The organism is Aliidiomarina iranensis (assembly GCF_003987135.1).
Lineage (GTDB): Bacteria > Pseudomonadota > Gammaproteobacteria > Enterobacterales > Alteromonadaceae > Aliidiomarina > Aliidiomarina iranensis.
The window spans coordinates 1-57,671 of sequence record NZ_PIPJ01000004.1 but is presented as its reverse complement, the minus strand read 5'-3'; the positions used below and the strand labels follow the sequence as shown (position 1 = coordinate 57,671).

General features: G+C 47.2%; 50 protein-coding genes (1 of these 50 running past the window's edge). 30 read left to right on the top strand and 20 right to left on the bottom strand.

The features are described from left to right. The 12 genes from CWE08_RS07030 to CWE08_RS06975 form a co-directional block, all read left to right on the top strand. A protein-coding gene (locus tag CWE08_RS07030; RefSeq protein ID WP_126767077.1) for an aminotransferase class V-fold PLP-dependent enzyme crosses the window boundary here: on the top strand, positions 1-444 show its 3' portion. 780 nt of this gene lie to the left of the window's left edge; the window shows 444 of its 1,224 coding nt (coding positions 781-1,224); its start codon lies off the left edge, out of view; its stop codon occupies positions 442-444. Between the two features lie 10 nt (positions 445-454). Next, positions 455-811, top strand: coding sequence for a HesB/IscA family protein (locus tag CWE08_RS07025; protein ID WP_126767076.1), 357 nt, complete (start codon positions 455-457; stop codon positions 809-811). A 17-nt stretch (positions 812-828) separates the two neighbouring features. Continuing rightward, the gene (gene sufT, locus CWE08_RS07020; protein WP_126767074.1) at positions 829-1,359 is read left to right on the top strand and encodes a putative Fe-S cluster assembly protein SufT; all 531 of its coding nucleotides are present in this window, start codon (positions 829-831) and stop codon (positions 1,357-1,359) included. A gap of 114 nt (positions 1,360-1,473) precedes the next feature. Beyond that, on the top strand, positions 1,474-1,884 hold the full coding sequence (locus CWE08_RS07015) for a SufE family protein (protein ID WP_126767073.1): 411 nt from the start codon (positions 1,474-1,476) through the stop codon (positions 1,882-1,884). A 322-nt stretch (positions 1,885-2,206) separates the two neighbouring features. Beyond that, positions 2,207-2,827, top strand: a complete 621-nt coding sequence (locus CWE08_RS07010; RefSeq protein ID WP_126767071.1) for a hypothetical protein — start codon at positions 2,207-2,209, stop codon at positions 2,825-2,827. A 91-nt stretch (positions 2,828-2,918) separates the two neighbouring features. After that, positions 2,919-4,187, top strand: coding sequence for a hypothetical protein (locus CWE08_RS07005; protein ID WP_126767070.1), 1,269 nt, complete (start codon positions 2,919-2,921; stop codon positions 4,185-4,187). A 27-nt stretch (positions 4,188-4,214) separates the two neighbouring features. Beyond that, positions 4,215-5,714: a hypothetical protein gene (locus CWE08_RS07000; RefSeq protein WP_126767068.1), complete on the top strand. Its 1,500-nt coding sequence runs from the start codon at positions 4,215-4,217 to the stop codon at positions 5,712-5,714. A 12-nt stretch (positions 5,715-5,726) separates the two neighbouring features. Continuing rightward, entirely contained in the window at positions 5,727-7,766 is a 2,040-nt protein-coding gene (locus CWE08_RS06995) for an SUMF1/EgtB/PvdO family nonheme iron enzyme (protein ID WP_126767067.1), read from the top strand. A gap of 179 nt (positions 7,767-7,945) precedes the next feature. Further along, positions 7,946-8,719, top strand: a complete 774-nt coding sequence (locus CWE08_RS06990) for a MotA/TolQ/ExbB proton channel family protein (RefSeq protein ID WP_126767066.1) — start codon at positions 7,946-7,948, stop codon at positions 8,717-8,719. Between the two features lie 21 nt (positions 8,720-8,740). Next, entirely contained in the window at positions 8,741-9,799 is a 1,059-nt protein-coding gene (locus CWE08_RS06985; protein ID WP_126767065.1) for a vWA domain-containing protein, read from the top strand. Positions 9,800-9,920: 121 nt separating this feature from the next. Further along, positions 9,921-10,874: a vWA domain-containing protein gene (locus CWE08_RS06980; RefSeq protein ID WP_126767064.1), complete on the top strand. Its 954-nt coding sequence runs from the start codon at positions 9,921-9,923 to the stop codon at positions 10,872-10,874. Positions 10,875-10,989: 115 nt separating this feature from the next. Beyond that, on the top strand, positions 10,990-11,799 hold the full coding sequence (locus CWE08_RS06975) for a CLCA_X family protein (RefSeq protein WP_126767063.1): 810 nt from the start codon (positions 10,990-10,992) through the stop codon (positions 11,797-11,799). Positions 11,800-11,808: 9 nt separating this feature from the next. Here the strand turns inward: CWE08_RS06975 and CWE08_RS06970 are convergent, their stop codons facing one another. After that, positions 11,809-12,600, bottom strand: coding sequence for an acyl-CoA thioesterase (locus tag CWE08_RS06970; RefSeq protein WP_126767062.1), 792 nt, complete (start codon positions 12,598-12,600; stop codon positions 11,809-11,811). 256 nt (positions 12,601-12,856) lie between these two features. Between CWE08_RS06970 and CWE08_RS06965 the strand changes: the two genes are divergently transcribed. Next, a complete protein-coding gene (locus CWE08_RS06965) occupies positions 12,857-13,177 on the top strand; it encodes a hypothetical protein (RefSeq protein ID WP_126767060.1) in 321 nt (106 codons plus the stop codon). Between the two features lie 98 nt (positions 13,178-13,275). After that, complete coding sequence (locus CWE08_RS06960) at positions 13,276-14,325, top strand: GGDEF domain-containing protein (RefSeq protein WP_126767059.1); 1,050 nt, start codon at positions 13,276-13,278, stop codon at positions 14,323-14,325. Positions 14,326-14,387: 62 nt separating this feature from the next. Here the strand turns inward: CWE08_RS06960 and CWE08_RS06955 are convergent, their stop codons facing one another. Then, positions 14,388-16,115 carry a Na/Pi cotransporter family protein gene (locus CWE08_RS06955; protein ID WP_126767057.1) on the bottom strand — a complete coding sequence of 576 codons (1,728 nt, stop codon included), beginning with the start codon at positions 16,113-16,115 and terminating at the stop codon, positions 14,388-14,390. A 222-nt stretch (positions 16,116-16,337) separates the two neighbouring features. Between CWE08_RS06955 and CWE08_RS06950 the strand changes: the two genes are divergently transcribed. Continuing rightward, positions 16,338-17,216 carry an alpha/beta hydrolase gene (locus CWE08_RS06950; RefSeq protein WP_126767056.1) on the top strand — a complete coding sequence of 293 codons (879 nt, stop codon included), beginning with the start codon at positions 16,338-16,340 and terminating at the stop codon, positions 17,214-17,216. A gap of 170 nt (positions 17,217-17,386) precedes the next feature. Here CWE08_RS06950 and CWE08_RS06945 read toward each other — a convergent pair whose 3' ends face one another. From CWE08_RS06945 to msrA, 3 genes are all read right to left on the bottom strand, one after another. Beyond that, positions 17,387-17,929, bottom strand: coding sequence for a fasciclin domain-containing protein (locus CWE08_RS06945; protein ID WP_126767054.1), 543 nt, complete (start codon positions 17,927-17,929; stop codon positions 17,387-17,389). A 147-nt stretch (positions 17,930-18,076) separates the two neighbouring features. Next, positions 18,077-18,751 carry a type 1 glutamine amidotransferase domain-containing protein gene (locus CWE08_RS06940; RefSeq protein ID WP_126767053.1) on the bottom strand — a complete coding sequence of 225 codons (675 nt, stop codon included), beginning with the start codon at positions 18,749-18,751 and terminating at the stop codon, positions 18,077-18,079. 186 nt (positions 18,752-18,937) lie between these two features. Further along, positions 18,938-19,606, bottom strand: coding sequence for a peptide-methionine (S)-S-oxide reductase MsrA (gene msrA, locus CWE08_RS06935; RefSeq protein ID WP_126767051.1), 669 nt, complete (start codon positions 19,604-19,606; stop codon positions 18,938-18,940). Positions 19,607-19,877: 271 nt separating this feature from the next. Here msrA and CWE08_RS06930 point away from each other — a divergent pair, with 271 nt between their 5' ends. From CWE08_RS06930 to CWE08_RS06920, 3 genes are all read left to right on the top strand, one after another. Next, positions 19,878-20,408 carry a hypothetical protein gene (locus tag CWE08_RS06930; protein ID WP_126767050.1) on the top strand — a complete coding sequence of 177 codons (531 nt, stop codon included), beginning with the start codon at positions 19,878-19,880 and terminating at the stop codon, positions 20,406-20,408. Positions 20,409-20,479: 71 nt separating this feature from the next. Further along, on the top strand, positions 20,480-21,856 hold the full coding sequence (locus tag CWE08_RS06925) for an efflux RND transporter periplasmic adaptor subunit (protein WP_126767048.1): 1,377 nt from the start codon (positions 20,480-20,482) through the stop codon (positions 21,854-21,856). A 1-nt stretch (position 21,857) separates the two neighbouring features. Then, entirely contained in the window at positions 21,858-25,547 is a 3,690-nt protein-coding gene (locus CWE08_RS06920; RefSeq protein WP_126767047.1) for an efflux RND transporter permease subunit, read from the top strand. 19 nt (positions 25,548-25,566) lie between these two features. Here the strand turns inward: CWE08_RS06920 and CWE08_RS06915 are convergent, their stop codons facing one another. From CWE08_RS06915 to CWE08_RS06890, 6 genes are all read right to left on the bottom strand, one after another. Then, on the bottom strand, positions 25,567-27,603 hold the full coding sequence (locus CWE08_RS06915) for a GGDEF domain-containing protein (protein ID WP_126767045.1): 2,037 nt from the start codon (positions 27,601-27,603) through the stop codon (positions 25,567-25,569). A gap of 59 nt (positions 27,604-27,662) precedes the next feature. Continuing rightward, positions 27,663-27,842 (bottom strand): DUF6435 family protein, encoded by a 180-nt coding sequence (locus tag CWE08_RS06910; protein ID WP_126767043.1) that lies wholly within the window; start codon positions 27,840-27,842, stop codon positions 27,663-27,665. A gap of 103 nt (positions 27,843-27,945) precedes the next feature. Further along, positions 27,946-28,404, bottom strand: a complete 459-nt coding sequence (bfr, locus tag CWE08_RS06905) for a bacterioferritin (protein ID WP_126767041.1) — start codon at positions 28,402-28,404, stop codon at positions 27,946-27,948. A gap of 8 nt (positions 28,405-28,412) precedes the next feature. Then, on the bottom strand, positions 28,413-28,877 hold the full coding sequence (gene bfr / locus CWE08_RS06900; RefSeq protein ID WP_126767040.1) for a bacterioferritin: 465 nt from the start codon (positions 28,875-28,877) through the stop codon (positions 28,413-28,415). A gap of 46 nt (positions 28,878-28,923) precedes the next feature. After that, entirely contained in the window at positions 28,924-29,235 is a 312-nt protein-coding gene (locus CWE08_RS12445; RefSeq protein WP_126767038.1) for a bacterioferritin-associated ferredoxin, read from the bottom strand. 124 nt (positions 29,236-29,359) lie between these two features. Further along, on the bottom strand, positions 29,360-30,748 hold the full coding sequence (locus CWE08_RS06890; RefSeq protein ID WP_126767036.1) for an MFS transporter: 1,389 nt from the start codon (positions 30,746-30,748) through the stop codon (positions 29,360-29,362). A 156-nt stretch (positions 30,749-30,904) separates the two neighbouring features. Between CWE08_RS06890 and CWE08_RS06885 the strand changes: the two genes are divergently transcribed. The 4 genes from CWE08_RS06885 to CWE08_RS06870 all read left to right on the top strand — a co-directional run bounded on the left by CWE08_RS06885 (position 30,905) and on the right by CWE08_RS06870 (position 34,698). Then, positions 30,905-32,923: a bifunctional metallophosphatase/5'-nucleotidase gene (locus CWE08_RS06885; protein ID WP_126767035.1), complete on the top strand. Its 2,019-nt coding sequence runs from the start codon at positions 30,905-30,907 to the stop codon at positions 32,921-32,923. Between the two features lie 42 nt (positions 32,924-32,965). Beyond that, the gene (locus tag CWE08_RS06880; RefSeq protein ID WP_126767033.1) at positions 32,966-33,445 is read left to right on the top strand and encodes a DUF4199 domain-containing protein; all 480 of its coding nucleotides are present in this window, start codon (positions 32,966-32,968) and stop codon (positions 33,443-33,445) included. Positions 33,446-33,576: 131 nt separating this feature from the next. Further along, positions 33,577-33,948, top strand: a complete 372-nt coding sequence (locus tag CWE08_RS06875) for a DUF6746 family protein (protein WP_126767032.1) — start codon at positions 33,577-33,579, stop codon at positions 33,946-33,948. 3 nt (positions 33,949-33,951) lie between these two features. Beyond that, positions 33,952-34,698 carry an META domain-containing protein gene (locus CWE08_RS06870; protein ID WP_126767030.1) on the top strand — a complete coding sequence of 249 codons (747 nt, stop codon included), beginning with the start codon at positions 33,952-33,954 and terminating at the stop codon, positions 34,696-34,698. Here CWE08_RS06870 and deoD read toward each other — a convergent pair. The 5 genes from deoD to CWE08_RS06845 all read right to left on the bottom strand — a co-directional run bounded on the left by deoD (position 34,690) and on the right by CWE08_RS06845 (position 39,388). After that, positions 34,690-35,421, bottom strand: a complete 732-nt coding sequence (gene deoD / locus CWE08_RS06865; RefSeq protein ID WP_126767029.1) for a purine-nucleoside phosphorylase — start codon at positions 35,419-35,421, stop codon at positions 34,690-34,692. The genes CWE08_RS06870 and deoD overlap by 9 nt on opposite strands. 20 nt (positions 35,422-35,441) lie before the next feature. Next, positions 35,442-36,029 carry a hypothetical protein gene (locus tag CWE08_RS06860; RefSeq protein ID WP_126767027.1) on the bottom strand — a complete coding sequence of 196 codons (588 nt, stop codon included), beginning with the start codon at positions 36,027-36,029 and terminating at the stop codon, positions 35,442-35,444. Positions 36,030-36,133: 104 nt separating this feature from the next. Then, entirely contained in the window at positions 36,134-37,663 is a 1,530-nt protein-coding gene (locus CWE08_RS06855) for a putative bifunctional diguanylate cyclase/phosphodiesterase (RefSeq protein WP_126767026.1), read from the bottom strand. A 242-nt stretch (positions 37,664-37,905) separates the two neighbouring features. Next, positions 37,906-38,550 (bottom strand): hypothetical protein, encoded by a 645-nt coding sequence (locus CWE08_RS06850; RefSeq protein WP_126767024.1) that lies wholly within the window; start codon positions 38,548-38,550, stop codon positions 37,906-37,908. 235 nt (positions 38,551-38,785) lie between these two features. After that, positions 38,786-39,388, bottom strand: coding sequence for an FMN-dependent NADH-azoreductase (locus CWE08_RS06845; protein ID WP_126767023.1), 603 nt, complete (start codon positions 39,386-39,388; stop codon positions 38,786-38,788). 131 nt (positions 39,389-39,519) lie between these two features. Here CWE08_RS06845 and CWE08_RS06840 point away from each other — a divergent pair, with 131 nt between their 5' ends. The 4 genes from CWE08_RS06840 (at position 39,520) to recD (ending at position 49,863) form a co-directional block, all read left to right on the top strand. Next, positions 39,520-40,458: a LysR substrate-binding domain-containing protein gene (locus tag CWE08_RS06840; protein WP_126767021.1), complete on the top strand. Its 939-nt coding sequence runs from the start codon at positions 39,520-39,522 to the stop codon at positions 40,456-40,458. A gap of 128 nt (positions 40,459-40,586) precedes the next feature. Next, positions 40,587-44,105, top strand: coding sequence for an exodeoxyribonuclease V subunit gamma (gene recC / locus CWE08_RS06835; protein WP_126767020.1), 3,519 nt, complete (start codon positions 40,587-40,589; stop codon positions 44,103-44,105). Continuing rightward, positions 44,102-47,911, top strand: a complete 3,810-nt coding sequence (gene recB / locus CWE08_RS06830; protein ID WP_157981237.1) for an exodeoxyribonuclease V subunit beta — start codon at positions 44,102-44,104, stop codon at positions 47,909-47,911. The genes recC and recB overlap by 4 nt, the downstream gene beginning before the upstream one ends. Further along, positions 47,908-49,863: an exodeoxyribonuclease V subunit alpha gene (gene recD / locus CWE08_RS06825; RefSeq protein WP_126767017.1), complete on the top strand. Its 1,956-nt coding sequence runs from the start codon at positions 47,908-47,910 to the stop codon at positions 49,861-49,863. The genes recB and recD overlap by 4 nt, the downstream gene beginning before the upstream one ends. Here recD and CWE08_RS06820 read toward each other — a convergent pair. Then, complete coding sequence (locus tag CWE08_RS06820; RefSeq protein WP_126767015.1) at positions 49,858-50,334, bottom strand: peroxiredoxin; 477 nt, start codon at positions 50,332-50,334, stop codon at positions 49,858-49,860. The two genes, recD and CWE08_RS06820, sit on opposite strands and share 6 nt — an antisense overlap. 27 nt (positions 50,335-50,361) lie before the next feature. Further along, entirely contained in the window at positions 50,362-51,258 is an 897-nt protein-coding gene (locus CWE08_RS06815; RefSeq protein ID WP_126767014.1) for an ABC transporter substrate-binding protein, read from the bottom strand. 214 nt (positions 51,259-51,472) lie between these two features. Between CWE08_RS06815 and CWE08_RS06810 the strand changes: the two genes are divergently transcribed. The 3 genes from CWE08_RS06810 to CWE08_RS06800 all read left to right on the top strand — a co-directional run bounded on the left by CWE08_RS06810 (position 51,473) and on the right by CWE08_RS06800 (position 54,505). Beyond that, on the top strand, positions 51,473-52,057 hold the full coding sequence (locus tag CWE08_RS06810) for a PH domain-containing protein (protein ID WP_126767012.1): 585 nt from the start codon (positions 51,473-51,475) through the stop codon (positions 52,055-52,057). Further along, a complete protein-coding gene (locus CWE08_RS06805) occupies positions 52,054-53,490 on the top strand; it encodes a PH domain-containing protein (RefSeq protein ID WP_126767011.1) in 1,437 nt (478 codons plus the stop codon). The genes CWE08_RS06810 and CWE08_RS06805 overlap by 4 nt, the downstream gene beginning before the upstream one ends. A 64-nt stretch (positions 53,491-53,554) precedes the next feature. Further along, positions 53,555-54,505, top strand: coding sequence for an alpha/beta fold hydrolase (locus tag CWE08_RS06800; protein ID WP_126767009.1), 951 nt, complete (start codon positions 53,555-53,557; stop codon positions 54,503-54,505). Here CWE08_RS06800 and CWE08_RS06795 read toward each other — a convergent pair. Together CWE08_RS06795 and CWE08_RS06790 are read right to left on the bottom strand one after the other, a co-directional pair. Beyond that, positions 54,450-56,408 (bottom strand): M48 family metallopeptidase, encoded by a 1,959-nt coding sequence (locus CWE08_RS06795; protein ID WP_126767007.1) that lies wholly within the window; start codon positions 56,406-56,408, stop codon positions 54,450-54,452. The genes CWE08_RS06800 and CWE08_RS06795 overlap by 56 nt on opposite strands. 16 nt (positions 56,409-56,424) lie before the next feature. Next, positions 56,425-57,021: a LemA family protein gene (locus CWE08_RS06790; RefSeq protein WP_126767006.1), complete on the bottom strand. Its 597-nt coding sequence runs from the start codon at positions 57,019-57,021 to the stop codon at positions 56,425-56,427. Between the two features lie 430 nt (positions 57,022-57,451). Between CWE08_RS06790 and CWE08_RS06785 the strand changes: the two genes are divergently transcribed. After that, positions 57,452-57,671: hypothetical protein (locus tag CWE08_RS06785; RefSeq protein WP_133306938.1), on the top strand; the 220-nt coding region annotated here is incomplete at its 3' end.

The following is a 57,671-nucleotide window of genomic DNA, read 5'->3' as shown; positions in this document are numbered from 1 at the left end:
AGTTACCAAGATGCCACCTGGGGTGCGCTACCGAATCGTTTAGAAGCGGGTACACCGAACATTGCTGGGGTAATAGGCCTAGCGGCGGCAGTTCGTTGGTTCCAGCAGCTTGATGTACACGCTGTACAAGCCCATGAAAAGGCGTTGTTGGAACGCGCCGTTGAATTAGGCGATGGCGTTGAAGGTTTGCGCCTAGTTGGCAATGCAAAAGAAAAAATTGGGGTATATAGCTTTATTCTGGAGGGTTCGCACCCGGCGGATGTTGGCTTTTTACTGGATCGCCAAGGCATTGCCATTCGCACCGGCGATCACTGTGCGCAGCCACTGATGCAGCGGCTTAATGTTCCCGGAACGGCGCGTGCCTCTTTTAGTATTTATAATACACTCGACGAAGTTGAGCAGTTGTTCGTTGGGTTGAAAAAAGCCCAAATGATGCTGGCTTAAAGGAGTTGCTATGTCAGTTGAAAGTTTTGTTCCTGAATCTCGTGTTATTACCGTAACCCCAAGTGCCACCAAGCACTTCGAGGCAAAAATTGCGGCTACACCAGATAAAATTATTCGCCTATCCACGAAGCCTAGTGGCTGCACAGGCTATGCGTATGTGGTTGATTTAGCCGATGCGCCGGAAGAAGGCGATGAGGTAGTGGCTGTAAACGAAAAGCTTACCCTTGCGGTGGCCAAATCAGCAATTCCGATGTTGCGAAATACCGAGCTTGATTACGTGAAAGAGGGTATTAACGGTATTCTTAAGTTTAATAACCCGAACGTAGTTGATGCTTGCGGTTGTGGCGAAAGCTTCAGTGTTAGTTAAGCTCTTTTAAGGTAAGCATGCATAAGATTGTAACTACCAGCCGCGATTGCAAAGCGCGCCGAGTACCTACTGGAGAAGTAAAAATTATTCCCGGTGGCGAGTTCGTGAATATCACCCAAGATTTAGGCGGCAATTACACCGTAACCTGGGGTGGCAACATGCTGCGCATTGATGGCACTGATGCGGACGCAATTGGCCGTAAACCTACGGTGTTGAATTTCCCTGATCCGGAAGATGGTAAGGTTTCGGAAGCGCAAGTTTGGGAAGCGTTGGAAACCGTTTACGACCCAGAGATACCCATTGATTTAGTATCACTTGGCTTGATCTACAAAGTAGTGGTTGATGCTGAGCAAGGTATGGTTACTATCGATATGACACTCACCGCCCCCGGCTGCGGTATGGGCCCTGTGTTAGTGGGTGATGTAGAGTATCGTGTGGGTATGGTGCCGAATGTAAAAGATGTGAAGGTTGAACTCGTGTTTGATCCGCCTTGGTCGCGCGAGATGATGAGTGAAGAAGCGCAACTGGAAGCGGGCGTATTTTTTTAAGCCTCAGGCAAATACTATTTAAGCCGCAGCCGAACAATAGCCAAAGTGTTGAAATGCTGAAACCGACGAATTATTTACCGAATTCTTTACCAAAATAATTAATGTGAGAATCCCATGAATTTACCAACAACTACCGAGATTATTGAAGATATTGAGTTTCTCGACGATTGGGAATCCCGTTATCAGTACATTATTGATTTAGGAAAGGCACTGCCGAAACTTCCGGAAGAAGAACGTTTAGCCGAGTTAAAAGTGAAAGGTTGCCAGAGCGATGTATGGCTAATCACGCAGCAGGATAATAATGTTCTGAGTTTTCGGGTAGATAGCGATGCCATGATTGTTCGCGGGTTACTGGCAATTGTAATGGCTGCTTATAACGAGAAACAGCCAAAGGAAATCACTGAATTTGATATTGATAGTTATTTCCAAGCCATTGATTTAGAGAATCACCTTTCGCCGACGCGTGGTAACGGCTTGCGGGCGATTGTGGGTAAAATCAAAGCGATTGCAACCGAGGCCGCTTAAGGCGCACAACATAAACCGATTTAAGCATTGAATTCCGTGCGATTAACGTTTGATTTCAGTGCGATTAAGCTGTGAACATGGGGCAAATGTTTTAGCCGTTGTAGGTAATTAGGCCGTGTTGCAAATAGCATAGGTAGTTTTAAAGTAAATTAAGCGCGCCACTTTTGGCGCGTTTTTTGATTCCGCACCACTAAACGAGCAACGCCTTGTGGAATAAGCTACATTTACATTAACCACTTATTTACGGAACCTTATTTTACTTTCAACACCTAATAGTATAGTTACTATTAAAGCTGCAACTTTTTACAAAGGTGGCGTTCACATGGCATCACTACAGAACGGCAAGAACACGAAAGTAGCTTGGGCACGGAAGCAAGGTGCGCAAAAGCCAAGCGTGCGTGTTTTAGCATGGGTTGCCGGCCTATCGCTGTTAGGTGGTGTAACTTCAGCAATGGCTGATAGTTCAGAATCAGCCACAACAAGAGAATCGGTAGCGCCAATGGATTCGGCGTTTTATGTCGATTGCTCACATTTAGTATTCGATAATTTTTTTACCGAGGAATTAACCCGTGGTGAGCGAATCACCTTACTTAATGCCAACATTGAGGCGAACGTGGGGAATTACCAAGCGTGCCGAAGTGCCGCGAACGAGGCTGCGCAAGAGCGAATGGTGAACGCCGGTAGTGTGGGTGTAGCAGAAAATTCTGGTGCGGCTCTTGCCAGTGAAACACTGGAAGCATTAGCAGATGAACCAATAGAAACCACCGCTGAAAATGAAGAAATAGTTCGGCCTGCGGAAGCGTCTCGAAATCATTCGGCCGGTTCTGGTAGTGGTGGCACATCAACGGTGTGTGATGCGATTAAACAGGGCTTAGAAAGAGCGTCAACAGAAAGTGAAAAAGCTCATTTTGAAAAACTTAAAAATGATTATGGCTGCCAGTAACAGCAGTAGCTTAGAGTTTAAGCCAAGAATTAAAGCCAAGAATTGAAACCACGAATTGAAACTAAGAATTAAAAACAAAAAGGGAATACGTATGCATTTCTCAAAACATTTTTTGCAACCCGTGCGCACGCTGTTGCTGCTTGCCGTTGCCACATTAGTGATAACTGGGTGCCAATCGGCGCCAAATCGCGAGGTAGGGCCAAGCATGACAGGGCCTTCAGGCGTAGCCACTTTGGGTAATACGCAACGTACTTACCGTTATGATTCGGATATTTATTTGAATGTAGCCGTGCCGGTATTCGACCCGGGCCTACCACTCGATAGAAATGGTAACGTGGATTACGATCAACTCGTGGAAGACGATATCTGGCCCCAAATCCGGCGCTTAGAAGCAAACCGCTTCGCATTAGATACGAAACGAGCGTTAAGCGAAACTAACTCATTCGGTTCTATTTACGTTACCCCAGATACCAATTCTTCGGCCGACCTTTATGTGCTGGGTAAAATCAACCATTCTGATACCGAAACCATTAGTATTTCGATTCGTGTGGTAGATGGCACCAACGCTACTTGGGGCCAAGAAACGTTTGAATATCGTGTTAGTGAGGGGTACTACCGAGATGCTTTTAATAGTGGCGGCAACCCTTATGATCCAATTTTCACCGGTATTGCGAACTATGTTTACGATTTACTGAAAGAAAAAAGTGAAGCGCAAAAAGCGAATATTCAAGCCGTTTCTGAGCTGCGTTATGCGGCAATGTATAGCCCGGAAACCATGGGCGATTACCTTGAGCGTAAATCTACGCGAAATGGTGTTACTTATAATTTAACCGGCTTTCCAGCTGAAGAAGATGCCATGCTGCAGCGTATTCGCTTAATTCGTGCTGAAGAAGAGAATTTTATTTCTGATTTGCAGGATAACTACGCTGCTTTCTACGCACAAAGCGATTCTAGCTACAGCGATTATCATCGGGAAACCTTGCCTATCGCGGTTGGTATCCGTAAGCAAAAAGCCCAGCGTGGGCGGCAGCAAGCTACGGCGTTGTTTGCAGCCATTGGAGCTGGTTTGTTAATGAAAAATTCAGGCTCAACTGCGGGTGAGGTTGGCGCTATCGTTTTGGGCGCTACCTCTTTGTATAACGTAGGTGGTGCGATAGAGAGTAACCGAAACCTTGCCAATCAACGCCAGTTACTCACCGAGATGGGACAAAACTTAGATATCGAAGTTACGCCGCAAGTAATCGAATATCGCGATCAAACGATTGAACTACAAGGTAGTGCTCGCGAGCAGTATACGCAATTGCGTGCTCAGCTACTGGAGATTTATAAAGTAGAGGCAACGCCGGATCAGAATCTGTAGCGCAACTTAAAGGTAAAGGAGTAGGTTGTGTCTAACATTGATGATTCGATATCCGAAATAAAAGCAGCAAGGCGAAAGCTAATAACGAAAGTAGCGAAGGTAGCGCTGGTATCGCTGCTTATTATTGCGTTTGCCGCACTGCTTTATTTTTTGATTCTTACGTTCAGCAGTTCGTTTAATCGAGATTCCGCCGTGGTGGATAATGCGGTTGAGCTATCAGAGGGCATTGAGCATAGTAGCGCCGAGGCCAATGAAAACGGCGAGAACCAAGCCCTAACCGCTAATCCAGCGATTAACCCTGCGGAACGCGCGGCGATACAGCAACAACTTTCAGAAACTCGGCAACGTTTGCAGCAAGCAAGGCAGAATCAAGCACTCGAAGCTTGGCGCCCAGAACAGCTCACCCGTTTAGATAACGCCTTGGAAAGTGCCTATACCCTTTACACTGCTGCGGATTATTCGGCTACGCGTAATGCTTTGTTGAATATAGATACTCAGTTGCAACAGCTAAACACTGATTTTGAAACTGCGTATACCAGTGTTTATCAACAAGCGTTGGCTGCTTTTTCTGCGGGTGAAATTTCCCGGGCGCGATTGCTAGACCGTGAAGCCCTGCGCATAAACCCTCGATTTACCCCCGCCCTGAATTTGCAGCCTCGCTTAGATGTGTATGAAGAGGTGCAAGCGCTTTGGCTGCAAAGTAACGCGGCGCGAGCGGAAAATAACTTAGAACGAGAAAGTGAATTACTAACTGCACTGCTCGCACTTGATAGTGCTCATGCACAAGGTTATGAACGCGCGCAAGTAGTGCAATTTGAGCTCATTGAGAGAGCATTTTTAGAGGCTTTAAATACAGCCGTGCTGGCGTTGGATAACGGTGATTTAGATGCAGCAACAGCGGCACTTTCGGAAGCGGTTGAGGCTGGCGGTGAGCGAGTTGAGGTAGCCGATTTGCGGGCGCGTATTGCTTCTGAGCGAGCAGAGCGGGAATTAGCTCAAATAGAGCAACAGCTTGCCCTTTTCCAAGAACTTGATGAGTGGCCAACGGTGGCCATGGTTGCTAGCAACGCCCTGCAAAAGTACCCAGCGCACACCGCATCCGATCAAGCGCTCACGCAAGCAACAGCGATAACCCAAAGCCAAGCACAATTGCAGCGTTATATTGAACGGCCGCAACGGCTGAGCGATTTAGCGGTGTTGCGAAACGCCGAGGAAGCGATTGCGAATGCTGTGCGGTATCAAAGTTTAAGTGCAAAATTGGCGGCGGCTGTTACCGAACTTAATGAACAGATTGAAGTGGCGAACGAGCCGGTGCCGATTATTCTCTCTAGTGATAATCGCACTTTTGTGCGGGTTTTGGGTGAGGGTAACGTGGGCATTCATTCAGAATATACATTTTCTCTAAAGCCTGGCACTTATCAGTTCGAGGGGCGGCGCGAGGGTTATCGCTCGAAGATTATCACCGTGGTGGTAGAGCAGGCCGCTGCCCCTATTCGAGTAACCCTCATCTGTGATGAACGAGTTTAAAGGGAGAAGCGCTTGAACGCACTTGATAATGCCATTGATACCGGTGTTCGCAAGCATCGATTATTTGCGGTGATAAGCGCTAGCGCGTTAGTACTCGTGCTGGCGTTTTATTTGTTTTGGTTATTTCTTCTACAAGGCTTTACCCTTGTTGTATCGCCCACCGAAGCACGCGAGCAAGCCGAATTTAAGCGCCTTTCGGGTGTTGGTTTCATGCTCGGGAATAAACTTTATTTACTGAGTGACAATGCCCGTATCGAGGTAAGTGCTCATCTTTACCTACCGGAAGTTGTAGCGATTGACGCCAACACTGCAAGCACCATTGAAGTAACCCTAGAGCCGCAACCCGCTCGCTTAGCAGCACAGGTTAAGCCGACATTAGCGCAACCAGGATTAGTTGCACCTGAATTAGTTGCACCAGCGTTAAACGATGCCGTTTGGCGCATTGATGGCGTTATTTTTGGCGAGGGCGCCGAGTTTCAGGCTGAATTGCCGGAAGGCGAATTTAACCTAACGGTTTCACACCCCTTTTATGAAAGCCAAACTGCCATTATTTCTGCTCGCAAAGGGGAGGAAATCAACCAAGAGTTCATACTCGAGCCAGTACTGGGTAAACTCACATTAAATTCGCTTCCTGCAGGTGCTGAAATAACGCTAGATGGCGAGGTGGCAGGCACTACTCCGCTGGAATTAGCACTAGTTGGTGGCCGCTATGAAGTGCAAATTCAAGCCCAAGGTTATGAGCCTATCAGCGATACTATTCGTTTAAGCGTGGGTACTCCAGAGGCGAGCAGAAATTATCAACTAGAACTACTCAAGGCCACATTGCATGCTGATCTACAGCCAAGCGGCGGTGTTTTAACCGTGAACGCGCAACCGGTTGGTAACCCCGCGCGGGTGAATGCCAACCGTGCTTTACTTGTACGTTATTCGAAAGCCGGATATCGGCCGGCAACGCAAGAACTAGAATTAGCCCCCGGGGCCGAGGCCCGAACTACTTTTAATTTGCAGCCCCAACTTGGTGAAGTGAGTATTACGGCCAACGTGCCGGCTGAAGTTGCGGTGAATGGTGTGGCTCAGGGCCAAGTGCCGCTCGATCTTGAATTACAAACCGTGCCGCAAAGGGTTCGCTTTGAATACCCTGGGTATCGTGCGCTGGAGCTTGAGGTGCAACCATCGGCCACGGCAGCACGCAGTGTGAACGCTGAACTTATCACTGAGTTTGATGCCCGCCGAGCCGAAGGTAGGCCGCTCTTTGCCAACACCATTGGAATTAACTTACTGCCAGTGAGTTTACAGCCGTTCACCATGGGCTCTCCCCCCAGTGAGAATGGCCGCAGCCGGGATGAACTGCAACGGGAAGTGAGCTTCAGCCGCAACATTTGGCTTTCGGAGCATGAGATCACAGAGGGCCAATTTGCACGATTCACCGGCCAAGGGGATACTTCGAGTGAGTTGCCGGTTACGAATATCAGTTGGCTCGATGCCGCGCGGTTTACGAATTGGTTGAGTGAGCAAGAAGGTTTACTTCCGTTCTATCAAATTTCCGGCAATCGCTTAGTTGGCGTACATAAAGATTCACGGGGTTATCGGTTACCCACGGAAGCGGAATGGGAATTCGTAGCCAAACATTTTCGCCGCGCTGCCCGCACTCAATACATTTGGGGGAACCAATCGGTGTTGCGCGATAATCAAGCTAACTTTGCCGATGAAGCATTGCGTGGGGAACAAACCTATGTGTTACGGGATTACGAGGATGAGCATAAAGGAAAAGCGCCAGTTGGTAGCTATCCTGCCGATCGGAATGGGTTTTATGATTTAGCCGGGAATGTTCGCGAATGGGTGCACGATTCTTATCAGTTATTGCCCGTAACCAATAACAATACTGCGCCGGCTGCTGAAGATTATTTGGGCCCAGAGCGTGGTAATGGCCACGTAGTAAAAGGCGCTTCCTATTTAACGGGGCAAATGCAGCTTTTGCGCGCCAGTGCTCGGGCGCAAGAAACCGAGGCTGCTGCCGATATCGGTTTTCGTATCGCCCGTTATCATAATTAATAGTAACGATTAACAAATAGGTGAAACGGTGAGAAAACGATTCATTATAGGTTTAGTAATCCTAATTTTAGCGTTGGCAGGTGCCAGTGCCGCGGCTTATTTTGTTTCGCTCGATGCGCCACAAGATTTCCCTACAAACATTTAATTATTGGTTCAAACACCACCATTAGGTAAAGCATATGAAACTTCATAACCCGAATGCATCCATGAATCCAGGCGTCTTGGTGAGCTTTATTGTGGTGGCGCTATCGTTCACCCTCGTGCAGCTGTTCTATGCAGGCATGGTCAGGCCCGCAGCGGAGCAATTAGTAAGCGCAGAGGGCACTATTGCGCTTTCTACCTTGTGGGTTGTACTCAACGGCGTAGAGCAACAAATTTGTATTTCCTTAATGCTCGTATGCTTGTTCTTAATGGCTTACAAAATATGGCGTTTGGTGGATGAAGAGGCTATTTATAACCAGGATTTTCTTGCCGATCATGATAAATCTGAGCCCCTAGATGTAAACTTGGCTCTTAGCCAATTGGAAGGCTCGAAATATCGGGAGAACCCCGCTTTAGCAACCTGGATAAGCTGTATTCGCCGCTTCAAGCACACAAAAAATGTACAGCATGCTGCCGATGCCATTGAATCTTCGGTGGATAACGTTGCAGCTCAGTTGGAAAGTGGTAATAACATGGTGCGTTTTCTTATTTGGGCAATTCCAAGCTTAGGTTTCGTGGGCACTGTGCGGGGTATTGGTGCTGCATTAGCACAAGCCGATGATGCCCTTGCCGGTGATATATCGGGTATGACAGCATCGCTCGGGCTTGCTTTTAATTCAACCTTGGTGGCGCTACTGATATCCGTACTGCTGATGTACGTGATGCATCTCCTAAACAGCCGACAAGATGCGATGGTGTTAAAGATTCAAGGTTCTTGTGAGAAGAACCTGCTTTCTCACTTGCACCACTAAACCTAGCGAAGCGGGCTGATTATGCGGTTAAAGCGGCGGAATAACGATGCATTCAATATGTCATTTCTTGATGTCATGGCATGTGGTTTGGGTGCGGTTATTTTGATTTTCATTTTGGTTGATTTTTACGCAGCAACCATAGATCCCAGTGATGAAATAAACCGGCTTGATGCAGAGATAGCAGCAGCGAGTAGTGAAGAAAGTGATATTGCCCAAGCCATAGAAACGGCATTAGCGGCTATTTCTGAAGAACAAGCGCGGCAGGATAGCTCTGCGGAAGCGCAGCAAATGAGTTTGGCGCAACAACAACAGTTACTGCAACAATTATCTACCGAACTTGCGGTGATCGCTGATCTAGAACAGCAACTTGCAGCTTTAGGTGAGATTGAAACGCCCGATTCGAATATTCGTTTAAGTGGTACCGGTGAGGAAAACTATATTACTGGTATGGTGGTGGAAGGCCGACAAATTGGTATTTTGTTTGATAAATCCGCCTCTATGATGGGCGATAACTTGGTTGATGTGTTGCTCGCGCTCAGCTATTCGCCAGAAGAGCGGCGGCGAACGGCTAAGTGGCGGCGCAATGTGCGAGCCGCTAATTGGCTAATAGCTCGGTTACCCGAAACTTCGCGACTAACTGTGGTGAGTTTTTCGGAAACCGCAGAAGTGTTAGGCCCGAGTAACGTTAACCCAGTTCCAGCTACCAGTGCTTTGCGGCAAATTGCGGATGAAGTCGATACGGTAATACCCGATGGTGGTACAAATTTGCTTGTTGGCATGCAAACCCTGTTGGCTGCAAATCCGAATGTTACTGATATTTATTTAATAACCGATGGGCTACCTACCTTGGGTGAGGGTTTAGGCCTTCGCTGCCGAAACTTTATTTCCCGACAACGCTCAATTTCCTCTGCATGCCGGCAGGAATTGCTGTTAGAAACGATAAAACGGGTGCCGGGCAATTATCGAATGAATATTATTCTGCTTCCGCTAGAGGGCGACCCGTTCGCACCTTCCATGTATTGGGAATGGGCAAACGCAACACAAGGCCGATTCTTGGCTCCTTCCCAGGAGTGGCCATAATGCCGAGATTAGTGAGGCGATTACTGGGGCGATTACTGAAACGATTAGTAGCGAGCGCGCTGGCACTTGTATTCGCAGGCATATTCGCAGACAGTGCGCGGAAATCTGTGGGGGATAAATCATGCGGAAAATAAAGCGCCCACCAGTAGAAATATTTAGCTTATCTTTTTTGGATATCATTTCCTGTGCGTTTGGTGCTGTGGTTTTGCTTGTTTTGCTTGCCCGCAATGCGGATGTTCCCTCGGAAGCCTCGGCCTCGGAAGTGACAATACGGATTGAGCAATTACTTGCGGTACAGGGCCGAATAGCCGAATTAAGTGAACGCTTGCAAAACGAGCTGGCAAATTTGGATGACGCTGCGGCGGCGGCCAGTGCCGATGAAACCGAAGCAGAAGCGCTTGAGCAATCGATACCTCGGGCGCAAGAGAGTATTGCCCAGGTTCGCCAGCAGGCACAATCGTTACGCAATGAAATTCGTGCCGAGCAAGCACGAATAAATGTGGCGAATGCTGCGGATGATCCATCATCAGAAGCAGGCGGTATACCCACAGATGCAGATTATGTGATTTTTGTAATTGATAATTCCGGTTCGATGTCGGCGGATCAGGGCTGGCGCCAAGTTACCCGAGTTGTTGAAGATATCATCACTAGCCACCCGGAAATGCAAGGTTTTCAGATTATGGCGGCGGATGGCAGTTTTATGTATTCCGGCCAAGAAGGCCGCTGGTTGCCCGATACCAACACCATGCGGCAAAGAGCGATTCAAGGCTTAGGTAATTTCCGAGGTGGTGCAAGTGCACCGGAAGTAGGTATATTTCGAGCGCTTGAACTTTATCGCAATGAGCCAGGCAAGGTGAGCTTATATGTGTTTGGCGATGATTTTCGCCCCGGCTCATTAGATCAAATAGTTACAGAAATCACCCAAGCGAATATGCAGGCTGACGGTACGCCGAAGTTTCGTATTCATGGTATTGGTTTTCACCGCGAAAGTTATGGTAATGCCGCTCAGTTTGCCGCTTTTATGCAAGCGGTGGCGAAACGCAACCGTGGTGCTTTCGTTGGCCTGCCGAATTAGGTTTACTTAACGTTACTTAACGTTTCTTAACGTTGCTGAGTAAGTTCAAACGAACACACTACTGTGAATTAGATTAGGCGTTTAAGTTTTCTTGAATGAAATAGGTTACAACATCATGCAAGCGCACAAAGCTGGCGCCCATAAACCGCGCTCTTTTTATCGCAATGGCCCGGATCATCGCCGAGGTGAGAACGTGAGTTTTCGCGATATCGTGCAGCAGTTTTATTTTTATCGCATCAAGATAGGCCGCTGGGTTACTGCCGAAGAAGAGCAAGTGAGCGCTAACTTATTCTTCGATGCACTTTGTGATTTACAGCAAATTCTGGCCGTTCCTCCGGCCGTGATATCCATGAATGGTGAAGTAGCCCTAACCTTTGGTTGTGGCGGCCAACTGGGCGCTTCTGCCCATTATCAACCTTCGGGCCGGATTCTCGCCCTTACCAAGAATGCCGGTGGCGGCAGCTTGGCGCACGAGTGGTTTCACGCCTTCGATCATTATATTGCACAGAAACTGTTTCCCGCCGTGAAAAGCTCGCGAGCATTTGCCAGCAGCACTTGGCTGCAACGTGATGATTATCATCCACACGCTTTAAACCAGCTTTTGCATAAGGCGTATCGAACGCAATTTCTGAACAAAGAAGGTGATGCGGCCAATGGTTTTGTAACGCACTGCCAGAAAATTGATGCGGCGAATAAATCGTTATATTTTAGTTTGCCCGAGGAGCTTGCTGCCCGAGGCTTTGAAAAAGCAATACAAACCTTGCCGCAAAAAAATCATTTTTTAGTTTCCGGCTGTTTGCAAAGTGAAACAGCACTTGCTGGTTTGTACCCAGCAAGTGATTTGAACCGCGAATTACAAAGTGCTTGGCTCACTTATTTCAGTGCGCTCGGCAATGCTTTGGATAAGCAATCAGTGCTCGCCTAATGTGCTAAATTAGCCAAACACCGTAATGGTTTGGCGGCTAATGGCAACAAGCTTGCCATCGTTATCCCAAATGTGAGAATGGGTATGCCCGTAACCATCAGCGGCATAATCGATATAGGCCACGTATTGCCACCAATCGCTTGTGCGTTTAGTAGTGGGCAAAGGCTCTGGAAATTCAATGGTCCAGGTGAGCGAGCTTGCTGGTGCTGGCGTATCTAAATGTGGCAATACAGCCGGTGGCCATGCATCTACTAAACCTAAGAATAAGCCAATATCGATAGGGCTATCTTCCTGGGAGTAGCGCATCCAACCGCCAAACTCGCGGGATAAGTTATTGCTAAACGGCATGCCGCCTACGCTCACACGATAATCGTAGTGATTAGTAAATTCAGGGCTAAGCTTGGATTTCGGGAATGCTGGCCCTTGTTCGCGTGGGGGAACCTCGGCAGTAGGTGTATCGGTGACCCTTACAGCAGAAGGGCGTGATAAACCAAAGGTGATTAAGGCACTTAACATCACGGCATCGCCTTGCTCGATTTCAACACTTACTTGGGTAACGTTTTTACCTTCACGGAGTATTCGGCGCTTAAGCTTAGCTTCGCCAGAGGCCAAAGGGCCAACAAATGAAACGGTAAGTGCGCGCGCTTGCTGATTCGGGTTTACGCCGTTCAGCGCGTGCTGATAGGTAATACCTGCGGTAAGGCCACCAAACAATGCACGGCCTTGGTTCCAACCCTCAGGTAGGTGTAATGTTTGGTTCGCTTCGGGGCCAATGGCGGCTAATATTTCTGAAAACTGCATGTTAAGGTCCATATTAAAACGGGCGTTTGATTTTAACTAAGAGTGTAACCAGAAGGTAGGCGAAATTCTATAAGAATTGGGATTAGTTGTGAGTATCGATAATATGTTGCGCTCAATCATAGCTAACTTTCATTCTGGCGCCAGATTCAGCAGATGCAGCAAACGCGGGAGCCCCTCTTTAACGAGGGTCATTTTAACTAGCGTGAATCAGGTAGCAAAATAAAATGAATATTATTCATGTTTTTGGGTATAGAAAATGAAAAAAATTCAGGTTTTGGCACTTTTATCGGCGTTGATTGCAGTAGCGATATATGTGCTCATGCAGTTACAAGCCGCCAGCAGCGCAGCCCCAGCCGGGGGCGTTGTTTTGTTTGCAGCACTTATTGCATTGCCTTTGTTAATTGCTTCTGCGGTGTTTTCTGTTGGCTCTACGTTTGTGCTGAAAACGAGAGTGCAACGAATTGAACATGGTTTTACGAATTTGTTTTGGTATCTTGTTTTGCTCTGCAACTTAATATTGAGTGGCTTTTATCTGTATGTACTCATAAGCTTTGTGTATTCTTTTATTTTCAGGTAAACATTTAGGCTAACGCCAAAGCGTTAATCGCGTATTTTAAGTAAGGCAGAATATTACAAGCTCGCAACTTTGCACGTTAAAAACAATAAGGTTAAAACGTGAAGAATAAACTCAAAAAGCCCAGCGGCCTCAACGCTTCATTAGCGCTTACTCACGATCCGGAACAGCATCAGCGTAGCTTGTTAAACGCATTATTAATCATCATTTTTGTTTTTTCTGCTGCAATTGGCACGATAAATATTCTGAATTTTGGTGCTGTATTTACTGCGCTTTTCAATTACATCTCTATGCTCGCGGCTGCATTAATTTGGCTTTTTTACAAGCGTACGAAGAATTTATCTATCGCCTCTTGGCTGCTGTGTGGCGCGGTTCTATTTAATTTATTTGCCTTTATGTACATCGCTAAGGGTGGAGCCTATTCATTGATTTGGATTACGGTATTGCCACCAGTTACATTTTTTCTCCTGGGTAAGCGCTCTGGCTCGTGGTTAACGGGCAGTGTGTTTTGCCTGCTAGTTGCGGTGCTGGCTTGGCAAATGCCGAACTTGCCAAGCACTCGCTTTAGCATGGGCGCGCTTTTAAATATTACTGAGGTACTCTTAGCGCTATGGCTCGTGTTCCGCCATTATGAAGGTTCGCGGGAGGCTGCTTTTGCCGCGCTGGAGCGGCTCTCAGTAACAGATAAATTAACTGGGCTGCACAACCGTGCAAAACTCGATCTTACCTTAGAAAAATATATGGGCTATGTGGAACGTTTTGAGAAGCCTTTCGCTGTGCTACTTATTGATATCGACCACTTTAAGCGAGTGAACGATAAGTTTGGCCATTTGCAGGGTGATTTAGTGCTACAAAAAGTAGCAAAGATATTACACAGCAATATTCGTAAAACTGATGAGCTCGGCCGTTGGGGTGGTGAGGAGTTTCTCTTACTTTGTCCTGATACGGATTTATCCGCAGCGCTGCATTTAGCTCAGCAATTGCGCGAAAAAATTGCAAAAAACGCCTCAACCGTTGGCACACAGGTAACGGTAAGTATTGGCGTTGCCGAAATACGCCAACATATGGCAACAGCAGAGGCACTTGGGCTTGCTGACACTGCTTTGTATCGAGCCAAGGAGAACGGCCGCAACTGCGTAGTGCACGCTTAAAATACGAAAAAAAAGCGCAGAGGTGGTTGCCCAGCTCTGCGCTTTTATTGTTCTTACCGATTTTAATCTTCGATACGGCTCGCTTTTAAACGCCGGCCGGCGGCCGATTCGTTCACATTCAAGATATGATCACCAATACGCTCTAGGCGGTTTAGCATATCCATAAACAATACGCCTGAACGCGCAGGGTAGTTACCGCCCTCTAGCCGCAGATAATGGCTCGCGCGGTACATATCGCGGCTCTTATCAATGGCTTCTTCTTGCACCAATGCTTTATCGAGATCAACCTCTTCTGGTTCCTTCGATACATTTTCTTTCATGGTGTGAATCGCGCGGTTCACTGTTTCTAGCATTTCTGCCAATTCTTGCATAGCCTCATCGGGCCAATCGGAGCGGGCTTCAACCATACGTTCAGTGAGCAGCGATACTTGATAATAGATATCGGCAATGCGCTCCATATCGTTGATCATCGTTTGCATGAAACGAATACGTTCACTTTGCGAACGCTCAAGGTTAGCATGCTCACTCACGCGCACTAGATAATCGGAAATTTCAATTTCCAATACATCCGTAGCTTCTTCGTAATTCTTGATTTTATCTAACAGTAACGCCCTATCTGCCTTTGGATTTGTGGCTAGATCGTTTAGCGCTAGATGCATTTTTTCAAGAATATCGGCTAAATGTTGAGTTTCCTTGTGCGCTTGCTCAATGGAAAACCCAGGTGATGTCATTGGCCCTGCGCTGATATAACGCAAGTGGAATTCTTCTTCGCCTTTTTTATCTGGCTGAATATATTCAACGAAGCGAATAATCATCGGCACAAAGGCGAACAACAATATTACGTTCATTACGTTGAATGAAGTATGGAAAAGCGATAAAGCTAGTGTCGAATTCTCCCGAACAGTTTCATCACCACTTAAGATTGAAATTGGATTATCGGTTACGGTTTGTACCACATAATCAATGAGTGATATCACAGGGTAAATCAATATCATCATCCAAATTACACCGATGATGTTAAAGAAAAAGTGGAACCTCGCGGCCCTTTTAGCGTGTACGTTCCCCACTAACGCTGCAATGTTTGCGGTAACTGTTGTCCCGATGTTTTCACCTAAAACCATTGCCGCGGCAATCGGGAAAGATATCCAGCCCTCGAAAAGCATAACGAGTGTTATCGTTGTTGCTGCTGAAGAAGATTGTGTTAAAAGCGTTAACACTGTACCTGCAAGAACGAATAGTAGAAGTGACAAATAACCCCAATCGCTAAAACTATCCATAAAGGCAAGAATGCCTGGGTTGCTGTTAATATCTGGCACTGCGCCCTTGATAAATTCAAGGCCAATAAACAAGATACCGAAGCCTACCATCGCTTCGGCAATATTCCGTAGGCGGTTATTGCCAGAGAATAAAAACGCAAAGAAAATACCAATTACCGCTAGAGCGATGGGTGTGATCTGGAATTTAAAGCCAAATAGAGCCACCATCCACGCGGTAATGGTGGTACCGATGTTGGCACCCATAATAACGCCAGTGGATTGAACAAAGGTAAGCAGGCCTGCGTTTACGAAACTCACCGCCATAACGGTGGTAGTGGTGGAAGATTGAGTAATTGCTGTGGTACCAAAGCCGGTAACTACGCCCGTTAACCGATTACGGGTCATACCTGAAACAATCCCTTTGAGGCGACTGCCAGCAACTTTTTGTAACCCTTCACTGAAGATTTTCATACCGAAAATGAAAATACCCAATGAACCAACTAATTGTAGAAAATCAAATAATGAATAACTCATAGGTTAAGCCTTTGATGTGGCGTGCTTTTGTTGGCAACACTACCGAAATTATCACCACGAGTTTACGTGGCCTCTCAAATTCTACGGGCATTTTATAGAGCATCATCGGGAATTGAAATAATTGTGGCGTTGAAATTTTGTATTAATTCCACTTTGTCGTGCTATAGATTTTAAAAATATTGCCCTCGTACGTATACTAGACGCTCATAGAAGGAAATTCGAATGCCATCTTATTCATTACCAATTAGTTTTGTTATTTTGCTTGTGGTTGCTGTTTTATTTGTAACCGCCTGCCACCCTACAAGAGTATTAAATTCAGTAGTGCCATCGGGTTCCTACACCGTAGAACGAGATATTCCTTTCGGAGAAAACGAGCGCCAAAATATGGATCTTTACCTTCCTAATGATGGCAACTACAACCAAGATATTATGGTATTTGTTTATGGTGGGGCGTGGGATCAAGGGGCGAAAGAACAATTCGAATTTGTTGGCCAGGCTTTTGCGCGCCTCGGCTATATTACTTTGATTCCAAATTATCGCTTATACCCTGAAGTTGAATTTCCAGCCTTTGTAGATGATGTAGCAATGGCTATCGGCGAGATGCGCAATCATTTACCCGAAAGCTGTAATTTAGGTGATCGCATTATTTTATCCGGCCACTCGGCGGGGGCCCACACCGCGGCTCTATTGGCGGCAGATCCGAAATACCTTACTCAATATGATGCCCAAGATATTGAGATTTCAGCCCTTATCGCACTATCGGGCCCTTATGATTTGCCACTGGATCATGAGCGAGTGCGCAACAAATTTAGTAAAGTTGAAGGCGATGAAGCAAACCCTATTGCTTTGGCGAATGCGAAAATGCCGCCTACGCTGCTTATTCATGGTGAAGCCGATACAGTGGCTGAATCAGCGCATGCCGAAAAGTTTCAGCGTCGGTTGGAAAGCTTAAGCGTTCCGGTAACCATTAAATTGTATAATCGAACGCGTCACGCTTCGGTAGTAGCTAGCTTGGCCAGCCCGTTACGTTTTCTAACACCGGTTTACGATGATATTCAAAGTTTTTTGATTGCAGAGCAGCTAGATAAACGCTGCAAGTGATTAAATCTTAAAAAGTGGTAGCAAAGGAATAGTGAGCAAATAGTGAATTAAAGAATTCGCATAAAAAAAAGCTGTGGCCTAAGCCACAGCTTTTATATTATCCAATGCTTTATCTCACTGCTTAACCTCGTTGCTTGCTTCTAAAATTTTAGAAACAAGCCGTAGCCTACTTAGCTACCAGGAATTAGCACTGTATCGATTACATGAATCACACCGTTATCGGCTTCGATATCTGCAGTAACAACACTTGCGTCGTTAATTTTCACACCATAGCCTGTTGCATCGATATTTAATGCAGAACCTTCTACAGTATCAGCACTCATTTGCTGGCCGGCTAAATCGCCGCTCATTACTTTGCCAGAAACAACATGGTAAGTGAGCACGGCTACTAGTTGATCGCGATTTTCTGGCTCTAACAAGCTTTCCACAGTGCCCTCTGGCAACGCTGCAAAGGCTTCGTCAGTTGGAGCAAATACGGTAAATGGGCCTTCGCCATTTAATACATCAACTAAATCAGCTGCATCAAGTGCCGCAACTAAAGTTCCAAAACTACCATTGCTCGCCGCGATTTCTGCGATAGTGCCTTTTTTCTCTTCTTGGCTGTAGCCGCTGCGCTCTTTGTTGCCACCATGATGGTCTGCAATGGCTAAACCTGATACTGCAAAACTTCCCGCAAGGGCGATAGACATAGCTAGTGTTGTTAACTTAGACATAGTATTTCTCCAAAATTGTTTTCTTTCTTCACAATACAGTTCGTTCTGCATTAATGTTTATGAAAGTGCTAATTAAATAATCAGCAGTTGTGTTTCAGAGATGGTTACGGCACAAGTGTTGAATTTGGATGTTTGTTAACCAAATATTTACAGTAATGCCAAAAGAGCCTTAGCTGTATCTTCTGATGAAGCAGGGTTCTGCCCTGTTACCAAAATGCCATCGGTAACCACGTGCGGCGCCCAATCATCACCCTTCGAATACTCGCCGCCGTTTTCTTGCAGCATGTTTTCTACTAAAAAAGGTACTACATCGGTGAGTTCCACAGCGGCTTCTTCGCTGTTGCTAAAGCCGGTTACTTTCCGGCCTTTTACTAAACTTTCGCCGTTAGCGGCCTTGGTGTGGCGAAATACGGCCGGCGCATGGCACACCGCAGCAACTGGTTTATTCGAGTTTAAGGCCGCTTCAATAAGTGCAATTGAGTTTTGATCTTCAGCAAGATCCCACAATGGGCCGTGGCCACCAGGGTAGAATACGGCATCGTAATCATTGATATTTATTTCACTTAGCTTCTTGGTTGTGGCTAACTCAGTTTTTGCCGCCACATCTTTTTCGAAGCGATCGGTTGCCGCGGTTTGAAAATCAGGCGTATCACTACCCGGATCAAGTGGCGGTTGGCCACCTTGTGGTGAAGCGAGGGTAATTTCGGCACCTGCATCTTTGAACACATAATACGGAGAAGCAAATTCTTCAAGCCAAAAGCCAGTTTTGTTACCGGTATTACCGAGTTCATCATGTGAAGTTAAAATCATTAGTACTTTCATTACGTATCCTTTTCGTTGTTTATTTTTTGCTTACCTAAACGACCTTGGGGCGGCAAGGCGTTTCATCAAGGGCAACCGGCCAAGCAAGCCGATGAAATCGTGTTATTGCCCGCATTATTTGCCTAATTGTTCACCATATTGCCCACTCAGTGATTCGCCTCACTCTTTGCCTTACTATTCGCCCCACTATTCGCCCCATTGGGATAACAAATCTTCGTTCTTAAATTGCTGGAAATCTTGTTTCGCAGCATCTCCCCACCAGTATTCTACGAACTGATAACGCCCAGAGTTTCGGGTATAGAACCGATAGCGAATCGGGTTTTTTGAATAATAATCTTGGTGATAACCCTCAGCGCGATAAAATCGCCCGAGGCGGGTTACTGGGGTTACTATGGGTGATTCAAATGGGCCTTCAGCGGCAAGTTTACGCACGGAAGCTTCAGCCAAAGCTTTTTGGGTGTCGTTGTGATAAAAAATTTCAGCTCGGTATTGTTGGCCACGATCAACAAACTGACCTTCCGAATCCGTAGGGTCCATGAAGCGCCAAAAGGCTTCGAGCAAGCCTGCATATTCAATCACATTGGGGTTGTAAAACACCTGCACTGCTTCAGTGTGGCCAGTGCGGCCGCCGGCAACTTGCTCGTAGGTAGGGTTGCGTTCGCGGCCACCGGTGTAGCCGGAAATAGCCTCATACACGCCGGGTAATTTTTCAAAACCCTCTTCTACACACCAAAAGCAACCACCGGCGAAAGTAGCAATTTCGCGCTCACTCTCGCTGTTCTCTTGAGCTTGGGCTAAGGTTGCAGCGGTGCTTAAAAAACCGAATACACATAATTGAATTAAAAACTTTTGCATAATACCACCTAATTTAGTTCCTACTTTTATGGCAAGCATTGCTCGGGACAAGCCTTGTACTTCTCACAATTGGCCCGGATAGCTGTGCACTTGTTAGCTGTTGATACGTAAAAAATTGGGTTTTAGCTCCGAAAGGTAGGCTTTTATCTCATATCTTCACAAATTTTAGGGTTTTACGGAAAATTCGTACTGAGCAAAGAATTTTTGCTATATTTAGGGCCATTGTTAAGTTTCTGCCCCAAAAGCTAGTTAACTTATTGAGTTTTTATAAATGAATCGTTGGTTTGTTTTCGTATTGATAAGCACGTTGCTGGTGCTGCCGTTCGCCGGCAGCGCATCTGCTGGTGCTCATTCGAAAATGAATGTAAGTGCTGAATTAGTAGAAGCTGGAAACAAAATAATAGGTGCTGATGCCGATTCTAACCCTGCCGCCGAAAGCTCTGCGGCCGAAAAATCTGCCGCCAAAAGCTCTGAAAAACAGCCACATTGCGCATTAATGGCAAGCGCTACCGAAAAAGATACTTTGAGCAAAAATATCGCAATGAGTTGTTGTGATGCGCTTTCCTCATCTGTTTATCACAGTGAACCGCACCACAGTGAAGCTGACAGCACTAATCAGTGCGCCGCAGATGCCTGCAGCAGTGATTGCGGGCACTGCGTATCCGCAGGGCACGGTGTTTCCGCCTTAAGTAATTGCCTAATGTTCAATTGTTCGGCGTTGTTCGCGCAGGCGCCAGCACTCGTTATATCCTTCTATTCTCATCTCACGCCAGAGCCGACACCGCCCCCCATTATTTCTTAACGAAAAATTACGTGGCCGCATTTGCAAAAATATATTTCGCAAATGCCCGTTGTTTAGTTAAGGAATAGCTTATGTTGAGCAAAAAATTTAGCCATCGCAAGCCGCTATGGCTCGTGATTATTACCGTTGCCATGGCGCTTGCGATTGCAGGTGGCGTTCAGGCACAACACGCACATGAACATCAGGGCCATTCCCATAATGCCTCTTCTGGTTCTTCTGCAAGTGCACAGAACGAAGATAACCCGTTCGCCGATGAGAACACCGTTTATACCTGCTCGATGCACCCTATGTTCCGTTCCGAGAACCCTGATGATCGCTGCCCCATCTGTGGCATGGCGTTGGTGCCTGTGGCTACTGAAGATGAAAGTGATGAGAGCAACGATTCTGAGCCTTCAGTAAGTTTATCGGAACGCAGCTTAGCGCTGTTAAATGTGCAAATTCAGCCCGTAGTTTTGGATACCGCTGTGCAACGAATTCGCGTTACCGGCCAGTTAGATTTTGATGAGCGGGCACTCACTTCTATTAGCGCATGGACAAGTGGCCGAATTGAGCGTTTGTATATTAACTATACGGGTGCTTCTGTTAAGGCAGGTGAGCCGCTGGTTGAAATTTACAGCCCAGATTTATTGGTGGCCCAACGTGAGTTACTACTGGCTAGGTTGGCGCTTGCAGCAGAACGACCAGCAGATGGGCGTACTGTTGGTGATTTAGGCAATGAACGCACCTTTCAGGCAGCGCGCGAGCGCTTGCGGTTGCTGGGCTTGGATTCTGCACAAATCGAGGCGGTTCTGGAGCGGGGTGTAGCTACTGATCGGGTAATTATTAAAGCGCCTTCTTCGGGTTTAGTGCTCGCGCGCAATGTCAGCCAAGGCGATTATGTTAACACTGGCGAGGCTTTATTTCAGCTCGCTGATAGCCGGAAAATGTGGGCCGTATTGCAAGTGTTTGAGCGTGATTTAGCGAACTTTGTGATAGGCCAACAGTTGCAGCTAGAAATGACATCATCGGGCGTTCAATTAAACGGCGAAATTGTTGCGGTGGCGCCACGCATTAATGCTGATAGCCGCACTCGAGCAGTGCATTTAGCTATCGATTCACCGCAAGAGGCCTTCACCGCCGGTGCTTTCATTCACGCCATCGCTCAGGTACCGGTAAACGAGGTGTTACAAATTCCTGCTTCCGCGCCTTTAATTACTGGCGAACGCGCCATTGTGTTTGTTCGTGATAGGGATGATCACAGCCGCTTTATAGCAAGAGAAGTAACACTTGGGCGAAAACTTGGCGATTTCTATGAGGTGCGCTCAGGCTTAACAGCGGGCGAACACGTGGTTAGCCGAGGTGCATTTATGCTGGATAGTGAACTGCAGTTGCGTGGTGAAAGGAGCATGATGTCATCGGATAGAACAAATGAACCTACACCAGCGCCACACAACCACGGAGGCCACTAAAATGACATCATGGCTTCTCAACAACAAACTAGTGGTAGCGCTGTTTGTTGTAATCATCACTTTTGCTGGAGTAATGGTGGCACCCTTTAATTGGGATACGGGCACACCGCGCTCGCCCGTTGCCGTAGATGCGATACCCAATATTGGTGAGAACCAGCAAATCGTATTTACCGAATGGCCGGGGCGTTCGCCGCAAGATGTGGATGATCAAATTAGTTATCCGTTATCAGTGCAGTTGATGGGCGTGCCGGGTGTAAAAGATGTGCGCACAATCTCAATGTTTGGTTTTTCCAGCATTGCGGTAATTTTCAATGATGATGTAGAGTTTTATTGGTCGCGTTCGCGAATTCTGGAGAAGCTAAGCAGCTTACCGGCGGGCACCCTTCCGGATAATGTTCAGCCTGCGCTAGGGCCCGATGCTACAGGGTTAGGGCAAGTTTATCTGTATACCTTAGAAGGGCGAGATCCCCAGGGTAATCCAACCGGCGGCTGGGATTTAGATGAATTGCGCTCGGTGCAAGATTGGTATGTGCGCTATGGGTTGTTAGCCGCTGAAGGTATTAGTGAAGTGGCTTCGATAGGTGGTTTCGTTCGCGAATACCAAATTGATATCGATGCCGATGCGCTGCGCTATTTCAATGTGAGCATGGAGCAGGTGGTTGCGGCTGTGCGGGAATCGAATATTGATGTAGGCGCTCGAACCACTGAAATTAACCAGGTTGAGTATATTGTTCGCGGTGTTGGTTTCATTGAAAACTTGGCGGATATCGAAAACGCAGTGGTACGTTTAGCCAGTGATAACACTCCGATTCTCGTTTCTGATGTGGCCACAGTGGGTTTCGGCCCAGCGGAGCGCCGGGGTGCGCTAGATGTTGCGGGTGCAGAAGCTGTGGGCGGGATTGTAACCGTGCGCGAAGGCTTTAATCCACTTGCCGCTATTGAGAACGTGAAGCTGCGTATCGATGAACTAGCCGAAAGCTTGCCGGCACGGGCTGTGGTTGATTGGCAACAGGCGAGCGTAGCGGATATCCGTAACTTTGCTGAACAACAAGGGTTGCCGGCGCTTCGCAGCCAAACCTTGAATTTTGATGATCACGGGCAAAAAGCGTGGACGGAATGGCTGCAAACACACCCGCAAGATCGTTGGCCTGAATGGGTAACGCTGAGCAAAATTACGGTAGTGCCGTTCTATGATCGTTCAACCTTGATTATGGAAACGCTGGGTACGTTAAGCGATGCGTTAACCCAGCAATTATTGGTTACCGCGGCCGTGGTGCTTATTCTTCTTATGCACCTGCGCTCGGCCATTACCATTGCCACTATGCTGCCATTGGCGGTGTTGATAACCTTTATTGGTATGCGGCTGCTTGGTGTAGAGGCCAATATTGTAGCCTTAGCGGGCATCGCTATTGCGATTGGTACCATTGTAGATATGGGAATTATCGTTACCGATAATATTTTGCGGCTGCGAAAGGATAAGCCGGATCTAGATATTGGCGAGGTGATCACCCGCGGTACCAAAGAAGTTGGCCCGGCAGTATTAACCGCTATTGCCACCACGGTGATAAGCTTTTTGCCGGTATTTACCATGACGGGTGCCGAAGGCAAGCTTTTTACGCCATTGGCGTACACCAAAACCTTAGTGCTCTTAGCGGCGGTGATATTGGCCTTGGTAGTGGTTCCGGTCATGTTGCGGGTGTTGTTAAGTGATAGGTTCCGGAAAATAGATAGCTGGTTGCTCGCGCGCCGAAAAACATATCGTATTGCCTACGCCTTGTTAGTTCTTGTGGTGATATTCGCGTTAGCTGGGTTATGGGAACCGCTAGGCCCGGCTGCTGGTGGGATTCGCAACACCTTGTTCGTGCTAATGTTGTTCGCCTTCGTAGTTGGTGGTTTTGCTATCATCATCCATTTCTATGAACCTTTACTGCGGCTTTGTTTGCGGTTTAAAGCTGCATTTTTGGCGTTGCCGGTATTGGTTGTTATCGCCGGTTTGGCTATTTTTCCGGGCGTAGGCCGAGAATTTATGCCCTCGCTTGATGAAGGTAGTTTCTTGTTAATGCCAACAACGATGCCGCATGCCTCGATAGGCGCCGCGCTCGATGTGTTAAGCGAACAAGATAAAGCGATTGCTGCTATTCCGGAGGTTGAAAGCGTAGTGGGGAAAATTGGCCGCGCGGAAACGGCGCTCGATCCTGCGCCGGTTTCCATGATTGAAACCATTATTAACTATAAAAGTGAATTTAAAACCAATGCTAATGGCCAACGCATCAACTTTCGGGTGAATCGGCAGGGTGAGTTTGTGCGTGATAGTAATGGCGAATTAATTCAAGATTCAAGCGGTGAACCTTATCGGCAGTGGCGCGATCATATTCAAAATCCGGATGATATTTGGGATGAGATTGTGCTTGCGGCGCAAGTGCCGGGGGTTACCTCGGCGCCACGCCTACAGCCGATTGAAACTCGGCAGCTCATGTTACAAACCGGTATGCGTGCCGCCATGGGCGTGAAAGTACAAGCACCCGATCTTGAGGCGTTGGAACGCGCAGCGGTAGATATCGAACGCGTGATGCGCAGTTCTCCGGCGGTGAATGCCGCCTCGGTTAGCGCTGAGCGTGTGGTTGGCAAGCCCTATCTTGAGCTACACCTCAAGCGCGAAAACATTGCCCGTTATGGCCTTACCATTGCGGCGGTGCAAAATACCGTGGCTACTGCGATTGGTGGGGTTGAAGTAACGCGCAGTATTGAGGGGCGCGAGCGTTATCCTATTCGGGTTCGCTATCAACGGGAGTTACGAAATGATATTGAAGCCATGTACGATATTTTGGTAACTGCTGCGAATGGCGCGCAAATTCCACTGGCGGAGCTCCTGGATATTCGTTATACCCGCGGGCCGCAAATGATTCGTTCGGAAAATACATTCCTAACCGCTTACGTAACCTTCGGTTCTGCTGCGGGCACTGCTGAAGTTGAAGCGGTTGAGGCGGCTGCCGAGCATCTTCGCAATGCGCAAGCAAGCGGTGATTTACGCCTAGAATCGGGTGTGAGTTACACCTTTGCGGGTAGTTACCAGCAACAGCAAAGTGCAATGCAAACGCTGCAAGTGGTTATTCCGTTATCGTTGGTGCTTATTTTCATCCTTCTTTATCTGCAATTTAAGCAAGTGAGCACGGCTTTAATGGTGTTTAGCGGCATTGCCGTGGCCTGGGGCGGGGGTTTTATCATGCTCTACCTTTATGGCCAATCATGGTTTGCGAACTTTACTATTCCCGGTATCACACAAGGTGTTACGCTGCGCGATATCTTCCAATTTGAAGTAACTCATTTAAGTGTGGCGGTGTGGGTTGGCTTTTTAGCGCTCTTTGGTATCGCGGTTGATGATGGTGTGGTGATGGCCACATACCTGCAGCAACGCTTCTCTGAAGGCACTGCAAATACCGTTATCAGTATTCGCGAGCGCACGATTGAAGCCGGGGTACAACGTGTGCGGCCATGTTTAATGACAAGTGCCACCACTATCTTAGCACTCTTCCCTGTGCTCACCGCTACAGGCAGAGGCTCCGATTTAATGATTCCCATGGCAATTCCTACCGTGGGAGGCCTAACATTTGTGGTGCTTACTATGTTCGTAGTGCCGGTTCTATATTGCTGGCGCGAAGAAATGAAGTTGAAGTTTCGGCACCGTTCTTAAAGCGAGTAAGTTGTTTGCCTTAAGAACGGAGGCTGTTTTCTAAAATAATAGCGGCGGAACCATCTTCAGTGGTGACATGAATTTGGTTCCTGCCGTTATCTTTACTTTGATAAAGCAGTTTATCGGCCTGTTTGAGCTTCTCATCCCAGTTATCAATAATGTTGGTTTTACATGCTTCAACGGTTAAACCGCCGCCGCTTATGGTAACCGGTATAGCACCTTTGCTCGTGTGATAATGTTTGGCGCATACGCTCTGTAATATCTTGCTCGCAAAGGAAGCAAGGCCATCATGATCAACGTTTTCGATGAGCAAAAGAAATTCTTCACCGCCCCATCGAATTACCATATCGCTTTCACGGGTAATGGCAACTAAGCGTTTACTCACTTCAATTAATACTTCATCACCTACATCATGGCCGTAGGTATCGTTTACGTTTTTAAAATAATCGACATCAATCAAAAATAGGCCATGCGTGCCTTTATAGTTCCGGCGTTCATCTAAAAAGTGCTTCTGCACCACACGGCGGTTGAATAGGCTAGTAAGCGGATCACGCAATGATTGCTCGTTTAACTCGTGATTAACTCGGCTCAGTAACTGATTAATTTTTCGTGATTTTCGATATGCGTAAGTGGTTAGTAGAATAATAACTAAAAGCAATACGCCGATAGCAATGGCGTATTGCTGGTTGCGTTGTTGCCCTTGCAATTGTTGCGTTTGCAATAAGGCTTCTTGCTCGAGCAATTGAATCTGTAGCGACTTTTCATCGGCTTCGTAACGCACTTGCAATTCACTTATTACTTTATCGCGTTCAGTTTGGAACAGCGCAGTTTGCATTTCGTTCTGCTCTTTTAATACTGCAGCTTGCTCTTGATACATTCCCGCCATTTCGTAAGCATCCGCAATATGTGAGAGTAAAATTGAAACTTCACGCCTTAGGGCAAACGTTTTGAATACGTCTGCCGCCGCCAACATCTCAGCAATGCCTTGCTCGTAATTACCCTGCATCACTTTCACGTAGCCAAGATTGAACTCTGTTACCGAACGTTCACGAACGTTATTTATTCGGGTTGCCACAGCAATGCCCTGTTCAAGGTAGGTGCTTGCGGCTTCTAAGTTTCCCATCAATAACTCCGCGGCACCGGCATTATTGTAGCCGAGCATTTCAACGCGGCCGTTACCAACAATGGCAGCTTCTTCTGCAGCGCGAAGAAATTCACGCACCAACTCAGCAGAAGGGCCTTGCTCATATTGTTGTGCGTACGCGCGCACTAGATAAATATCGGGGAGGCGTTCGGTTAAACCATAACGAAGCGATTCTTCAATGGTAGCGTTCGCAGTTTCAATAGCTGCGCTGTAGTTACCCAGGTTTGCTTGTAAACGGGTAATATGAAAATTCAAAAACTGGCGGCGGCGCTGAGTGTTGGCATCGTTTGTATTAGAAATAATCGAATGTGCTTCGAGCATATATTCAAGCGCTCGAGCAAACTCTTCAAAGCGAATGAATATGCGCGCCATAAGATGCTTAGAGTGGTATTGAACTCTTGGATTGGTAATGCCACCAGTGAGTGGTTCGATGTCGGTAATTAGGCTTTGGGCATCTTCGGGCCGATCATTTTGTAGATAAGCTTCGGCAAGAAATATGTGCGCTTCGGTAATTGCGTTTGCGTTTTCAGTGGCTAATGCTCGTGCAATGATTTCCTCGCCGAGAGCTATTGCCGCAGGTAGGTTCTGCTCAGCAATTGCAAGCGTGAGCACTTGGTATCCGTTGGCCCGCACGTAAGTTTCAATGGGAGTATGGTTGGTTACTTTAGCTAAAATGTTCGCAAATGCGGTAGGATCACGAGGAACGAAACCAATACCCAGCACGCCTTCCAATTCCGCTTCTATGCTGGCATCTTGCTGGGGTTGCGAATCAGCGTTTGAATCTGCGCCTTCCGCCGTTGCCATTTCGGCTAACTCGGGCTCAAAGCTTGCTGCCGCATCAAAGGATAAGCTTGCAGCACTCGCAAGAAGGGCACAAGCAAGGAGCCAAGTACTTATATTCTTTTGCCGCACTAAATATCCCTTAGTGATGGGTTACTGATTCTGTTCTTATTATTAGAAAATAGTACTGCCTATTTCTTATCGGTGCCCTCTAGGCGTTGTATTTCCTTCCAAAGCTCATCGGCTTCGGCAGAAAGCATCGAATGACTGCGAATATCGCCGCGGCGTTGGGCCTGCATCGATTTCTCTTGCACCTGTTTCATTTTTTTACGGAGTTTATCCGCAGGGTTTGATTTAAATAATCCAAACATTTCGATGTCCTAATTTGAGTATTTGCAGTGAATACGTGCTCTACTCACTTTAGGATTGCCACAACATAAATATACCTGCTGTGCATAAAACGCCATATTAGTTCTACATCATCGCTTGCAAGTAACGCTCAAGCCCGAGGCGGTTGATTAAACCCAATTGCTGGCGCAACCAATACGCATGGTCTTCTTCGGTATCTTTTAAAATGCCTACGAGCATATCGCGAGTTACGAAATCTTTGTGTTGCTCGCAAAGCTCGATTGCGGCTTTCAGTGCCGTAGCATTTTTACGCTCCAAATCGAGATCGGCCGAGAGCATTTCCGGCACGTTATCGGCATTTGGTAATGCATGCCGGGATTCCATATCGGGTTTGCCTTCAAGATATAAAATACGCTCAATCAATAATTTCGCGTGGCCACGCTCATCATCCGCCTCGTGGGAAATACGCTCATATAATTTGTTAAATCCCCAATCGGCATATTGTTCTGAATGCGCAGTATATTGATCGATTGAAGTGAGTTCCCAAGCTAAAAGCCCATTTAATGTGTTTACTACCTGGCTCATAAAGGCTCCTATAGCTGCTGTTGCAAGTAATTTTCTAAACCAATGGTATCAATCAAGCTACATTGCGTATCCAACCAATCTTGATGCTCTTCCTGTTGCTCAAGAATTTCAGCGAGCATTTTACGGCTCACGAAATCATGTTCGCTTTCGCATACAGCGATGGCCTGGCGGATATGATTAATATCTTCAGTTTGTAATTTATCATCAAGCTTAAGCATTTCGCCCGGCTCTTCGCCGATATACAACTTACCTAGCTCTTGAAGATTTGGAAGGCCATCAAGCAGGAGAATACGCTCGATAATTTTATCGGCGTGCTTCATTTCATCGATGGAGGCTTTGTAAACTTTATTGTTTAGTTGCTCAAAACCCCAGTTTTTGTGCATGCGGGCATGCAAAAAGAACTGATTAATAGTTGTGAGCTTGCGGGTAAGAATTTTGTTCAGTGCCGCTAGAACGGTGGAATTTCCGCGCATGGCTTGCTACCTCTCGAAAACATATTTCGGAAGCTTTAAGACTAGTTTAATTTGAGGTCAGAGTAAAATAACTTTGCGTTACGTTGTGTGCTGCGTTGTGTATTGCGTTGTGCGTTGCATTTGTTGCTGCATTAGCGGTTTTTCCGGGGATGAAAATTTCCGGTTTTTGCGCGGGGGTGGCGGCAACAGAAGTATTTTCGAGAGCTTCGTTAAGAACGCCCCGAGCCATGCAGGTGCATTTACCGCACTGATTACCTAAACCAAATTGTTTGCGTAATTCGCGCACCGATACGGCGCCGTTTTCCACAGCTTTAACAATTTGCTTATCAGTAATGCCTTTGCATAAGCATACATACATAGAACGCACCCCAGCATTTTCGAACTTGGGGGGCATTTAAACACAAATGCGAATCGTTATCAATACCATTGGTTTCTTCTTTACCTACCCGCTAACTGGATATTTTGGTTATCGTGATAGCGTTTTAAACATTCGAATTCATGCCAGTTTTCGTGGTGATATGTTCTAGCCCGTGGGCATTGGGCCCGGTTTCACTGCGCCAGAGTTTAAATGCGAAGTAGAGGCCGGTTGCTGCTAGTCCGGTGTAGAACCACATACCGGGCGCATAGCCGGCGGTGTTATCTGGGCTGGCGCTATTGATATCATTGAGGAGCCCTACAATCGGGGGCACTACCATCCAACCAATTTGTTGGCAGAATGTCATGATGGCGAAGGCGGTGCCTAACCGTTTTTCTTCCACAATATAAGCTACTGAAGGCCACATTACTGCCGGTATCAGTGAGAACACGGCACCGAGTAAGAATATCACCACAAACAGCGTTAGCGGCACCATGGCACTGCCAATGAACGGAATAATTAAATTAATTTCGGGGCCTGGTGGCAAATAAGTAACGGCTAAAAATAATGGCAGCATTACTAGAGCACCTGCGGCCATGAAGAGCGATCGGCGGCCAACGCGGTCTACCCAAATGCCAAATAATGGGGTAAGAATAATGGCGGCTACGGGCAATAAACTACTGAGCAAACCGGCCGCTTCTCGGCTAATGCCGTGCGCTTGTTGGAAGTAATCAATAGCGAAGGTACGGAACGGAAATACGGTGGCATAAAATACCACGCAGAGCGCCACGATATACCAATAAGAAGCACTAAATTTGTAGAGGCTTTTGAAATCAACCTTTTCTGCCGCCGAACTCGTGCCTACTTGATAGCGGCCTTCGGCACGGCGCTCCATAATCCAATATAAAATTGCCGCCGTTACCGAAATACCCGCAACCGCGCTCGCTAGCCACAGTGGATCTTGCCAGTTGGTGTATAGTGGGCTGGCAAATGAGGTGGACCAATCGGCAGATGCCGAGCCCAAGCGTGAGATTGATAAATTTATACCAAAGGCGAAGCTGAGCTCTTTGCCTTTAAACCACTTTGAGAGCACGGTTACCGCAGCCACAATTAGTGGCTCAGCGCCAATACCTAACATAAAGCGGCCAGCCAAAATAACTTCGTATTTTGGTGTGATTACGGTGAGTACGGCCGCAAACAAGCAAATGAACGCAAATACCGTGATGGCCTTTTTAGTGCCCCAACGATCAATGGCATAGCCGCCGGCAAGTAACACGAGAAGCGCGGCTGCATTGTATACCGAAGATAAAAGGCCGATTTGTTGGTAACTCAAATCAAGATCTGAGCGCATTAAATCGAGCACTGGCCACATGGAATCATAAACGTAGTAGTTGCCAAACATGGCTAAACTAACGAAAAGTAAAATAAGCCAACGATATAAAGGAGAGGGTTCCGGCAGTGCTGATTGAGTTGGCGCACTTAAATTTGGCGTACTTAAATTTGGCGTTGAAGGCATGGGCTTCTCTTCGGCATGTTATATTTTTTGTTGGCGCTATTTAACCAGTGCTTACAAAGAATGAAAAGTATTTCGTACAATCTTGTAACGTGGCGAGCATGATTTGCGCTACGTTATTCGCTACACTCAAGGCATCTTCAAATTCTTGGATGCATTATGAAATACGTGAAACCCCTTCTTTTAATAGCAGCGGCTCTCAGTTTTGCCGCTTGTAGCGATGCGGAAATCGCTGAACGTGATACGCAAGCTGCGTTTTCCCTCACCATCGCTCATATCAACGATACCCACTCGAGCTTTGATCCAGTGGCGAGCAGTTTTAATGCCAATGAAATGCGGGTTTATAACGAGTTCGGAGGCCACCCGCGCATTCTTGAGCGGGCGAATCAATATCGCGCCGAGGCGGAAGCGGCAAACCAACCGATGTTGTTCTTACATGGTGGTGATGCCTGGCAAGGTAGCGCGTATTTCAAGTTAAATGAAGGGCGCATGAATGCTGATATTTTGAGCCGCATGCAGCTCGATGCAATGGCGTTGGGCAACCATGAGTTTGATTTAACCAACGCACACTTGAACGAGTTTCTAAGTTCGGTCAATTTTCCCATGCTGGCGGCGAATGTTGATGCCAGTGGCGATGAAGATTTAAACCAGCAAAGCAATTTGCTGCCCTACGTGGTGTTTGCGTTTAATGGTTTTCAAAAGCAGCGCTTAACCCCCGAAGAGCCGCCACCTGAAAATCAACAACTTGTGGCTGTATTTGGTTTAGCGCTCGATGATATGCCTAATATTGCGCCGAATACTGGCGATTTAGTATTTGCCAATATGGTAGAAACTGCCCAAGCCATGGTGGATGAATTTCACGCGATGGGCATTGATAAAGTTGTGGCGCTTACGCACATTGGCAAGGCTATTGATGTTGAAATTGCTAACCAAGTAAACGGTATCGATGTGATTGTTGGTGGCCATTCGCATACATTATTAGGTGATTTTTCTGATTTGAGTATGGGCTACGCTGGCACTTATGCCGAGTGGGTTATTAATCCTGATGGCGAATCGGCAACTTGCGTAGTGCAAGCCGGGGAATATGCGCAAGCTATTGGCCGTGTGGAAATTGATTTCACTCGCGATGGCCGGGTGCTTGATTGCGTGGGTGGTAATACGCTTTTGAGCAACGATACATTTTACCGAGATAGTGCACGCACCGAGGATAGCTATTTAGGTGGCACAGCCACGGCCGAAGTACTCGATTTTATTGCGGCTCACCCGCGGCTTGCCGTTGTTGATGAAAACACAAGTATGCGGGCGCACATTGACGCGGTTTATCGGCCGGCCATGGAGAGAGCCTACGGAACCGAGTTAGGAATGGTGCCTGCCGAAATTACTCACATACGCACGCCCACGGAAGCGTACCCAACCGGTTCTGAAGTGGCACCATTGGTAGCGCTCGGGCAATATCAGTGGGCCGCAAGTGAAGAGGTGGTAGCGATTACGGGCCTGCAAGCCGATTTTGCGCTAGTGGGTGCAGGTGGTGTTCGGCAAAGCTTGGCGCAAGGGCTTTTACGCGAAGGCGATATCACGTTAGAGCTGTTACCATTCGCTAATTTCATTTCCATTGTGCCCCTTACGGGCGCGCACATTATTCAGCTTTTGCAAGATACGGTAGGGGCTACCGTTCCGGCCGGTTCCCATGCGGGTAAATTCCCATACGGTGGGAATATGCGCTATCGCTTTGATGTCACCCAACCCGGAGTAGAGGGTGAAATTGTTAGTGTGGAGATTAATCGCGGCACTTTGCTGGAGCCAGAATGGCAAGCTATAGAGGCTGAGGCCATCTACAATGTTGCTATGAATAGTTACAACGCTACCGGCAATGATGGTTGGAATGTACTTTATGAGGCGCAAAAGGAAAGCTCAAATCGCGTTGATTTAGCGTATGTGGAAGGTGAGCTCTCAGCCTTTGCCGTTGAGCGTATACAGCGCACTGATGATGGCCGTTTACAGGTGATTTATGAATCCGCTGCATTACAGTGCGATATCGCGGGCGTAGCGTGTAATACTGATGCCATGGCGGTTGTAGAATTCTTCCGCGACATATACGTGCCGTTGCGTGGCGCTGTTTTGCCGCTGCCATACGGTGTGGTGGAATGGAACCTGCCAGATAGTGAAGAGAGTAATTAACGCTCAGAACATGAGCATCAACAACAACTATAAGGAATGGCTATGTTCTTGCAATATAAAATTGAAATAAAATGGGGCGTGATTTTCACCCTCGCAATGTTGGCATGGATGCTGATTGAACGTTTAGTAGGGCTGCATAGCACGCATATTGCAGTACATCCTATTTATACCAATATCTTCGCGATTATTGCCATCATCATTTATGTGCTCGCGTTACAACAAAAGCGCGATCAAGATTTTGGTGGTAAGATGAATTGGGCTCAGGGTTTTATCACCGGAATTTACGTAACTATTGTTGTGGCTATTTTAAGCCCACTTACGCAATTGATAATCCATTTCGTGATTACACCTCACTTCTTTACCAACGCCGCTACCCACGCTGTGGAAATGGGGCACATGAGCGCTAATGATGCCGCGTTGTATTTCAGCCTCACAAATTATTTGGTACAGAGTTTTGTAGGTGCGGCGATCATGGGAATTATCACGTCCGCTGTTGTTGCGCTCTTTGTTCGCAAAAAGTAAGTTGTACGCAAAAAGTAGCTTGCACGCGGTTCCAGTGTGCGCGTTTCACCAATAGTTCGTTTCACTAATAGCTACATCATCAATTTTGCGTAAAATTATTCGTTCACCAGAAACCAAAGGTTAAGATAAAAATGAAACTAATCACATGTGGTATTGCTTGTATATTCTTCTCAATGGCTTCACTTACAGCTGTAGCGCAAGAGCGTTATCAGCATTATGAAGGCGAAGAGGCGGCATCTTTCGAAGAAGCGTTAGCGAATTTTGCTGAGTATAATGAAAAGCTTGAACAGATTTTGGCAGGCGAATTAGAAGCGGCAGATATGGCCGAGATTCACCAACTTACCTATACTCTCGAAAACGCGCTTGAGCGCATTAATTTGGAGCTGGCACAACTTGCAGAAACACTCGAGGTAGTGCACTTGGGTTCGGAGCGCATGGAGTATGAAGGTGTTCGAGAAGCGGCTATGCAGTATTTAGAAACGGCACGTAAAATCGAGAAATAACGAATGGCAAATACACCCGGTAATGTTCACAATCATAACTTGAAAGCTCTTTTCTTGTTGGCCTCAGGGCTAGCGCTCAGCGCTTGCTCTTCGCCAACAGAAACAACCGCCTGCTGTGTTGAAGATACGGGTGAAATATTGCTAGAAGCGCGAGGAAACGAGCCTTTTTGGAACCTAATATTGTACGAAACTCGAGTTGAGTTGAATAGAATGAGTGAGGAGCAACTGCAGTTTGCATGGCAGGAGCGAGCTGTCGGCGAATATAACCTATTTTCCGAGAATGCAGGCGAAATTGTGGGCACAGCAAAAATTATTGAAGAAGTTTGCCGCGATACCATGACAGGAATGCCCTACCCAAAACGTGCTGAAGTTACAGTTGGTGAGCAGCAACTGAGCGGTTGCGCCGGCTCTCCCATAGAGCTGCTCGCAGGTCCTGAGTGGCGCATTACTCACGTTCAAGGCGAAGCCATTGCCGAAAGTGTGGCCGTTAGCATTAACTTTGGTGAGAACGGCGAGGTTTATGGCAATAGTGGCTGCAACCGATTCGTTGGCGAATATGTGCTTACAGGCGAAAATTTTCAGCTGCATCAATTGGCCTCCACACGCATGGCATGCTCGGAGATTCAAATGGCTACCGAGAACCAAGTATTAGAGGCGCTTAGTGATGTTGTAAGGTTCGATATTGAAACTGATAATGTGCTTGAATTGATCACATCGTCAGGAACTCGCTTACGTAGCGTTTTAAACTGAGTTATTTTCAATAGAGCAATTTTTTACTGAGCCGAGAGCAATTTCTATCATCTGTTTGAAGCCCGTTTCACGTTGTTGGCTTGTGCTTGCCTCTTCGGTAATAAGGTGATCAGAAACCGTGAGTAAACAAGCTGCATGTTTATTTAACACGCGTGCATTGTGAAAGAGCGCGAACGATTCCATTTCTACCGCTAACGCACCTTCTTCAGCATGGATTTTCTGAAATACCTCATGTTCATGTCGATAAAACACATCGCTCGAATGCACGGTGCCCTCGTGAATAGGTATTCCTTGGCGTGCAGCGCTTTCTTGTAGCCATTGATTTAACTTTGCGCTTGGGTGGTTATGTGGGGCCATATCGCCATTTTGAGTTTTTGCATACGATGATTCCGACCAAGCTTCGGTTGCGAGCAAAACATCATGCAATTTAAGTGTTTTAGTGTAAGCGCCACAGGAGCCAACGCGAATAATATTTTCCACACCAAAGGTGGTAAATAATTCCCAAGAATAAATACCAATACTCGGCATGCCCATGCCACTGGCCATGATGCTTACGGGCGTGTTTTTGTAGCTTCCGGTATATGCCAAAATGTTGCGAACGTTGCTAACTTCGCGAGCTTCATCGAGGTAGGTTTCAGCGATAAATTTAGCTCGAAGTGGATCGCCAGGCATTAATACAGTGCGCGCAAAATCGCCAGGTTGGGCATGGATGTGAGGTGTCATCTAATCTCCAAAAAGTTTAGCTAGCTTGAGCAAATGATTTCAGCATTCGGCTCTAAAATGCGCGGGTTACTCAAAGTGATTTGCTTTGCAGGTTCCGGCCAGCGCTCTAAGAACGAGCGGTTACTACGCACCGGGCAGCTAGTAACACTGTGCTCCTTGCCTTCGATATCAGTAAGCTCGAAATCAAAGTGAACAGGATTTTCTAACGGGTTGCGAACCGAGAAAAACATACCGTAGCTGCCGCGTATTTGCGCGAAAAAGAGCTCAAATGTACGTTCGGGATGTTCATTTTTTTCTACTGCCCGCATATCAACGATATTATTATTCTCGTCGATATTTGCTTCGATATAAAGCCGCTCGCCCGGCAGTACAATGATATCGCCTTCATAAACTTCAGGCCAATATTGCAACTGGCTCATACTATATTCGCCCTTTGCGGTGGCTACTAAAATTTCAACATCTTCCCGGCATGTATTTTCCTCACAGTATTGCTCAAGTGTAAGCTTTGTCATTGAAAACGGCGCACGATCTGGAGCGCTGCCATTCATTTGGCAGCCCGATACGAATAGTAGCGCGAGTATGGAGTAAGTTAGCCGAAAACCTTTCATGTTCAAATCTCTGTAAAATTCACCGCAATGGCGTGAGGCTCCATTAGTGCCGTAAAAAAGTGAGTTGCAGTAACTGGCGCTGTGCTATTTGGCACAAAAGCTGATTAATTAACAACCAACAATGATTTTAGGTGGCTTTGTTCAGAATTACAAAATGCTTTTAGTTCTTCTAATAGCATGGGGTGGGCAAGTAAGTATCCTTGTAGTTCACTGCATCCGTGCTTTTTCAGAAATTCTGCTTGGGCCTTATATTCTACCCCTTCGCCGATAACCCGTAAATCAAGCGCATGAGCCATGGCAAGTATAGTTCTTACGATGGTGCGGTCGTCTTCATTCGTTGGAATATCGCGAATAAACGCGCGATCAATTTTTACTTCATCGATGGGCAGCTTTCGCAAAACACTTAGGGAAGAATAGCCAGTGCCAAAATCATCAATCGAGATATTGATTTTTGCTTTGCGTAATGAGGTTAATACCGCAAAGGTTTTCTCAAAGTTATTAATTGCCGCAGTTTCAGTAATTTCTAATTGTATCAACGACCAATCGGTAATAGCCTCGAAGCGATTACGAAAGCGCTGAATACTATTATCATCATCAAAATCATGGCCCGATACATTCACAGAAAGGCGCGGAATGCTGGTGCCAAGTAGATCAGCTGTACTCAACTCGGCAATTGCCGTTTGGCATACAAAATCAGTAATATCGCCAATTAACCCTTGTTGCTCTGCTAAAGGAATAAACGTATCTGGTGAAACTTGGCCATGCTCTGGGTGATGCCATCGTAAAAGCGCTTCAACGCCGGTTATTTTCATTGATTGCGCACAAAACTGGGGCTGATAGGCCACACTCAGGCTTTTGGTTTCTAGTGCTTGCTTTAAATCGGCGGTTAATTGCAGGCGCGAATGTACATTTTCACCGAAAAAGTGGTCATAAACGCGCAGATAGCCGGGGCCAAGGCTCTTAGCTTCTTCTAAGGCAAGGTTTGCAGCGGTGATCAAATCGCGCGGTGTATCGGCATCGTTCGGAAATATAGCAATGCCGGCACAAGCCGATACTGTGAGCAATTCATGGCCGGGCACTTTTAATTGCCGCAAATATTGCTGAAAGCCTTGGGTTAACTGAATAGCTTCATCACAATTCTCGATATCTAAAATGAGAACAGCGAACTCATCGCCAGCTATACGCCCAGAGATGCAACGCTTTTCACTGAAATAATTACGTATGCCGGCGGCTACATCTTGCAAAAGTTTATCACCCGCAGGTTGCCCTGCTGAGTGGTTTACTTGCCGGAACTCATCTAAATTTAAACAAACTAATGCCAGTGATTGTTGCTGAATCTTGCTCAGCTGTATTTCTGATTCAAGATCTTGCCGGAACATGTGGCGATTAAGAAGTTGCGTGAGGCCATCTCGTTCTGATAATGCCCGTTCGCGGCGCAGAGCACTGAACAACATGAAAAATAAAATTAAACCGGTGAATACAACAAACGCCCAGCCTTTATATGTTTGTAACTGAGTGAGTGTAGCTGGATCTTGAACAAAGCCCGCGAGTAATCGATCTGAATACAGGATCCAGACAATGCCAAAAAGAATGTAAATAACCGTGCGGTAAACCGCTGTTTTTAATGAAGACATGAAAATAGAAGCAGCCTTTACAGTTACATTCTATAAACATAGCAGGCAGAACCAAGAAAGGGAATTGTAGCTAAGGTAAATTACTGAATTGTTGCGGAAACGCAAATTTGGCTCACAAATTAGCGCCCGCAACAATAATTTGAAGTAACAATTAGAAACAGTATTTAGAAACAGTATTTAGAAACAGTACTTAGAAATGGCACGTGAAGAAAACACTTCAAAAACGCGCCTGAAACTAGAACTTAAAAATGCAGTGAAACACCCACTTTCCCGCTCCATGCCCGGCTGTAGATACCTGCGCCAAGGTATAAATCTACCCGATTAAACACCCGATAGCGCACATCTCCGTGCCAGCTCGAAATACTTGAACCACCCACTTTGGAAAATTGCAGGTAGCTAGATAAATCAAGCTTCTCACCGAGCCTTCCGCGAATCCCAGCCTGGGAAATAAAGCCATCATCACTAATGTTTAGGTGATTAGTTTCCATTTCTACCCGAGTGGCACCTGCAAGAATAAATAAATCGGCCTGTTCACTTGCAGCCATTCTTAACCCGGCCATAACGCTTAATTGGTAAGCATTTTTATCGGTAGCGCTTAACACATTGGAAGTTTCACCAGAGCCTAGCTCAATCGCAGCCAAGCCATATTCCATTACAGGAAGGCTGGCGCGCAGGTTCAGCATATCAGCTTGAGCATCGCTATCACGATCGCGTTCGGTGGCGTAGCTTATATCTAGAATCCGCCAATTAGGTCCCGATAATGCATCTGTATCCCCATCATTATTTGTTTGCGCCTGGCTCTTTGATGCGAACATAAGCAGCATAATAAGCGTTACCATCGAGATAAAAAATCGATGAGAATTTCCAGAGCGCGATGTTATCAACATGATGAGGTTACCTATTGCCGGTTTGCATGTACTGAAAAGTGGTTGCGGCAGCGGCCACTTATGTTTCGAGAATGTTTCTGCAACATTTCAACAAGGTTTCGTGGGGGCTGCTATCGATAAATTTTAGTTATCTTTATTGATTAAAGCACAAAAAGGCGAGAATGCGGAAGCCATTCGCGCCTTTTTAACAAGCCATTTACGTGTTTAGGTTTTAAGGCTTCGATTTTCTACTCATTTAAAGAGATGTAATTTCTTCGCTTGCTTGCGCAATCGCTTTTGCCCGAGGCGCTTCGCCAAGGTTTACACCTTCCGCACGCACTGTTGTTACATCGGTAATACCGATAAACCCAAGTACACCCTGAACTAAGCTTTCTTGGTGTTCCATAGCTACAGCTGGGCCTTCGCTGTAGATACCGCCACGTGCAGAAGCGATGTAAGCTTTTTTACCGGTTACTAAGCCTTCGGCGCCTGTTTCGGTATAGCGGAAGGTTCTTCCCGCTTGGGCAATGCGATCAATCCAAGATTTTAGCTGAGTTGGAATTGAGAAATTGTACATAGGCGCGCTAATAACCAAAACATCGGCAGCGAATAATTCTGCAAGAAGGGTTTCGGTAAGCGCTAATTCTGTTTTTTGGCGTTCGCTGCGATCGCTTTCTGCAGTGCCGGCAGCCATCAATATTTCTGCATCTAAGTGCTGAATCGGGCTGTTGATTAAATCTCTCACCGTTACTTGCGCATCGCTATTCTGTGCGGTTAAACGCGCCACAATTTTATCACTCAACTGGCGGCTAACGGATTGGTCACCAAAGATTCCGGCTTGGATATGTAAAATGTTCATGTGGTTACCTCGTAGTAAAGATCATCAGAATTTGAGCAGTTCATTAATTTATGTGCTGATCATAAAGATGTTCCAGTTTCACTACTAGATAGGTATTATGAGAACTACTGTTTCATAAATGGAACAATAACATGAAAGATATTACAAATTTGGCGTTGTTTGCGCATGTTGTAGAACATGGCAGTTTTAGTTCGGCGGCTCGCAGCTTGGGCATTCCGAAATCTACATTAAGCCGGCGTATCGCCGATTTAGAGATTGAGCTAGGCGTTCGGCTTTTAAATCGTACAACACGAAAATTATATCTTACCGATGTTGGCCGAGAATTCCTTGTGCATTGCCAAACAGTAGTAGCGGCGGCAAACGCTGCTGAGCAAGTTACTCAATTTGTTCAGGAAAAGCCTCGTGGTAAAGTTCGCTTAAGTAGCCCCTATGCCATCAGCCAATCGTTACTTGTGCAAATTTTGCCGGAATTTATGGCGCGCTACCCTGATGTTAATATCGATTTAGTGATGACCAATAAACCGGTGAACCTTATCGAAGAGCAAGTAGATATAGCACTGAGGGTGCGCGCAACAATGGAAGAATCTTCGTTAATCGGCCGTGAGCTCTTACCCTCTGGGCAAGCCCTGTACGCAAGCCCAGAGCTTGTGGCTGAATATGGCGAGCCCACACACCCCACTGATTTAGTTAACTGGCCTGCACTTTCGATGCACTATTCTTCAGGGCGGTACCAGTGGTCGTTTACCAGTGATAACGGCGAGAACCTTGTGCTGTCATATCAAGCACGGCTAATAACCGATGATTTGTGGGTATTGCGCGAAGCTGCTTATCAACATCAAGGGGTTGTTTCACTGCCCACCTATCTTTGCCGTGATTACGTTAAGCAAGGGCGTTTGGTGCGGGTGTTACCGAATTGGCAAATGCCGGTGGGTAAATTACATTTGGTATATCCTTATCGCCGTGGCTTATTACCGGCCGTCCGTGTTTTAATTGATTTCTTGTTAGAGCGGATGCCTTTAGCTGCGGGTGTGGCAGGGATCGCGTCAGATACCGACGCACTGGAGGGTTAAGCTATGTGGTGCCAAAGTTCAGGCACACATGGCTCAAGCACACATGGCTCAAGCACACATAGCTCAAGCAGGCTTAGCTCAGGCACATTTAGTTCAGGCATAGCGATTAATAGGTAAAAGGAATATTCATGAGTTTAACACCGGCTTTTATGGTTCTTCATGGTAATCAGCTTGAAAACTTGCGCGAAGTGTTAGTGCAGTGGATGGCTGAATACCCCATTTCGCCGCTGGGTGAAGAACACATGTTGGTGCAAAGCAACGGTATCGCTCAGTGGTTGAAAATGGCGTTAGCCAGCACCGATGATGGCCACCCGGGCGTTGCTGCGGGTATTCGTGTTGAACTCCCAAACCAATTCGTTTGGCGCTTGTATCGTTCCGTTCTTGGCGAAGATATCCCGGTTTCCTTGCCTTACGATAAAGGCAATTTAACCTGGCGTATTTTACGTTTGTTGCCAGATTTAACCGGTGATGTGTTTGCGCCCTTAGCACGCTACCTAGAGGATGATACCGATGGTAGAAAACGCTATCACCTTGCTGCGCGGTTGGCTGATTTATATGATCAGTATCAAGTGTATCGCGCCGATTGGCTGCAACGTTGGAGCCAAGGCGCTGATGTGCTCACCCGTGCGGAACTGAATGGTGCCGATTTTGATCAAGAATTGGCAAGCGCTGCCCAAAATGCCGGTTTGGAGTTTGCCCTGCCCACAGAACAATTGTGGCAGCCGGCGCTGTGGCGGATGCTCCGAAATGATTTACAGGGGCGCTCGCAAGCCATGGCTTTTTCCAGCCGCGCGGATGTGCACAATAAAGCGCTGGCGAAACTTCAGGCGGGTGATATGCATTCAATTGCGTTGCCTGAAAGAGTTATTGTGTTTGGTATCTCATCCTTACCAAAGCAAACACTTGAGCTTCTAGCAGCACTTGGTAAACATACGCAAGTAGTGCTTGCGGTGTTGAATCCGTGTCGGCACTTTTGGGGTGATATCACTACTGCAAAAGATGAGATTCGGCGACAACAAAAACGGCAACAACGTAAGCCTGGGTTACCCGCGGTTATCAACAATGAAGATTTGTACCTGCATGCGCCGCCCTTATTAGCAAGCTTAGGCAAACAGGCGCGCGATTATTTGAGTTTAATTGATGAGTTTGATGAGCCTGAGCGTTATCAAGCGTGGTTTGGCGATCGTATTAATGTATTTTTTAACCCGGCCACGGGAGCATTCGTACCAGCCGATGGCGTTTCCCTGCAAAACCAACCAGAGCAAAGTGAACCAGAGCAAAGCCAACCAGAGTGGCCACTGCTGCACCAGATTCAGCACGATATTCTTGAGCTCAACGCGCTGCCAAGGGAGCCTCGTAGGTTAGGTGCCGAAGATCAGAGCATTAGCTTTCATCGTTGCCATAGCAGGCAGCGGGAAGTGGAGGTTTTACAAGATAACTTACTTGCGGCATTTGCTGCCGATTCAACGTTGCGGGCTCGCGATATTATTATCATGACACCCGATATCGGCGATTATGCACCTCATATTAATGCAGTATTTGGCCGTATTCATAGCGATGATGAACGCTACTTACCCTATTCGCTGGCGGATCAAGCAAACCGCGGTAGGGTGCCATTGCTAATTGCATTGGAATACTTGCTTTCGTTGCCTGAACAACGGGTAACGTTAAATGAGGTGTTTGATTTACTGGATGTTCCAGCCATTCAACGCCGCTTGCAGTTACAACCTGAAGTGCTTCCACAGCTTCGCCTTTGGCTCACCGAGGCAGGTGCGCGCTGGGGTATCGATGCAGAGCACAGGCGCGTGTTTGATTTGGCGGCAATGGGCAATGCCTTTAGCTGGGCGTTTGCGATAGAACGAATGCTTTTAGGCTACGCCATGGGTGAACATGGCCAATGGCGAGGGTCTTTGCCCTACGCCGAAATTGGTGGTTTGAGTGCGGCCGATTTAGGGCCAGTTTTGCAGTTTATTCAACAGTTAAAACACTGGACGCAAACACTTGCAGCCGAACCCGAGCGAACCTTTGCCGATTGGCAAAACTTGCTGAATGGCAACGATAATTTACTCACTACCTTTTTTGATGTGCAAGACGACACCGATGAACGCTTATACGTGCAGCTAAACGAAGCGTTAGAGCGTTTAAGCGATGCCGTATTAGCCGGTGAATTTGATGGTAAGCTAAGTTTAGCAGTGATTCGCGATGCGTGGTTGGCGGAAGCGGAACAAAGCGGATTGAGCCAAAAATTCTTGGCCGGTAAAATTACATTTTCTACGCTGCTGCCCATGCGAGCCATTCCATTTAAACGAATTTACATTTTGGGCCTAAACGATGGTGAGTACCCGCGCAGCCGCAGGCCGGATGATTTTGATTTAATGAGTTTAAATTATCGCGCCGGCGATCGTTCACGGCGCGATGATGATCGCTATTTATTTCTCGAGGCTCTGCTGAGTGCGCGTAGTGCCCTGTATTTAAGTTGGGTGGGGCGTAGTGATCGGGATAATAGTGAAAAACCAGCTAGCGTATTAGTGAACCAGCTGCGGGATATGATCGCACAAGGTTGGTGCGCGGAAGGCGGTGAGGTATTACCGGTGCTTACCCATGAATATCCGTTGCAGCCATTCTCACGCGCCTATTTTAACGGCGATTTTGCCACTTATGCGCAAGAGTGGGAGCAAACCCACAACTGGCAAGAGCAGCCAACGATACAGAATAATTTGAATACTGAATTGAAAACGGATCTACCAGAATTATCACTAGCAGGGTTACAAAAGTTTCTTCGAAACCCAGTTCGTTATTTTATGGCTGAGCGTTTTCGGGCGCGTGATTATCAAGATGATTTAGTACTCGATGATGATGAACCTTTTGGGCTTGATGGGCTAAAGGCCTATATTTTGAAGAATCGTATTTTACAGCGATTGCTGAAGCAAAATCACCACAACTTTGATCAGCAAGCAATGGATGCATTAAATCATGAAATTGCGGCGATTGAAGCGGAGGGCCTCCTTCCTTTTGCGGCATTTGGTGCAAATACCAAGGCAAATTTGCGGCGCGAAGTGCAGGTGGTGATGAATCGAGTGGTTGATGATCAACGCGATTGGGTACCCGCAACCGAGAATATTCAGGTGTCGTTGAGCACCAATGGCCACCAGTTGGTAACCGAGTTAGATCAGCTCTATGTTGATAAAAATGGAGAGCATGCCTTTGTTTTTGCTCGCCCAACGGCTATTCGCGAAAAAGGCCAGCCGAAATGGCATCAGCTCATTGATGCATGGTTACAGCAGTTAATAGCGAATGCGGCCGGCCATCGCCTTAACATTTGGCAGTATGGCTTAGATAGCCGCATAGTGCTCGCAGCTAAGCCGCAGGCTGAAGCGCATGCGCAGTTAACCGCTGTTGTAGAATGCTGGCAGCAAGGTTTAGCGCGGCCTTTACCGGTAGCATTAAAAACGGCTTTTACTTTGCTAACCGGCGGTAATGCTGAGCAAGCTTATGAGGGCGATTTTAAGTTTTCCGGTGAGTTACAAAAATCGCCTGAGCTGGCGCGTTATTATGGTTCTTATGCTGAGTTAACGGCGGCGGGTTTGGCCGAATGGGCGGAAGCCCTGTATGCGCCGGTAATGGCAAGCAAGGAGGCAACGTTATGAGCCAGCACATAAGCCAGCAGGGAAACAAACACAGTGCGCCTTCGTTGAGCCCAGAGAGTTTTCCGTTGCAAGGCATGCGCCTGATTGAAGCAAGCGCGGGCACAGGTAAAACATTTACCTTGGCTGCTCTTTATGTGCGCCTTGTGCTCGGCCACGGTAACCTGGCGAATCAGCCCGCTAATGGCAAAGCACTTTTGCCGCCCGATATTCTCGTTGTTACTTTCACTAAAGCCGCTACTGAGGAGCTTCGCGATAGAATTCGCCAGCGCCTTGTGGATGCTGCGCAAGTATTTCGTGGTAAGCAAACACCCGATGCGGTGCTGGCAAATATCGTTGCGGATTATGCGGAAAGTGAATACGCCCAATGTGCGGCGCAATTGCAGTTGGCTGCCGAATGGATGGATGAAGCCGCGATTTTCACCATTCATGGTTGGTGTCAGCGGATGTTAAGCGAGCATGCCTTTGATGCCGGTACGGCGTTTGCGCAAACCATGAATAAAGATTTGCGCGAACTTAGCTTACAAATCACTCGAGATTATTGGCGCTATTTTTTATATCCGTTGGCCGATAGCCGAGTTTTACAACATTTTGCCTCGATTGCACAATCACCAGAAGCCCTGTATCAAGCGATTCAGCCCTGGTTAGGTGCAGGCAGCGATGGCTTGGCATTCCGCGCCGGGGGAACGCCATTACCGCCGGCGCAAACGCCAGAACGCGCAGGGGAAACCTTGCAAACATGGCTAGCAAAAATCGATCAGTGTGCCATGCACGTGCGAGAAGTATTGAGTTCGGAGGCCTTAGCTGCATTAGATGAGGCTTTTGAAAAAGGCACGATCAACAAAAATAAGTTCCGCGAAAAAGGCTGGCAAGAAGCAGAGCGGCCACAACTTGTGAGTTGGATTACGCATCCTGAGCAGTTTGATCCGCTCGATTCGGATACTCAGAAGCTCATTACTAAATACAATAGCGAGAATTTGATAGCGGGTACTAAGGCAAAGTTTACTGCGCCTGAGCACCCCTTATTTGCTGCTTTCAAAGATTTAGTTGTGCTTATAGAGGCGCAGCCAAAGTTAAATTTAACCGTGTTGCATCATGCCGCTGAATGGTTTGTGAATGAATTTCAGAAGCGTAAGCAGCAGCGCGCCGAACTTGGTTTCGATGATTTACTAACGCGGCTGCACAGCGCCCTGCATCGAGAAGGTGGTGAAGCACTTGCCGAGCGCATTCGCCAGCAGTTTCCGATGGCAATGGTGGATGAGTTTCAAGATACCGATGCGGTGCAGTTTGGTATTTTTCAAAAAATATATCCCAATGTTACCAGTTCTGAGTATGGCCTAGTTTTAGTAGGCGACCCAAAACAAGCTATTTATAGTTTTCGCGGTGCCGATTTGTATACCTATTTGAATGCGCGGGCAATAACCGCAGGCCAGCATTACAATTTGCCGAAGAATTACCGCTCCACTCAGGCTTTAGTGGAATCGGTAAATGCGCTGTTTATTGCCGCGGAAGAGCAAGAATCGGGCGCTTTTGGCTTTGCGCGTGCGGGGAATAATCCGCTGCCATTTTATGCTGTGGCAGCTGCCGGGAAAAATACTGAATTGGTTGAGAACAGTGCGCCCATCCCAGCACTCAACTATTGGTTGGTGGATGAGGCCGTAGAAAATCTTCGTAAAGCCGATTACCAACAACAAATGGCCAACGCCTGTGCCGATCGCATTGCCGCCCTGTTAAATAATTCAGCCGTTGGCTTTGGAACTGCCCAGAGCGATGCAACTGCCCAGAGCGATGAAACTGCCCAGAGCGATGAAACTGCCCAGAGCGATGCAACTGCTCAGAGCGATGCGCGCCTGCAAGCAGTAACACCCGCCGATATAGCCATCTTAGTGCGCGACCGCAATGAAGCAAAAGTAATTCGCGATGCCTTAAATGCGCGTTCCTTGCGATCTGTTTATATGTCGGATAAAGATTCGATTTTTGCTACCGAAGAAGCCGACACCATGTTGAGCTGGCTACAAGCGGTGTATTCGCCAGAAAATGAAACGCGATTGCGCGCCGCTTTACTTTTACGGTTATCGGGGCAAAGCGATAGTACCTTGAGCCATTGGCTAGAAGATGAACAGGCTTGGGAAACCATAACCGATCGTGTTCGTGAGTTTAAAGATATTTGGCGTTATCAAGGGGTATTGCCCATGATTCGCGCTTGGTTACATGCTTTCGAATTACCGCAGTTTTGGTTGCAAAGTGATTCGGGTGAGCGAACACTCACTAACATGCTGCATTTGGCTGAGTTGCTGCAACAAGAAAGTAGCCAACGTGATGGCGAAACCGGATTAATGCGCTGGTTTGCTCAACAAATTGAGGGTATCAGCAGTAACGAGGAGCTTGTGCAACGGCTGGAAAGTGATGCTGAGCGCATAAAAGTGATCACCATACACAAGGCTAAGGGGCTGCAATACAACCTGGTATTTCTGCCGTTTATTTGTGGCCACAAAGCCGTTAACGCCAAACGTTCGGTGCGCTACTACGAAATGGCAAATGGCGAAACGAGCAATGAAGAAACAGAAAGCAGCAAAGGTCAATCGGTTGTTGAGCTCGAACCCGATGCCGAAGCCGTTGCCCGAGCCGATAATGAGCGGCTACAAGAAGACATTCGATTACTCTATGTAGCGCTGACACGGCCAGTTTATGCCTGCTGGCTGGGCATTGGTGCTTATCGCGATGGCCCCGCACATTACAGCACAATCGATCGAAGTGGTTTGGGAGCGCTTCTCGGTTTGCCAACAAAACCAAATGCGGCCGATTTAAAAACTGCATTAGCGAAGCTGCCTTGGCATCACGAGAGCACACCGAGTTTTCAGGCATATTCACCGGATCTCGATGCCACTTCGGGGCAGCCTGCCTTGCGGTTAGCGCGGCCGGTGCACAACGAACATTGGTGGATAGCAAGTTATTCGGCGTTACGAACAGGCGCGATTTATGTGCCGGAAGCACCGGATACCGCTACGCAAGAGCAATATCAAGATGATGATTTGCAAAGCCAAACGCCAATGCCAATGTTAAATACGGCGGCAAGCGATTCTAGCTTAGAGGGAATTCACGCATTTCCTCGCGGTGCGGGTGCGGGTACTTTTTTGCATAACATTTTGGAAATCGCGGCCGCACACAAGTTTGCCGAATCGGCACTACCAGAACTTGAAGTTTCGGTGAATCGCCGCTTACAGCAACGCGGTTGGGATGAACACAGCGAAACTTTGCAGCAATGGTTGCGGCAATTAACCACAGTGCCTCTAGCTACCAGCGGTGAAGCGTTGAACAGGCTTGCGGTTACTGTTGCGGAAATGGAGTTCTGGCTGGAAGTAAACAATGTAAAAGCGGCTGATTTAGATCGCGTGATAAGCCGCTACTTCTGGCCCGGAAAGGCTCGCCCAGCGCTATTAAACGAACATCTGAATGGCATGCTCAAGGGCTTTATTGATTTAACGTATCAAGATCAATCGGGGCGTTATTGGGTGTGTGATTATAAATCTAATTGGCTAGGCGCGGATCATCATGCCTATACCGAGAGCGCGATGATGAAAGCGATGCTAGAGAAGCGCTACGATGTGCAAGCCAGCTTGTATTTGTTTGCGTTGCACCGCTTGTTGAAAGCGCGAATTCCCGATTACAGCGAACGTATGGCTGATTATCTGGGTGGTGGCATGTACTGGTTTATTCGAGAACCAAGCGCGGGGCAGTGTGTGTTAGCGCCTGATTTAGCGTTACTGCATGAACTTGAGGCATTGTTTCGTTCGGAGGCCCAGCAATGAGCGCTATGAATACTTTACAAGCATGGTTGCGGCAGGCTGCAGCCGAACGAAGCTTACGGCCGATTGATACGGAGCTTCCGAGCACTTTGCATAAGCTTGAGGCGGAAGAAAACCCATTATGTTGGTTATTGTGTTGCTTAGTGAGCCATCAGTATGGCCGGGGCCACAGTTGTTTGCGCATTGAGGAGCTGCAGCACACGCCCGATTTCGTATTAGGATTCGCGCTACCAGATGATTTGAAACTTTGGCTGGAGCCGAAGGCGATTGCTGCTGCATTACAGCAAAGCGATTGGGTTCAGTGTATGGAGAAAAACACCGAAAGCGTTGAAAAACCGTTGGTGTATGCAGCCGGTAGGCTCTATTTAGCGCGGCTTTGGAAAGCGGAACAAGGTGTGGCCGAGGCGATCCAAACGCGCATTCAAATGCCAATAGCGAATGATTCCGAACCACCCTTAGCTGAATTGTTAAAACGAGTTTTTGCAGAATCGAATGATTCGAGTATCGATTGGCAAGCTTTGGCATGCGCAATGGCAGCACAACGCAAATTCGCGATTATTACCGGCGGCCCAGGCACGGGTAAAACAACTACGGTGGTGCGGTTACTAGCTATTTTGCGGCAAAAATATGGCGATAACCTACGTATTTTACTGGCGGCGCCCACAGGCAAAGCCGCAGCACGGTTAACCGAATCGATTTCGGGCGCTATCAATAGGCTTCCCGAAACCATGCAAAAAGGCATACCCACTGAAGTAACCACACTACATAAAATGCTTGGTGCACGGCCATTTCGCCGATCTTTTAAGCATTCAGGTGAGAATCCGTTGCCTGCCGATGTAGTGGTAGTAGACGAAGCCTCCATGGTGGATTTAGAAATGATGGCTGCATTAATGAATGCGCTGCCTGCGAATACCCAATTAATTTTGCTGGGCGATAAAGATCAATTGGCTTCGGTAGAAGCCGGCTCCGTGCTTGGTGATCTGTGTAAGGGTGCGGAAGAAGGGCGCTACAGCACAAACACCCTAGCAATGTTACAGCCTTACACGCCCCATAGCTTAGCTGCTTTTGGTGGCAGCGCTAGCTATGCCAGTGAGAGTCATGCCAGTGAGGGCGAAGAAGCGCCAAGTATGTATAACCAAGCAACCGTAATGCTGCGGGAAAGCCACCGTTTTGGTGCTGATTCCGGCATAGGAAACTTGGCCCGTGCAGTAAATGCCGGTGATATTCAGCGTTTGCGAGGAGGCTCTGAATCGCTATTCGCTGCCTTTGCTGATATCGAATTACTGAGCCCTAGCGCTAAAGAAAGTGGGCAGGCCAACGATTTCGCGGCCTTGCGAAAATTAGTGGTGCAAGGCTATCGTGCTTATCTCGGGCAAATTACCGAGAGCGATACCGAAATGGTTGCTCGCGATCAGTGGGCAAGAGAGGTGCTCACCGCTCATCGCAGTTTCCAATTACTAGTAGCGTTGCGCAAAGGCCCTTGGGGCGTGCAGGGGCTCAACGATGTTGTTGCCGATTGGCTCGAAAGTGCGGGGCTTATTACGCGCGCGCCAGGGCGAACGAAATCATGGTATGCGGGGCGGCCCGTTATGGTGCAACGCAATAACTACACTTTGAATTTAATGAATGGCGATATCGGCATAACCCTCAGGGATCCAGAAACCGGCAAGTTACGCGTAGTATTTGAACAGGCAGATGGGCGCATTAAATGGGTATTACCGAGCCGGTTGAGCGATGTAGAAACGGTTTACGCGCTCACGGTGCATAAATCACAAGGTTCTGAGTTTGCCCATACGGTGCTTGTGATGCCAGATGAAATTAACCCTGTGCTCACACGTGAATTGGTATATACCGGTATTACTCGAGCGAGTAAACGCTTTACCCTAGTTGCTGCAAAGCCGGCGGTTTTTGCGCAGGCAGTGCAGCAACGGGTTATTCGAAGCAGTGGTTTATAGGTGCTTGAGTACGTGCTCGGCGGAACTTACTTCAAAGGCCTTCGGGCCTTCTACAAATAAATTCGTTAAAACACCATCACGAATAATCATTGCAAAACGTTGGGTACGAACGCCACCAAACGCGCCCGTATCCATGGTTAAACCAATGCTTTGGGCCCAGCTTGCATCGCCATCAGAAAGCATCGTTACGCTCTCGCCAACTTCCTGATCTTTAGCCCATGCCGCCATTACAAACGCATCATTGGCGGCTAAACAATAAATGCCAGCAACGCCTTTATCGGCAAATTCGTTAGCTAAACGCACATAACCCGGTAAATGCTGCTCTGAGCATGTAGGCGTAAAAGCACCCGGCACAGCAAATAGCACGTGCGTGCCTTTCGCAAAAGCCTGAGCAGGATCGAATTGCTCGGTACCAATAACCCCTTTTTTCGTTAGGCTACCGGTTGGAATCTTATCGTTTTCTTGAATCATAATTGCCTCTTTATTTTTAGTTAATCGCTAGTGGTTACTTTGCCACACCCGATTACGAAGAAGTTCGCGATATGGCTCAGAATCAGGTGTATCGCGGAACCATAAATCTAATATTTCCAAAAACCGTGGGTGCTGGCGCACTTCGGGCAGAACAGTATTCATCTTACGAACCATATTTTGCCCCCACTCGTTGTTAGTGCAGCCAATGGCGCCGAGTACAAAGGAACCCTCGGTTTCCGCAATGGGGATAAATTCAAGGGAGGGTTCGGTTGAGCTGCTCTTATCAAAGTTATTTAAAATCTGATATTCAATGGTGTAATCGATACGCCCCGATTTAATCATGGCGAGAATGGCCACGGTTGCATTCTCGCCAGTGTGAACAACTCGCGTGATATCGGTATCAGCCGAGCCATCGATAATGTGTTGCAACGAGGGGTAACGGCGGCCCGCGGGATACCCAAGTTGAAAGTTGGCATCAAGAATCAATGCGCTGAGGTTCACCGGGTTGCCGTAGGCTGTGGTGATAGTTTTCGCATGCTCGGCGGTAGTGATAATGCCATGAGGATAATAAAAATGTGTTGGGTTGGTGTAAATCGCCGAGCTCGATGCAGGCCGATGAATCATGCATGGAAAGCACTGATTATAGTTTCGATCGAATTGCTGAGTGATACGGGTTTGCGGCAAGATTGTTTTATTGCTCTCCAAATCAGGCAAACTTTCATCAATAATATCGATTAATACATCGCAGATACCGAACCCCGCAAGAGGGCCGGATACAATGTGAAAAGGTGGTGCTGTGTTAATCACCCACTCAATGCGCTCGGCTTGCGTATCGGCTTGTAATGCCGCAGCCGGGAGGCTTGGGGCAAGAGCTAATACAGTAAGCAGTGCGTTAAATATCAGAAAATTGCGTAACCGATCCATAGTATTCCTAGTGATTATTCGTAACTGAATAGAACACAAACTCGATGAAAGTTCTTAAGTATTGAAGAAAAACTGTGTTTTGGAAACAACGAAATTGTATAAGAATGTAAATAGCCACTGGCGTTTCATGATCAACACCGTAATATAGGGCTAAATCAGTTTATCATTCCCTTCATATTGTGCAGAAGAATAACGATTAGGAACACTCATAAACATGAATGAAATTCAATGGATACCTGTAAAACCTAATTATAAAAATCAATTACGCGTGGGCAATAGCCTATTTCTTGGGCCCTTTTTTATTGCGGCCTTAGTTGCCGCAATTTGGCTAGAAAAATTACCAACTTGGATTCCACTTGCCGTTGCCACTGCGATATTCGTTTTGTGGATAACTCTCGTTTTATTCTGGGCACCAGCGCGCTGCCGCGTAACCAGTTATGCGCTAGAAACCGATGTAGTGCGTTTTCGCTTGGGCGCACTTTGGCACCGAGAAACCGCCGTTACCCATAATCGGCTCCAGCATTTAGAAATCGAACGCGGGCCAGTGGAGCGCATGCTTGGCCTATCACGGTTAAAGCTTTTTACGGCCGGTGGCATGGGTTCGGATTTAACGATTCCGGGGCTAGCGCCCGAAGTAGCCGAGGATATTCGCAACAACTTGATTGCCAAAATTCGGGATGAAGTGTTGGAAGATGGCGCTATCACTTCCGCCTCGAGTGGCTCCGCGAGCAGTGAATCGTCAAGTAAATCAGAGCAAGAGCAGGCAGCGGATAGTTCGCCGGAGGAAAAGCCGGAATGAATTCAGAAACTCTGAATTGGCAACGTTTGCCATTAATTTCGTTAATCTTCTTCTTCATCAGTAGCGTTCGTTTAACGATTAAGCACCTTTATAACGCATTACCTGGCCTTGTAGCTATATTTGTGGGGTTACGTAGTTTATTGCACTGGTGGCCCGTGGCCGTAGGCGCCATATTTATAATTTTGCTGTTAGCAACATTTTTGCGCTACCGCCGATTTTCTTACGTGTTAGAGGCTGAACGGATACGTGTGCGCCAAGGCGTGTTTAAACGCTCGGAACTGAATCTCGATTACGATCGCATACAACAAGCGGATATTCGCCGCCCTATTTGGTTTAAACCCTTTAAGCTAGCCATTCTGCAACTACAAAGCGCAGGTAGCAAAGGCTCTGAGGTAGAGGTGGCAGGATTAAGCGAAGAGTTGGCCGAACGCCTGCAGCGCGATATCTTAAATACCTTGAAAGTAAAAGAAGGTGATAGCGAAGGTGCGGGTGAGTACGCCGATGGCACAGTAGATTTTGAACTGAAACTGCCGCGCTCTGAGATTTTACGCGTAGGGCTTATTCAAAATGCCCTGTTAGTGGTAGGTGTGTTAGCGGCGTTATTGTTTTCCAACGAAATGATCTCTAGTTATGTGATTGACCGTGTTGAGAGTTTCGTAGCGAGTTTTAACTCAGTGTGGCAGGCCGCTTTAGTTTTAACGGGTATTGGTGCCGCAGCGCTTGTTGTCGTATTGGCCGGCGCTATTTTATTTTTCTTTAATCAATATTATGGCTACCACTTGCAGCGACAAGGCGATCGCGTAGCTTACACCGCCGGCTTGATAGGGAGTTTATCGCGAAGTTTTCGTATTCCGAAACTTCAGCTAATTGAGTTTCGGCAAGGGTTAGTAGCCCGAATCTTAAGCCGCTGGCAGCTGCGTATTTTGCAAGCCGGGGGTATCAATGATAAAGCAGAAGGGCGTTTCACTGTGCCTGTTTTGCATCGTTATAACCGAAGCCTCATTAGCGATGATTTGCAGTTGCCCGAACCCCATTGGCACCGGGTACACAAAATTCTTATTCCGCGCTATTGGCTCATTCCAAGTGTTATTGTGGGCTGGGTATTTAACCCTTGGGCTGGTGTAGGTGTTGCGGTGCTTATTTTATTACTAAGGGTGCTTTGGTGGCGGAATTTTGCTTGGCATTATCACGGTGGTTGGATAGCGGTTAAAAGCGGTTTATTTGGCGTAAGTGAACGCTGGGCACCTGCGGCAAAGATGCAGCGTGTTCGTATTAGTTCTAATCCATTTTCCCGTTACTTTAATTTGTGTACGTTAACCATTGATACAGCCGGTGGCTCGTTATCTATTTCCTGCATGGCGAAAGAGAAAGCAGAAGCGCTTCAGCGGGATATATTAGCGCTCACAGCACACAACAATAAGCGTTGGATGTAGTGCAGAATGTGTAGCCGTAAGCAAAATTGTAAACATACAAAGTAAAGCGAAATCAGGACGTGCGATGCAACAACCAACGCAACAACAAACGCAACAGCAAGCGCAACAAGAAGCAGAATTAAATATTGGCGGTATTAATTGGCTACGCTGGCAGTTTTCTGCACCCGAGGGCTTTTTGTTGCAAGGTGTGCGCACGCCAGCTCGCGGCCTTCCTGTGTTGCATTTTATTCATGGTAATAGTTATTCCGGCCTTACGTATTTGCCACTGTGGCAACAGCTTGCGCCTTCGTTTGATATTTTCTTACATGATGCCCAAGGCCATGGCGATAGCGAGCATGGCGGTAAGTTTGTGGGTTGGAACCGTTCAAGTGAGTTGGCCGCCGAAACATGGCGGCATTATGCGGCTGAATATCCTAATGTGCCCCATATCGGCATGGGGCATAGTTTTGGTGGCGCCCTCACCAGTTTAATGAGTTCTGCAGATCAGCAGCTATTTACGCAATTATTGTTGCTCGATCCAATGCTTTTTCCGCCAAGTATGATTCGCTGGGCGCTGCCGCTTGGGCGCATTGGTTTAAACCCGGTGGCGAAAAAGGCTCGCCGTAGGCGTATGTTGTGGCCGGATGAAAAGGCGGCCATGGATGCCCTCCGGGGCCGTGGTATGTTCCGGGGGTGGCAAGAAGAGGCACTAGCCGCGTATGTTCAACATGCAATGGAAGGCACAAGCGAAGGGAAACAATTAAAATGTTTACCGGAACGCGAAGCCGAGATATTTAGCACCTACGCGCCCAAATTATGGCGAGATATCCGCTCGGTTACGGTGCCTACCTTTGTATGGATAGGCAAAGATACCTACCCGTTTTTAAATAAATCAATGGCAACGTGGAAAGCAGCCCACCCCAATTTATCGGTTAACGAAATACAAGGTGGGCACTGCTTTATGCAAGAAGATCCAGCCACTATTGCGGCTCAGATTCGGGCGGTAGTGGCTCACCAATACAAGCCGAAAGCGTAGTGAGTAGTTTGCGCTCAACCAAATTAATCTCGCCATCGTTTTTGGCACACACTAGCCATGCTTTTACGATTTGCTCTTTCTCTTGCACCGACCACTGATCAATTCGATCTAAGCAATCACTGAGCTCGGCAAAGTTAAAAGGTTGCTGGCGGTAAGGCTGTAGATTTTTAGCTAACACTTGAGCACCGGCAGCAAAAGCAGCTTCGGCTTCGCCATCGGTTTCGTGGCCGTACCAAGCCAACACCGATAACGTAAACTCGGCATCTGATTGCTTGCGAATACCAACTTTACCTACACGTTTATTGGGCTCAAATTCGGCTCGCACATATCGTTGCAACATTTGCACCAAACACCATTCATACAAAGAAACTTGTTTGTCGGCGGCCACTAACTTATCAAGTGTGGCGAGTACCTGGTAGGCTTCTTGTTTTTCCAGTGATTTCAATGCCGGCACCGAAAGCTCGATTAGAGGCAAGCGTTGTTCTAAAGGTAATTCAGAAATCTTTTGGAAATCGTTTTCCGAGCGCTGCTGCAGCTCCTTATTGTGATCGTTAGCAATAATACTTAGTTGCTCGCTACGAACACTGCTATCGGCACTGAGCGCCATCGCAAACACAAGCGCTTTCGCACCGGCTTGCTGGCGAACTTCTGTGCGCATGGCTTCATCGATCACGGCCGCCGCTACAATACCCTCGGTAAGCACTTGCCCACCCTGAGAATATTCGCCAGTTATCATACCTTCAGGTAATGTTGCCGCCATACCACCGCCCGCTCCAAGAACACCGGTAGCACTGCCAAGAACAGCCATTCGCTGTGCCATGCGTTCTTTTTCTGTGAGCTTGGCGTTAGATTCGAGTTCTTCAGCAAGCTGCTCTTTTGGGTTGCTGCGAAATTTTCCATCCCAATCGGGGCGCACACGTTTTATTCGCTTTGCCAGTGGTGGGTGAGTAGCAAATAATGAAACAGCTTTACTAACAGCTTGGCCGAAAAATAAATGCGAAGCTTCATCGGCGTTTTTACTTTCCACTTTACTGCCTTGGCCTTTATCGGCCGTAAGCGCACCAATTTGTTCTAATGCACCGCCAATACCTTCGGGATTACGAGTAAATTGCACTGCTGAGGCGTCGGCTAAATACTCTCGTTGTCGGCTTACGGCGGCCTTAATTATATTGCCAAAGAGCACGCCAATCGCCCCTATAATGAGCAAACCGATACCAATGAAAGGAAGAGGATTCTTTTCATTTCTGCGGCTATACATGCCACTGCGCAGCAGTAGATAGCCGGCATGAGAAATAAATAAAATGCCGTTTAAAATAGCAATAATGCGAATATTCATTCGCATATCACCGTTCAAGATGTGTGCCATTTCATGGGCAATAACGCCTTGGAGTTGATCGCGCGTGAGATTCTCAACACACCCGCGAGTAACCCCAATCACCGCATCACGCGGTGAGTAACCAGCCGCAAACGCATTAATACCTTGCTCTTGCTCCATTAAATAAACCGGCGGCACTGGCATATTAGCCGAGATGGCCATTTCCTCTACTACGTTAAGCACTTTCCGTTCAGTGGCATCGTTACTATCGGGAGATAAGCGGCGGCCGCCAAGGCTTTCAGCTACAACTTTGCCACCACCTTTTAGTTGATACCATTTGAATACTACGGCAAGGCTAATGGCAGAGAGGGTCATGCCCATCACAGCAACAATGATATCCCAGTGAAACAGAAATTCGCCACCACCTGCGGCTTCCTCATCCATTGCACTCATGCCACCGGTGAAGGCAGCTACAAGAAGCCCGGTGAGTAGTAGCAGAGAAATTACCGCTACTCCGAATAGAACAACGAGCAATCGCGTATTGCGCCTTGCGATAGCTTGATGTTCAAAGAAATTCATTACCGACATTTAGTTTCCCTAGCCGTTAAAATTCAACTTTCGGTGCTTCTTGAATAGCTTCACGATCTTCAAACTGCAACAAACTTGCATCTTCGCCATGCCCTACTAAACCAGCAAATACCACTGGTGGGAACGATTGGCGATAGGTGTTGTATTCCATCACTGAATCATTAAACGCTTGGCGTGAGAATGCTACTTTATTTTCGGTGCTGGTTAGCTCTTCGCTGAGTTGTGCCATGTTCTGGTTGGCTTTCAAATCAGGGTAGGCTTCCATTACCACGTTTAAGCGGCCCATGGCGCTGCCAAGTGCGCCTTCGGCACCGGCTAAATTCCCCATAGCTTTTGCGTCACCCGGGTTTGCAGAAGCACCTTCCAATGCTGCTGCCGCTTGATTCCGCGCTTGCACAACGGCTTCAAGGGTTTCGCGCTCGTGCTTTAAATAAGATTTCGCTACTTCAACTAGGTTGGGAATTAAATCGTAGCGGCGTTTCAATTGCACATCAATTTGTGCAAACGCATTCTCGAACCGATTTTTCAGTGTAACCAATTTGTTGTAAATGCCGATTGCATAAAATACAGCAATAACCAGCACCGCAATTAGAATCCAGTGGGTGAGTTCCATGGCAAATTTCCTCTTAGAATAAATACACAAAGGTATTGAAGTAGTTGTTATAGCATGGAATTAGGCAAGGCTAAACGTACTAATTCGTTACCGCCTGAAATTGATGAAATTAAACACTCAGTAACATTTTGTTACAATTTACTTAATAAATTGTTTGCTTATTGTTATTTATCGTTTAAAAATAAACCCGTGCGAATCATTGTTGGCTGATATGGAGCGTACAAAACCTCTAATTTTGAGGATGTATTCTCTACAAGGACGCCTAAAAATGCGCACATTCAACGTTTTATTTCTACTAGCTAGCCTCTTTTTGCTTAGTGGTACTGCTAAAGCACAAGATATCCCAAACAATGTTTTTTTACCCCCCCTTTGCAAGTGCTGAACAGAATGATGATGTTATGGGAATCAAATCCGCACGACGGTGTGTAGTTTGCATTATGCCGGTAGTTGCGGTGGTAGTGGCTTGCAGCTAAATGAGGGCAAGCGCATTTATCGGCAATCAGAAACTCAGTTTGATGCATCGGGGCGGTATGTGGTGGCGCGCTATGAGAACGGTGAGCTTATCAGCACGCAGAGTGATTTTAATGCACTTGGGCAAGCGCAGCGGGTGAATCATGCGGGAGTGGTGAGTGTGAAGCGTTTTAATGCCT

What these genes read in the sequence shown, in the direction of transcription:
- msrA (WP_126767051.1), bottom strand. Translation starts at nt 19,606, where the DNA reads ATGCAAAAGTTTTTAATTCAATTATGTGTATTCGGTTTTTTAAGCACC.
- CWE08_RS07015 (WP_126767073.1), top strand. Translation starts at nt 1,474, where the DNA reads ATGAATTTACCAACAACTACCGAGATTATTGAAGATATTGAGTTTCTC.
- recD (WP_126767017.1), top strand. Translation starts at nt 47,908, where the DNA reads ATGAGCGCTATGAATACTTTACAAGCATGGTTGCGGCAGGCTGCAGCC.
- CWE08_RS06955 (WP_126767057.1), bottom strand. Translation starts at nt 16,115, where the DNA reads ATGAGTTATTCATTATTTGATTTTCTACAATTAGTTGGTTCATTGGGT.
- CWE08_RS06930 (WP_126767050.1), top strand. Translation starts at nt 19,878, where the DNA reads ATGAATCGTTGGTTTGTTTTCGTATTGATAAGCACGTTGCTGGTGCTG.
- CWE08_RS06815 (WP_126767014.1), bottom strand. Translation starts at nt 51,258, where the DNA reads ATGGATCGGTTACGCAATTTTCTGATATTTAACGCACTGCTTACTGTA.
- CWE08_RS06795 (WP_126767007.1), bottom strand. Translation starts at nt 56,408, where the DNA reads ATGTCGGTAATGAATTTCTTTGAACATCAAGCTATCGCAAGGCGCAAT.
- CWE08_RS06840 (WP_126767021.1), top strand. Translation starts at nt 39,520, where the DNA reads ATGAAAGATATTACAAATTTGGCGTTGTTTGCGCATGTTGTAGAACAT.
- CWE08_RS06945 (WP_126767054.1), bottom strand. Translation starts at nt 17,929, where the DNA reads ATGTCTAAGTTAACAACACTAGCTATGTCTATCGCCCTTGCGGGAAGT.
- sufT (WP_126767074.1), top strand. Translation starts at nt 829, where the DNA reads ATGCATAAGATTGTAACTACCAGCCGCGATTGCAAAGCGCGCCGAGTA.
- CWE08_RS06940 (WP_126767053.1), bottom strand. Translation starts at nt 18,751, where the DNA reads ATGAAAGTACTAATGATTTTAACTTCACATGATGAACTCGGTAATACC.
- CWE08_RS06790 (WP_126767006.1), bottom strand. Translation starts at nt 57,021, where the DNA reads ATGGAACTCACCCACTGGATTCTAATTGCGGTGCTGGTTATTGCTGTA.
- recC (WP_126767020.1), top strand. Translation starts at nt 40,587, where the DNA reads ATGAGTTTAACACCGGCTTTTATGGTTCTTCATGGTAATCAGCTTGAA.
- CWE08_RS06800 (WP_126767009.1), top strand. Translation starts at nt 53,555, where the DNA reads ATGCAACAACCAACGCAACAACAAACGCAACAGCAAGCGCAACAAGAA.
- CWE08_RS06805 (WP_126767011.1), top strand. Translation starts at nt 52,054, where the DNA reads ATGAATTCAGAAACTCTGAATTGGCAACGTTTGCCATTAATTTCGTTA.
- CWE08_RS06880 (WP_126767033.1), top strand. Translation starts at nt 32,966, where the DNA reads ATGTTCTTGCAATATAAAATTGAAATAAAATGGGGCGTGATTTTCACC.
- bfr (WP_126767041.1), bottom strand. Translation starts at nt 28,404, where the DNA reads ATGAGCCAGGTAGTAAACACATTAAATGGGCTTTTAGCTTGGGAACTC.
- CWE08_RS06820 (WP_126767015.1), bottom strand. Translation starts at nt 50,334, where the DNA reads ATGATTCAAGAAAACGATAAGATTCCAACCGGTAGCCTAACGAAAAAA.
- CWE08_RS06870 (WP_126767030.1), top strand. Translation starts at nt 33,952, where the DNA reads ATGGCAAATACACCCGGTAATGTTCACAATCATAACTTGAAAGCTCTT.
- CWE08_RS06910 (WP_126767043.1), bottom strand. Translation starts at nt 27,842, where the DNA reads ATGTTTGGATTATTTAAATCAAACCCTGCGGATAAACTCCGTAAAAAA.
- CWE08_RS06925 (WP_126767048.1), top strand. Translation starts at nt 20,480, where the DNA reads ATGTTGAGCAAAAAATTTAGCCATCGCAAGCCGCTATGGCTCGTGATT.
- CWE08_RS06860 (WP_126767027.1), bottom strand. Translation starts at nt 36,029, where the DNA reads ATGAAAGGTTTTCGGCTAACTTACTCCATACTCGCGCTACTATTCGTA.
- CWE08_RS07005 (WP_126767070.1), top strand. Translation starts at nt 2,919, where the DNA reads ATGCATTTCTCAAAACATTTTTTGCAACCCGTGCGCACGCTGTTGCTG.
- recB (WP_157981237.1), top strand. Translation starts at nt 44,102, where the DNA reads ATGAGCCAGCACATAAGCCAGCAGGGAAACAAACACAGTGCGCCTTCG.
- CWE08_RS06845 (WP_126767023.1), bottom strand. Translation starts at nt 39,388, where the DNA reads ATGAACATTTTACATATCCAAGCCGGAATCTTTGGTGACCAATCCGTT.
- CWE08_RS06810 (WP_126767012.1), top strand. Translation starts at nt 51,473, where the DNA reads ATGAATGAAATTCAATGGATACCTGTAAAACCTAATTATAAAAATCAA.
- CWE08_RS06965 (WP_126767060.1), top strand. Translation starts at nt 12,857, where the DNA reads ATGAAAAAAATTCAGGTTTTGGCACTTTTATCGGCGTTGATTGCAGTA.
- CWE08_RS06920 (WP_126767047.1), top strand. Translation starts at nt 21,858, where the DNA reads ATGACATCATGGCTTCTCAACAACAAACTAGTGGTAGCGCTGTTTGTT.
- CWE08_RS06885 (WP_126767035.1), top strand. Translation starts at nt 30,905, where the DNA reads ATGAAATACGTGAAACCCCTTCTTTTAATAGCAGCGGCTCTCAGTTTT.
- CWE08_RS06890 (WP_126767036.1), bottom strand. Translation starts at nt 30,748, where the DNA reads ATGCCTTCAACGCCAAATTTAAGTACGCCAAATTTAAGTGCGCCAACT.
- deoD (WP_126767029.1), bottom strand. Translation starts at nt 35,421, where the DNA reads ATGACACCTCACATCCATGCCCAACCTGGCGATTTTGCGCGCACTGTA.
- CWE08_RS06980 (WP_126767064.1), top strand. Translation starts at nt 9,921, where the DNA reads ATGCGGAAAATAAAGCGCCCACCAGTAGAAATATTTAGCTTATCTTTT.
- CWE08_RS06975 (WP_126767063.1), top strand. Translation starts at nt 10,990, where the DNA reads ATGCAAGCGCACAAAGCTGGCGCCCATAAACCGCGCTCTTTTTATCGC.
- CWE08_RS07010 (WP_126767071.1), top strand. Translation starts at nt 2,207, where the DNA reads ATGGCATCACTACAGAACGGCAAGAACACGAAAGTAGCTTGGGCACGG.
- CWE08_RS06990 (WP_126767066.1), top strand. Translation starts at nt 7,946, where the DNA reads ATGAAACTTCATAACCCGAATGCATCCATGAATCCAGGCGTCTTGGTG.
- CWE08_RS06970 (WP_126767062.1), bottom strand. Translation starts at nt 12,600, where the DNA reads ATGCAGTTTTCAGAAATATTAGCCGCCATTGGCCCCGAAGCGAACCAA.
- CWE08_RS06985 (WP_126767065.1), top strand. Translation starts at nt 8,741, where the DNA reads ATGCGGTTAAAGCGGCGGAATAACGATGCATTCAATATGTCATTTCTT.
- CWE08_RS06950 (WP_126767056.1), top strand. Translation starts at nt 16,338, where the DNA reads ATGCCATCTTATTCATTACCAATTAGTTTTGTTATTTTGCTTGTGGTT.
- bfr (WP_126767040.1), bottom strand. Translation starts at nt 28,877, where the DNA reads ATGCGCGGAAATTCCACCGTTCTAGCGGCACTGAACAAAATTCTTACC.
- CWE08_RS06855 (WP_126767026.1), bottom strand. Translation starts at nt 37,663, where the DNA reads ATGTCTTCATTAAAAACAGCGGTTTACCGCACGGTTATTTACATTCTT.
- CWE08_RS12445 (WP_126767038.1), bottom strand. Translation starts at nt 29,235, where the DNA reads ATGTATGTATGCTTATGCAAAGGCATTACTGATAAGCAAATTGTTAAA.
- CWE08_RS06875 (WP_126767032.1), top strand. Translation starts at nt 33,577, where the DNA reads ATGAAACTAATCACATGTGGTATTGCTTGTATATTCTTCTCAATGGCT.
- CWE08_RS07025 (WP_126767076.1), top strand. Translation starts at nt 455, where the DNA reads ATGTCAGTTGAAAGTTTTGTTCCTGAATCTCGTGTTATTACCGTAACC.
- CWE08_RS06850 (WP_126767024.1), bottom strand. Translation starts at nt 38,550, where the DNA reads ATGTTGATAACATCGCGCTCTGGAAATTCTCATCGATTTTTTATCTCG.